Genomic DNA, 57,671 nt, shown 5'->3' on the forward strand with positions numbered 1-57,671 from the left:
GCGCCGCCGCGCCGGGCCAGCCGGGACTCGTAGCCGCAGAACAGCCCGAAGGCGACCGCGGAGGCGGCCAGGGAGAGCCAGGACCACAGCGGCCAGTCCTCCTCCTGTCCGAGCACCAGCGGCACGCTGAACAGCGACACGGCCGCTCCGAGGAGCACCAGACCCGGCAGGTCGAGGCCACGCCCGCGCTCACGCGGAGTGGCCCCGCGCCCTGGCAGCACCCGCCGGCCGACCGCCAGGAGGACCAGGCCGACCGGCACGTTGACGAGGAAGACGGGCCGCCAGCCGGTGCCGAACAGGTCGGCGTCCACCAGGACTCCGCCGAGCACCTGCCCCGCCGCGGAGCCGACGGCGATCACCGCGGAGTAGGCGCCGAATGCCTTCAGCCTGGCCTCGCCGGTGAAGGTGCGCTGGATCAGGCTGAGCACCTGCGGGATCATCACGGCCGATCCGGCTCCCTGCACCAGCCGGAACACGATGAGTTGACCCGCTCCCCCGGCCAGGCCGCAGGCGAACGAGGCGGCGGTGAACAGGGCGAGACCGGCGAGGTGGACCCGGCCGTGGCCGAGCCGGTCACCGAGGCGGGCCCCGGTGATCAGCAGCACGGAGTACGTGATGGCGTACCCGGCGACCACCAGTTGCAGGTCGGCGCCCGAGGCGTGGAGATCGGAACCGATCGTGGGGGCCGCGACGTTCACGATGAACACGTCGAGCAGTGCCATGAACTGGGCGGCGAGGACGGTCGCGAGCAGCGCCCGGGGCCGATTGTCAGTGGTGGGCGTTTTACTGGCTGCAGGACTTGGAACGGGTGCGAGACCCGGTCCCGGCCCAGGAGTTGTCGTCATGCCGTCGAGCCTGGCGATCCTCCGGTAAGGGTGCCGAGTGCCCGCTGATGCTGGTACTGACAGCACCTGGCAGCAGACAGGCCGGGCGTCGAGCATGGGGGTGTGACGATGGGGACGACACAGCGCCGCCGACCCGAGCTGGCCACCTTCCTGCGCAGCAGGCGCGCCCGGGTGACACCGGCGGACGTGGGCATGCCGCCGGGCCTCAGGCGCCGCACTCCGGGGCTGCGCCGCGAGGAGGTCGCGCAGCTCTCCGGCGTCGGCGTCACCTGGTACACATGGCTGGAGCAGGGCCGGCCGATCAACGCCTCCCCGCAGGTCCTGGACGCCGTGGCCCGCACCCTGCGGCTGGACACACCGGAGCGGGAGCATCTGTACCACCTGGCCGAAGTGCCGTACGCCGCCGTCCCGGAGTCCGTCGTGCGGAGCGTGGGTGCGGAGATCCAGGGCATCATCGACGCCCTGGTGCCGCGCCCGGCGGTGGTCTACAACGCTCGTTACGACGTGCTGGCCGCCAACCCGGTCTACCGGGACCTGTTCTCGGTGCGGCCGGGACCGGGCGAGCGCCCGCCCAACGTGCTGTGGAAGCTGTTCACGGTCCCGGAGGAGGACTGCCCGCTGCGGTTCCGGGACAGCGAACTGCCCATGATGGTGGCGACGCTGCGCGCCGCGTACGGACTGCATGCCGGGGAGCCCGCGTGGGAGGGCTTCATACGCGGGCTGTCCGCGGTGAGCCCGCACTTCGCCCGACTGTGGGAGAGCGGCGACGTGCTGGAGCCCGGACGGCGGGTCAAGGCCTTCCGGCACAGGGAGCTGGGCGAGCTGCGCATGACGTCGGTGTCACTGTCGGTCAACGGCATGCCGGAGTGCCGGATCGTGGTCTACACGCCCGCCGACGAGGACACGGCACGTCGCGCGGCCCTGCTGCGGGAGCGGGGGGAGAGCCTGTGGCCTTCGTCGCCGGCCCGCTCCGCGGCGGAGTGCGGCGAGGAAACGAGAAATCCCGCCCCCTGAAAGGGACGGGATCTTCGCGAACTGATCTTTGACAACTCAAGAGAGTGTCGTTGTGGAGCTAAGGAGAATTGAACTCCTGACCTCCTGCATGCCATGCAGGCGCTCTACCAACTGAGCTATAGCCCCGCGTGTTCTTCCCGCTCGGCGGGGGCGAACAAGAAGAACTTTAGCCTGCGACCTGCCGGAAAGTGAAATCCGGGTCGGGGCCCCGGAGCGGGGTCCGGTGCGTACCGCTCAGTCGTCGTCGCCGAGCACCGGTTCGGGCAGCGTGCCGGCGTTGTGCTCCAGCAGGCGCCAGCCGCGGGCGCCCTCGCCGAGCACCGACCAGCAGCAGTTGGAGAGGCCGCCGAGGCTCTCCCAGTGGCGCGCCTCCAGGCCGAGGAGGCGTCCGATGGTGGTGCGGATCGTGCCGCCGTGGCTGACCACGACGAGCGTGCCCTCCTCGGGCAGCTTCTCGGCGTGCCGGAGCACCACGGGCGCGGCGCGGTCGGCCACCTCCGTCTCCAGTTCGCCGCCGCCGCGGCGCACGGGCTCACCGCGCTTCCAGGCGGTGTACTCCTCGCCGTGCCGGGCGATGATCTCCTGGTGGGTCAGCCCCTGCCAGACGCCCGCGTAGGTCTCGCGCAGGCCCTCGTCGTGGGTGACGTCGAGGCCGGTGAGCTCGGCCAGCTCGGCGGCGGTGTTCGCGGCCCGCCGGAGGTCGGAGGCGACGATCGCGTCAGGCTTGAGGGAGGCGAGCAGCCGGGCGGCGCGCCGGGCCTGTCCGACGCCCGTCTCGGTGAGCTCGACGTCCGTGGTGCCCTGGAAGCGGCCCTCCAGGTTCCAGGAGGTCTGGCCGTGCCGCCACAGGATGACGCGGCGGCCCCGGCCCGTCCTGGAGCCGGAGCCGGCGCCCGAGGGGGCAGTCACCGCAGCTCCCCGAACTCCTCGGCGTCCTCGTCGGACCGCAGCTTGGCGTGCTCCTCGCCCTTGCCGCGGGTCGCCTTGGCGTCGGCGGGCAGTTCCAGCTCGGGGCAGTCCTTCCACAGCCGCTCCAGGGCGTAGAAGACACGCTCCTCGCTGTGCTGGACGTGGACGACGATGTCGACGTAGTCGAGCAGGATCCAGCGGGCGTCGCGGTCGCCCTCACGGCGTACCGGCTTGGCGCCGAGCTCCTTCTGGAGCCGTTCCTCGATCTCGTCGACGATCGACTTGACCTGGCGGTCGTTGGGGGCGGACGCCAGCAGGAAGGCGTCGGTGATCGACAGGACGTCACTGACGTCGTAGGCGATGACGTCGTGGGCGAGCTTGTCTGCGGCCGCCTGTGCGGCGGTGTTGATGAGTTCGAGAGAGCGGTCGGTCGCGGTCACTGCGTGGCTTTCCGTCGGCGGGCACTGGAGGTCAAGGGTCTCACGGACGGCCGACGGCACCCCACGTGATCAGTGGATCACCCGGGGCGCCGTCGCGGGTCAGGAGGCGGAGGGCTGGTAGTCCTGGCCGAGGACCACCGAGACGTTCGCGTTCGAGGAGACCTTGCCCTTGGCCACGGCAGCGGCCGGCAGGCCGAGCGTCTTGGCGACCTCGGTGGCGTTCTCCTTGTCGGCGGCGTCCGTGTAGACGACCGTGGAGGCGGCCTGCGTGCTCGCCGTACCGCCGCCCAGGAAGGTGAAGCCGCCGTTGAGGAGCGCGACGCGCGCCTTCTCGGTGTTGTCCTTGGTCCCGCTGGCGTTCTGCAGGGACACGCGGACCGAGGTGCCCTGGTCGGGGCTCTTCGCGGTGCCGCCGAGCACGTCCTTGACGACACTGGCGCTGGTCTGCGCGCTCAGCGTGCCGTCGCCCTGCACGGGCAGCAGGGCGGTCTTGTAGTCGCCGCCCTTGGCGAGGTCGGCGAGCTTGGCGAGGAAGGTGCCGAGGTCCTTGTCGGTCAGCGACGGGTCGAGGATCTGGGCGAGCGTCTGGACGGTGGTGGTCGCGCCCGCCGGGTCGGAGGACAGTTTCCGCATCACGCCCTGCAGGACCTGGCCGAACCGCTCCAGCTGGGCGTTCTGGGCCTCGCCGGAGGCTCGGTAGGTGGCGTAGGCGACGGCCGCCTTGCCGCTGAGGGTCTGGGCCTTGCCCCGGTGCACGAGGGGCGCGGTGCCCTTCTTCGTGGTGGACGGGTCGGGCACGTCCGCGTCGGTGTCGACCTCGATGTTGCCGACGAGGTCGACGAGGTTCTGCAGGTAGGGGGTGTCCAGCCGCCAGGTGCCCTGGATGTCGGTGCCGAGGACGGTGTCGAGCGCGTCGCGGGTGCCCGAGGAGCCGTCGTCGTCGACCGACTTGGCCAGCGTGGTCGCCGAGCCGTCGTCGTCGGTCAGGGAGAGGGAGTTGGGCAGCAGGACGGTGGTGGCCTGCTTGGTGGTGGTGTTGTCGACGAGCAGCGCCGTGGAGGTGCCGCCCTTCCTGGTGTTGTGCAGGTGGACGACGATCACGTCCCGCTTCTGGGCGCCCGCGGCCGTGGCGGTGCCGGTCTTCGGGTCGGAGGAGGACGAGCCGGGCAGCTTCCCGGCGTACCAGAGGTAGCCGACCCCTCCGGCCGCGACCAGGGCCAGGGTGACGACCAGGGCCACGAGGCGCCCGCGGGCGCGCCGCTTGGCCTCCTCCCGGCGCTCGGTGCGGTTCTCGGTGAAGTTCAGCCAGTCGATGACGTCCTCGGACTCGGCGTCCGGTTCCTCGATGAACGCGAACTGCTCGGTGTGGTAGTCCGGTTCGGCTTCGGCGGCCTGCCCCTGCCCCTGCCCGGGGACGGCGCCGTGCTCGCCCTGCTGCTCGCCGCGCAGGCCGGGTGCGGGGCGGGGCGGGGCGGCCGGTTCCGCGGCCGGGCCGGCCTGCTGCGGGATGTACGCGGTCTGTTCGGCGGCCCCGGGCTGCCGGCCGCCCGCGGCGGTCTGGCCGTAGGGGTCGTACGCCGTCGCGGGACCACCGGCCTGCGGTGCGCCGGTCGCGTACGGGTCGTACGGCGGGACGGGTGCTTGCCGGCCCGTGCCGTAGGGGTCGTAGGAGGGCGCGGGCTGCTGCCAGCCCGTCGCGTACGGGTCGTAGCCGTAGTTCTGCTGCGCGTACGGGTCGTACGGCTGCTGCGGAGCCTGTTGCCGTGGGACCTGCTGGTAGACGGGACGGCCGTACTCGTCGTAGCCGACGATCTCGTAGCGGTCGCCCTCGTAGGGGTCGTCCTCGTGCCCCGCGTCGTGTCGGTCGTTCACCGGTGCCCCTCTCGGCTCACTCGCCGCGGTACAGCTCACGCTTGTCGATGTAGCGCACGACGCCGTCCGGCACCAGGTACCAGACGGGATCGCCCTTGGCGACTCTCGCACGGCAGTCGGTGGAGGAGATGGCGAGGGCGGGGACCTCGACGAGCGAGACACCGCCTTCGGGGAGACCGTCGTCGGACAGGACGTGGCCCGGCCGGGTGACCCCGACGAAGTGCGCGAGGGAGAACAGTTCCTCCGTGTCCCGCCAGGTCAGGATCTGGCCGAGGGCGTCGGCGCCGGTGATGAAGAACAGGTCGGTGTCGGGGTTGAGCGCGCGCAGGTCGCGCAGGGTGTCCGCGGTGTAGGTCGGGCCGCCGCGGTCGATATCGATCCGGCTGACCGAGAACTGCGGGTTCTCGGCGGTCGCGATGACCGTCATCAGGTAGCGGTCCTCCGCCGGGGAGACCGCGCGGTGGGTCTTCTGCCACGGCTGCCCCGTCGGCACGAACACCACCTCGTCGAGGTGGAACCGCGCGGCGACCTCACTGGCCGCCACGAGGTGCCCGTGGTGGATCGGGTCGAACGTTCCGCCCATGACGCCCAGGCGGCGCTTGCCCGGGCTGGAGGGGCCGTTGCGGGGGCCTGTCACCGGAGGTCTCCCGGAGCCGCCGGCGGCCGGCCGTCTCCCTGCGCCGCCGCTCGGCGGGGGGTTTCCGGCAGCACCCGCCGGCTCGTCGTCCGCACCGTTCGCCGCGTCGTTCGCCGGACCGGTAGGCATGTCCTGCTCTCCCATGCGTGCAGACCCTACCGGCCCGGCCTGTCAGGCTCGGCCGGGAGTCCCCCGGGGCCGGCCCGGAAAGAGGCCTTTGCCGGACTCAGCGGTCGCGGTTGAAGCGCGTGGTGATCCACAGCAGGAGCAGCAGGACGAACAGCGCGCCGCCGCCGGTGAGGTAGGGGCTGAGGCTCTCGTGGTTGCCGCCGTGCTCCTCGCCCTCGGCGGCAAGCGTGACCAACTGGGCTGCGGTGCTGTGGAAGCTCATCTTCGGCAGGACCTATCCGGTGTGGGCGGGATAAAGATGTCGGCTCATGGTAAGCGGGCACCTCGGCCGCGATCACGCCGACTCCACCGTCGGGGAACCTTCCCCCCGGCTCAGTCGTCCTTCCGCTTGTACCCCCGCAGCAGGAACCACGCGGTCAGGACACAGCCCACGATCATCACGATCAGTACGACCCGGAGCAGATTGCCCGCCCCCTGCTGCTCGGCGGCGCTCGCTGCCTCGGTGAGCCAGGTGGCTGCGGGACTGTGCTCCATGACGACGACTCCTTCGCTGTACTGCCCGTCCACGGTATCTCCGCCTAGGCTGGGCTCTGCTTCGGGGGCGCGCAGGGGCCGCAGACGGCCACCACAGACGCACATGGGGGAAGACATGTCCGACGACGACGGCCACGAGCAGAGCGGGCACGAGCAGGTGCCGAGCAGGCAGCGCAGGCGCTTCCCGGGGATCTCCTCGCGAACCTACGAGCACCCCGCCGACCGCTCCGCGCTGGTGGCGCTGCGCAAGCTGAGCGGTTTCGACACCGTCTTCAAGGCGTTGAGCGGCCTGTTGCCCGAGCGCAGCCTGCGGCTGCTGTTCCTGTCCGACTCGGTGCGCGTCTGCGAGCGACAGTTCGCGCACCTCGACGACATGCTGCGGGACGCCTGTCACATCCTGGACCTGGAGAAGGTCCCGCCGATGTACGTCACCCAGGACCCGCGGCCCAACGCGATGTGCATCGGCCTGGACGAGCCGATCATCGTCGTCACCACCGGGCTCGTCGAGCTGCTCGACGAGGAGGAGATGCGGGCGGTCGTCGGGCACGAGGTGGGGCACGCCCTGTCCGGCCACTCGGTCTACCGGACCATCCTGCTCTTCCTGACGGGCCTGGCCCTCAAGGTCGCCTGGATACCCCTGGGCAACCTCGCGATCATGGCGATCGTCACCGCGCTGCGCGAGTGGTTCCGCAAGTCGGAGCTGTCCGCGGACCGGGCGGGTCTGCTGGTCGGGCAGGACCTGCGGGCCTCGATGCGCGGTCTGATGAAGATCGCGGGCGGCAACCACCTGCACGAGATGAACGTGGACGCGTTCCTGGAGCAGGCCGAGGAGTACGAGGCGGGGGGCGATCTGCGCGACTCCGTGCTCAAGATCCTCAACGTGCTGCCCCGCTCGCACCCCTTCACCACCGTGCGGGCGGCCGAGCTGAAGAAGTGGTCCGAGTCCCGCGACTTCCAGCGGATCATGGACGGCCACTACCCGCGGCGCAGCGAGGACAAGGACACCTCGGTCACCGACTCCTTCCGTGAGTCGGCGGCGAGCTACACCACGCAGGTGAAGAGCTCCAAGGACCCGCTGATGAAGCTGGTCAGCGATCTGGCCGGCGGGGCCGGGGACCTCGGCGGCCGGGTGCGGCGCGGCTTCGGCGGGTTCACGAACGGCGCGTCGCAGGACCAGCCGCCGACCGAAGAACCGCCCTCGGACACCCCGCCGCGCGAGGGCGGCTGACCGCCCGGTCCACACCGGCTGCATATCCCGGGCGGGAGCGACCCGGAAGCGCCGCGGAGGGGGCGGCGCCCGCGTGCGGCGGCGCTCAGACCCTGGGCTGGGCGCTCGTCGCGAGGGAGCCGCACAGGGCCGTGGCGCTGCCGGTGGCGTAGGGGTCCGTACCGGCCGGGCCGCCCGCCTTGGCGGTCTGGCCGGCGAGCAGCGGCCGCAGGTGGTTCGTCGAGTCCTCGGCGCAGGACAGGGGGCCCGCCTGGACATAGGAGACGGCCAGCTGCGCGGTGTGCAGGCGCAGGTCGTCGCGGTCGAAGCGGAAGTGCAGCTCGCGCCGGACGGTGAACAGCGAGGCCGCGGCCGCGTGGTCGGCACCGGCCGGGCGCAGGGCGTAGACGAAGGTGTGGTCGGCGGTGACCTCGAGCGTGGACGAGTCGGTCTCGGCGGCCTGGAGGGTGCCCTGGACCCGGATCCTGGAGTCGGCCAGTTCGGCGCCGGCCGGGTCGATGCGGACCAGCCAGCCGGTCGGGGCGTGCCGGCCGTCGGCCGCCGGGTGGGCGAAACTCTCGTCGAACTGGTCGAGTTGGTCGCTGTCGAGGAGCATCCGCACGGGCCGCACCTGCTGCCCGGTGAGGACCTCGGGGTACAGCGAGGAACGGACGATGTAGTCCTTGGCGGTGGTCAGGGCGCCGACGATCTGGCTGTCGGAGAAGTGCGCGGTGCGCCGGGAGGCGGGCAGCGGGATGCCCTCGGCGCCGATGCGGAACTGCGCGGCGGGGCTGTGCGCGTACAGGTACTCGGGGCTGGCGTGGCCGGGCACCCTGCCGCCGGGGGTGAGCGGGATGACGGTCATCCGCAGCGGCTCCACGGGCTGCCGGGAGGCGGGCGTCTGGTAGGGGTTCCGTACGCCCATGTAGATCGCGGTGCCGAAGGCGACGGCGATCAGCAGGACCAGGACCAGGACCTGCCGGGACAGGCCCCGGCGCAGGGGCGGGCGGCGGCGCACGGCGGGCGCGTGGTCGGCCATGCGCTCCTGCGCGGAGAACTCCTGGAGGCGGGCAGCGCGGACGAACGACTCGTCGAAGACGACGGATCGGTACTCGTCCTCCGCACCACCGGGGCCGCCCTCGGGTGCCCCCTCAGGTGGTTCTCCAGGCCCTCCCATATCTTCAGGGTAGGTCTCCGGGCCCTCGGGTAAACGCCCCGCTGCACGACAACTTCTGACAGGTTCTCACCAGAAATGCCGGGAAGCCCCCGCAGAGGGGTCAGGGCGTGCGCGGGAAGGCCGAGACGGTCGGCCGGGAGGGGGCGGCGGAGGCGGAGGGCGCCGTCGAGCCGCCCTGTTCCAGACCGGTCGAGGCGGGCGGCGGGACCTGGTCGCGGCTGCCGCCCGAGGAGGTCCCGCGGTAGACCGCCGCGAAGGCCAGCGCGACCATGCCGACGCCCATCACGAGGGCGAGCATCCAGGCGACGGGGCGGTGCCAGCGGACGTGCTTGCCGTACGTCCCGGGGGCGCCGTAGCGCCGTTCGAGGATGTCGGCGTCGTCGAGGTCGTCGAGGTCGGGATCATGGCCGAACCCGAACGGTCCGCCGGGGCCGAAGCCGTGCTCGTAGCGTTCGCCTCTGCCGAGCGCCCGGCGGGCCTCGGCCTCGGAGGCTTCCGCTCTCGCGCGGGCAGCGGCCAGGAGGCGTTCGACGGCGGTCGGCTCGTGCGCCACGGCCGCCTGTACGAAGGCCTCGTCGAAGACCACGGAGGCGAACTCTTCGTCCGACACCCCGCGGTCGTGGTCGTCGTCGGGCTCCCAGCCGTCTGGGAACGGCTTGCCCCCCACGTCCTCCGGCACGAGTCCAGAGTAGACCTGGGGGGTCAATTTCGGCAGACGAAGGGGCAATTCATCCGACTGCTGAGACAGCCCGCCGCGATGGGCGCGAGGCCGGGGCGCGCGCCGGGCACGCGTCGAAGGCACCCGCCGGGCGCATATGCCCACCCGGCGTTCCGGTCCGTGACCGGCCGCGCCCGGCGCCGCTCTCAGCGCCGGATGTGCCCGTCACCGGTGACGATGTACTTGGTGCTGGTCAGCTCCGGCAGCCCCATCGGGCCCCGCGCGTGCAGCTTCTGCGTCGAGATGCCGATCTCCGCGCCGAAGCCGAACTGCCCGCCGTCGGTGAACCGGGTGGAGGCGTTGACGGCGACCGTCGTGGAGTCGACCAGTCGGGTGAACCGCCGGGCGGCCTGCTGGGAGGTCGTCACGATGGCCTCGGTGTGCCCGGAGGTCCACAGCCGGATGTGCTCGACGGCCTTGTCGAGCGAGTCGACGACGGCGGCGGCGATGTCGTAGGAGAGGTACTCGGTCTCCCAGTCTTCCGGGGTCGCCTCCACCACGGTGGCCTTGGAGTCCTTGGCGTAGGCCAGGACCCGCTCGTCGGCGTGCACGGTGACCCCGGCCTCCGCGAGGGCGTCCAGGGCGCGCGGCAGGAACTCGGCGGCGATGTCCTGGTGCACGAGGAGGGTCTCGGCGGAGTTGCAGACGCTGACCCGGCTCGCCTTGGAGTTGATCAGGATGCCGACCGCCATGTCGAGGTCGGCCTGGGCGTCGACGTAGACGTGGCAGTTGCCGGTGCCGGTCTCGATGACCGGGACGGTGGACTCCGAGACGACGGTCTGGATCAGCGAGGCACCGCCGCGCGGGATCAGCACGTCGACCAGGCCGCGGGCGCGCATCAGCTCGCGCACGCTCTCGCGGCTCTCGCCGGGCACCAGCTGCACGGCGTCGGCGGGCAGCCCGGCGCCGCCCACGGCGTCGCGGATCACCCGGACCAGGGCGCTGTTCGACTCGAACGCCGAGGCCGAGCCGCGCAGCAGTACCGCGTTGCCGGACTTCAGGCACAGGGCGGCGGCGTCGACGGTGACGTTGGGGCGGGCCTCGTAGATGATGCCGACCACGCCGAGCGGGACGCGGACCTGGCGCAGGTCGATGCCGTTGGGCAGGGTCGAACCGCGCACCACCTCGCCGACCGGGTCGGGCAGGGCGACGACGTCCCGGACGTCGGAGGCGATCGCGCGCACCCGCTCGGGGGTGAGCGTCAGGCGGTCGACGACGGACTCGCTGGTGCCGGCCTCGCGGGCCCGGGCGACGTCCTTGGCGTTGGCCTCGACGATCTCGCTCGTACGGACTTCCAGGGCGTCCGCGACGGCGAGCAGCGCGTCGTCCTTGTCGGCCCGCGGCAGCGGCGCGAGGTCGGCGGCGGCCGCCTTGGCGCGGTAGGCGGCCCGGGTGACCGGGGACATGGAGTCGTACGGAGAGAGCGTGGTCATGAGCAAAGGGTAGTGCGCCGGGCGGGCGCGTACACCGGTCGTTCCACAGCGCGAGACGGGCTCAAAAGGGGTGAACTCCGACAGGGGTGGCCGGCGCCGGCCCGTACCCCTCGGCGACGCGCTGGTGGTAGGTCTGGCGGTCGATGACCTCCAGGCCGACGATCTCCCACGGCGGCAGTCCCGCGGTCTGGCGGTGCTCGCCCCACAGGCGCAGGGCGACGGCGGCCGCGTCGTGCAGGTCGCGGGCCTCCTCCCAGTACCGGATCTCCGCGTGGTCGTTGGCGTATCTGCTGGTCAGCAGGAAGGGGTGGTCGTGCGCGAGTTGTTCGAGCGCCCGCCGCACCTCTTTCAGCGGGGCCTCCTCGCCGGAGACGCTGAGGGTGATGTGCCACAGCCGCGGGAGGTCCTCGGGGCGCTCGCCCTCGAAGCGGTCGCCGGCCGCCACGCTCGTCAGGGTCCGCTCTTCGCCGGCCGCCCGGGAGGGGGTACCACCGCGGGACGCCGCCGCCCCAGGGCGCACTCGTCTCACGACGGCCTCCTTCACACGACGGTCGAGCAGTGCCCGGGCAGTGCTCGTACTCGATGGGTCCCTGAGACAAAGTTGAGCAGGCCGCAAGGGCTCGTGGGGCGGTTTTGCGGAACGTCCACCTCAGGGCTACGCCCGCGCCGGGACGTTCACCCCGTTTTCGGATGCCTCGGGCACCTGTCCGGACGGTGCCCGGCTCCGCTCAGGGCTGCAGAAGCACCAGGTCGTCCCGGTGGACGACCTCGCGCTCGTATCCGGGTCCCAGGTCGCGGGCCAGTTCCCGGGTCGAGCGGCCGATCAGCCGGGGGATCTCCCGGGCGTCGAAGTTGACGAGCCCGCGGGCCACCGCGCGCCCCTGTCCGTCGAGCAGCTCCACGGGGTCGCCCGCGCTGAACTCGCCCTCCAGGCCGGCGATCCCGGCCGGCAGCAGCGACTTGCGGCCCTCGACGACCGCGCGCACGGCCCCGTCGTCGAGGGTGAGCGAGCCCTGCGGGGTGGAGGCGTGCTGCAGCCACAGCAGCCGGTCCGCGGAGCGCTTGCCGGTGGAGTGGAAGTAGGTGCCGGTGTCGCCGCCGGAGAGCGCGTCGGCCGCGTGGACCGCGCTGGTCAGCACCACGGGGATGCCGGCCGCCGCCGCGATCCGCGCGGCCTCGACCTTGGTGACCATGCCGCCGGTGCCCACGCCCGCCTTGCCGGCGCTGCCGATGTCGACGTGCGCGAGGTCGGCGGGTCCCCGCACCTCCGCTATCCGGGAGGTGCCCGGCTTGCTCGGGTCGCCGTCGTAGACGCCGTCGATGTCGGACAGCAGCACCAGCAGGTCGGCGCGGACGAGGTGGGCGACGAGGGCGGCGAGCCGGTCGTTGTCGCCGAAGCGGATCTCGTCGGTGGCGACGGTGTCGTTCTCGTTGACGACCGGGAGGGCGCCCATCGCGAGGAGCTGGTCGAGGGTGCGGGAGGCGTTGCGGTGGTGGGAGCGCCGGCTCATGTCGTCGGAGGTGAGCAGCACCTGGCCGACGCGTACGCCGTAGCGGGCGAAGGAGGCGGTGTAACGGGCCACGAGCAGGCCCTGGCCGACGCTGGCCGCGGCCTGCTGGCGGGCGAGGTCGCGCGGACGGCGGCGCAGGCCGAGCGGGGCGAGGCCGGCCGCGATGGCTCCGGAGGAAACGAGAACAATCTCACGTTCCCCTCCACTTCGGCTCTTGGCGAGGACGTCGACGAGCGCGTCGACCCGGTCGGCGTCCAGTCCGCCGGTCGCGGTCGTCAGCGACGAGGAACCCACCTTGACGACGAGCCGGTGGGCCTCGTTCACGGCTTGTCTTGCCCCTGCCACCTTGGTCTTTGTCCCCTCGCGTAGGTCCGACAGCCCCGTCCGGCAATCTACGCGAAGCGGGGCGGGCACCGCGCGTCGGTCCACCTCGCGGACACATCGCAGCTGTAACTGCTCACTCACGCACCGCATATGGCAAAAAGGTTGTGCAGGTTGCTCATAGAAATCAAAGAGCATCCAAATTTAATCTGAAGTTTGTGTCACCTACAGTTCGCCACGTGAAGCGCATACTCCTCAGATCAGGGAAGAGCCCCTACGACGTCGTTCCTGTGGAGGAAGCCCTCCACCGCGACGTGATCGCCACCAACTCCGGCAACCTGATCTTCAGTGATGCCGCCCACAAGATCCTCGAGACGCCTGACGTCGAGGTCGTCTCGAACCGCATGCGGATCGACCCGACCGCGGCCGGGCGGATCAACGAGGAGTACGACGCGTTCGTCGTACCCCTCGCCAACGCCTTCCGGCTGTCGTTCGAGCCCGCGCTGCAGAAGCTGACGCGGCTGATCACCAAGCTGAAGATCCCGGTCGTCGTGGTCGGTGTCGGCGCGCAGTCCTCGCTGGACTACAACCCGGACCGGCTGAAGGCCATGGAGCCCTCGGTACGCGAGTTCGTCTCCGCGGTGCTCGACCGCAGCGCCACCATCGGTGTGCGCGGCGAGTTCACCGAGCAGTACCTGAAGGGCATGGGTTTCCGGGACGTCGAGGTCATCGGCTGCCCCTCCCTCTTCATGTACGGCAAGGAACTCGCGGTGCACAAGCCGGCGACGGCGCTGACCGCCGACTCCCGGATCGCGATCAACGGGTCGCACAGCGCGGTGCGCACCCAGGGCATGGACCAGGTCATCCGCCGCACCCACGCCCGCTACCCGAACCTGCGGTACATCGCGCAGAACCTCAGTGACGCCAAGCAGTTGCACTGGCGGGACCTGTCGCACCCCAACGGCAAGGTCACCGGGATGCCGTCGCACCCGGACCACCCGATGTACGCCGAGGACAAGGTCCGCATCTACATCGACCCGGTCACCTGGATCGACGACCTGCGCGACTTCGACTTCTCCTTCGGCTCCCGCATCCACGGCAACATCGCGGCCCTCCTCGCGGGCACGCCCGCCACCGTGCTGACCGCGGACTCGCGGACGCTGGAGCTGTGCCGTTACTTCGACATCCCGCACCAGCGCATCGACCAGATCCCCGAGGACCTGGACCCGGCGCGGCTGTACGAGGAGGCCGACTTCACCAAGCTGTCCGGCGGTCACCAGGAGCGGTTCGAGCGCTTCACGGGCTTCCTGGACAAGAACGGCCTGCAGAACACCTTCACGCACGGCGACGGCGGCGCGGCCTTCGAGGCCCGCATGCGGAAGCTGCGCTTCCCGGCGGGCATCCGCCCCTGGAACGACATGGACCTCGACTCGCTCACCGCGCGGTTCGGGTTCCTGCAGAGCCGTATCACCCAACTGTCGAAGGACAACGCGCAGTTGAAGCGTGACGTGGCGCGGGCCAAGACGCCGGTCAAGCCGGCCGCGGTGTCCGTCAAGCCGGCCCAGGACGCTTCGTCGACCTCGGTCTACCGCCGGGCCCGGCGTGCCGTCGGCCGTCCGCTGCGGCGCCTCCAGCCGGGCCGCGACTAGGAGACTCCCCGTCCGGAACGACTCCGGGCGGACCGACATGCGCGTGCCGACCACCGGTCGGTACGCGCATGTGTGCGTGGGGGCCGCCCCGCCGCAACTGCGCGACGGCGCGGCCGGGTTCGCCGCCGCGGTCGCCGCGCCGGCTGCTCGCTGACAGCCGTACGGCCGGCCGGTCATGCCGCCGCCGCCCGGTCCCCGGGACCGTCCTCGCGGGAGGGCAGGATGCGGCGGGCCCTGCGGGCCACCCGGCGCACCAGGGAGTCGATGCGGTCCTCCCGGTAGCCCGGGAACGCGCGGGCCTCGCGGGGCGGGGCGAGGTAGACGGCGTCGGGTATGCCGGCCGTCCGGTCGCGGAAGTGCGGGTAGGCCAGGTAGAGGCGGCTGCCCTTGCGTTCCAGGACGGCGGCGGGCGTCTTCTTGCTCCTGACGAACGCCACGACCTCTTCGAGGAGTTCGGGCCGGCTGGTGGCGACCAGGTGCAGCCGCAGTCGCTCGTGGACCTTGAGGCGGCGGGCGACCTCGTCGTTCCAGTACGCCTCCAGCAGGGGTTTCGCCAGCTCGAACTTCCTGCGCCGGACGGACTCGTCGTCCTTCAGGTACTTGGGGCCGAACTGCGGGAGCAGGGTGACGACGAAGGGGCGGACCATGAGGGTGTCGCGCCGAGGTCCGGCGGGCACCATCTCCGCTATCAGTCGCATCAGGGCGCGGGCGGAGTCGAAGCGCAGGGTGTAACTCCCCCTCTTCGTCACGTGCTTGCCGTCCTCGCGGCCCACCAGGTAGTAGCAGGTGTGGTCGGCTATCACGGAGACGCCGTCGGCCCGCAGGTAGGCCTCCATCGTGAACAACGCGTCCTCGCCGGTCCACAGGGACTCGTCGAACCGCATGCCGTGGCGTTGCAGCAGGGCGCGGCGGAAGAGCTTCTGCGCGCTGAGCGTGAACTTGATGTTGGAGGAGAAGACGTCCGTGCGGTCCAGGTTCTGACCCCACATCGACTTCGGCGCGGCGCGGTTGACGCCCTCGACCCGGCCCACGACCACGTCCGTGCCGTTGCGGTCGGCGGCGGCGACCATCCGCTCCAGGGCCTCGGGGCCGAGCCGGTCGTCGGCGTCGAGGAAGAAGACGTACCGCCCCGCGGCCTTGCCGAGGCCGACGTTGCGCGGGCCGCTGGGGCCACCCGAGTTCTCCTGCCGGATCACCGTGACCGGCATGGGGGCGTCCGCCGCGAACTCCTCCAGGTACTCCCCCGTGCCGTCCGTCGAGCCGTCGTCGACCGCGATCACCTCGAGGCGCGCCGCGTCGAGGGTCTGGGCCCGGACGGAGGCCAGGCACTCCACCAGGTACGGCATCGCGTCGTACGCCCCGATGATCACGCTCACATCAGGCTGCGGCAGGGTCACTCTTCCCCCTAGTCATGGAACATTTCCCCCGTATCCACCTATTGGCTACCTGGAAGACGGTCGGGTGGTGCGAGGGGTTGCCTGCGCCCCACCCCTCCGTGACCGAGGTCACCCGGCGGGCGAACAGCCTCACCTCACGGTAGGGCGGGCGGGTAAGAGCGACGGCGCGAACGGTAAAGCGAGGGCGAGAACACCGAAAGGGCCCGGCCCCGGGAAGTGGTTCCCGGGGCCGGGCCCTTGGTCGGCGAGCGAGCGCGGTCAGCCGGCGGCCACGCCGTCCGGGTCGCCGGGCGTCGAGGCGGCCCGCGGCACGGGCATCGCGTCGGCCATCTCCTCGGCCTCCTCCGCGCCGGCGGTGGCGACCCGCGCGTCCTGGCCCACGTTGCGGGTGTCGGCCTTGACCGCCAGGTTCGTCACCGCGGTGTTGAACTGGACGATGGAGGCCGGCTCGTCCGGGCCGAGCAGGTACTGCTTGAGCTCGCCGCGGTCCGCCGCCAGCGGGTCGGACGCGGGGTCACGGACGGCCGCGAGCAGCGCGTCCAGTTCGGCCGCGCCGTTGGAGAGGATCACCGCGGCGCGCACCGCGGTGTTCTGCCGCTTGAACTCCTCCACACCGAGCTCCGCGGAGTCGGTGACCGCGTACGGCTTGCCGCTCGCGATGAAGTCGGAGACGACGCTGGAGATGTCGGAGACCATGCCGTCACAGACGTTGAAGCAGTCGTACAGGCGCGGCTCGGCGCCCGTGATGACCCGGTGCTCCCAGCTGCCGAAGGAACGCCAGTAGGCGTCGTTCCACTCGATGCGCAGCCGGGCGATCTCCTCGTGCTTCTTGACGTCGACCAGCCCGTCACGGGTGGCCTCGGCCTCGTCGCCCTTCTCGTCGCCGGTGCCGGACAGTTCCGCGATCCGGGCCTGGACGCGGGCGAGTTCGGCCTTGGCCGCGGCCTGGGCGGTCGCGTCGGCGGCGAAGCGCGGGTCGGCTGCCCGCTCGGCGGCCGACTTCTCGATCAGGGCGGTGATCCTGCGGTGCGCGGCCCCTGCCTGGGCGCTGCGCGTGCCGGTGAACGGGTGCGGCTTGTACAGGACACGGACCGGCGGGTCGGCCTGGACCAGCCCGCGCACGATGTTCTCGCCCGCGAGCAGGAGGGAGGTGTTGCCGGGGTTGTCGTCCCAGCCCTCCCAGGTCGGCGCGTACAGCACGGTCGGGCAGCTCTCGCCGGCGGCCGCGTCACCGGGCGTGCCGGAGGCGTCCGTCGAGGTCCGGATCGGCGCGAGCTGCGGACGGCCGACCTCCACGATGTCCTCGTCGCGGACGCCGACGTCGGCGATGGCGTAGCGGTCGCGGCCGGCCCGGCCCGCGGTCCACACCTCGTCGTACACCTTGCTGAACGGGTTCACGCTGGCGAGCTTGTCGCTGTCGCCGTGCCCGATGAAGACGTGCTTCATGGTCGGCACGCGCAGCAGGTGGATGTTCTTGCCGACGTTCGCCGCGTACAGCGCGACCCGCACCGTGGACAGGTCCATGTTCATCAGGTGCACCCCTCCGGGCACGCAGATGACGGGGACCGTGGTGGGCGCCAGGTTCTGCAGTATGACGCGCTCACGCAGAATGATCAGCGGCCGCGACTCCAGCTGCTCCATGGTCTCCAGCCACATGTTGACCTGGTACGTGGAGTCCCTGGAGCCGGAGAAGTAGAGCACCGTCTGCGGCCGGTAGTCGCGCAGCCACTCGTCCACGGCGGTCAGTACCCGGTCGGCGTTCGGCGGTATTTTGCTGCCGCGCACGTAGGGCACCAGCGCGGCGACGTAGAGCGTGCCCACGACCAGCGTGACGCCGACGCCGACGAAGGCCGCCACGGCCGTGTCGGTGGCCCCGGCGACCAGCAGGCCGACGACCGCCGCGAGGTCGAGGTGGAGCATCTTCTCCGCGGAGCGGTTCAGCAGGCCCTGCGGCGGGGCGTCCGGGATGCGGATGCGGGCGGCCAGGTCGACGTTGCGGGTGGCGACCGGCATCCGGCGGCGGTTGCGGATCAGGGTGACCAGCGCGCCGTGCGGGGCCTGGAGGCCGTAGAAGGCGATGAAGCAGGCGATCGCCGCGTAGAAGACCAGGCCGTCCGAGAGGTCCAGGCGGGCCAGCAGCAGGATCAGGAGCAGCTGTCGGATCAGGAAGCGGATCGACAGGCCGGCCCGCACCTTGCTGAGGCGGCTGACCAGGTAACTGTTCCTGCGGTGCAGGAAGTGGTCCGCGAGGTACGTCACGGCGGTCGCCGCCGCGAAGGCGGGGACGCTCGGGACGAGCGCGGCCAGCATGAGGCAGGGGTAGCCCAAGATCATGAGGACCGCCGCGGCCAGTTCGGCCGCGCTGCCCACCCGGGCCACGCGAATAGCGGTGGATATCACGGAGAACCTGCTCTGGGAGGGGTGCCGGTTGTTAAGGCAGAAAAAGTCCGGAAAGCGAATGGTGAAGGCTCCGGGAGTTTACGGATTCAGGCCCCTGTGAATGCTCGGCGAACGGGCAGCCACAGAGGCCTGAATAACGGAACGCTATTTGCTGCTGATTATGCCACGCCGTCCTGACGGTCCAACACGCTGGCCAGGGCCTGCTCGAAGCCGGTGGCCTCGCCGGCCGGCGCGGTCGGGTCCTGCTGGCGGACGTCGATGACGTGCCCGGTCAGCTCGGACAGCAGCACGTCGAGCGAGGTGCGCGCGACGGCCTCGGAGGAGAGCAGGGAGCCGGCGGGCTCCTGGCCGAACGCCTTGGTGCGCATCGGCGTGGCGGTGCGCTCCGGGTTGACGCAGTTCACCCGGATGCCGTCACCGGCCCACTCGTCCGACAGGGCCTGGGTGAGGTTCACCATGGCGGCCTTGGTGGAGGAGTAGAGGCTGTACTCGGCGCGGCCGCGGGTGTAGCTGCTGGAGGTGTACAGCAGCAGCTGGCCCTTGGTCTCGGCGAGGTACTTGTAGGAGGAGCGGGCGATCTGCACCGGGGCCAGGTAGTTGACCTTCAGCGCTTCCTCGATGGTCGCGTTGTCGGTCTCGGCCAGCTTGCCGATGCGCAGCACGCCCGCGGTGTTGACGACGTAGTCGATGCGCCCGGTCTCGCCGTACGCCTTGGACAGCGCGTCGTCGACCTCCTCCGGGTTCTCGACGTGGGTGCCGGTGGTGGAGCGGCCCAGCGCGTACACCTTCGCGCCGTAGGACCCGGCGAGTTCGGCGATGTCCTTGCCGATGCCGTACGAGCCGCCGAAAACCACGACGGTCTTGCCGGTGAGGAGTTGACGGTAGTCCTCCTCGCCGTTGCGCTCGGGCGTGGCGGTGGAGGCCAGCTGGAAGAGCTTGTCGGCGATGAAGACGTCGACGGGCTGGGTGACCTTCATGTTGTACTCGTCGCCCGCGACCACGTGGATCGGGACGTCGGGCAGGTACTTGAGGACGACCGAGCAGTCGTCCGTCGCCTGGAAGTTGGGGTCGCCGGCGGCGACCTCGTAGGCCCGGCGGATGGTCGACAGCTTGAAGGCCTGCGGGGTCTGGCCGCGGCGCAGCCGGGCGCGGTCGGGGATCTCCGTGATGAACTCGCCGTCCTCGCCGTGCGTGCGCGTGACGATGATGGTGTCCGCGGAGGGGATGGCGACGTCGACGGCCTGGAAGCGCTCCAGGGCGGTGACGCAGTCGTCGATCACACGCTGTGACAGCAGGGGGCGTACGGCGTCGTGGAAGAGGACGTTGCGGTCCTCGCCCGGCGCCAGGCCCTCGCCGAGGGCGGCGATGGCCCGCTCGGTGGTCTCGTTCCGGGTCGAGCCACCCTCGATGACCTTGGTGACCTTCCGGAATCCGGCCTTGGCGACGATCTTCTCGACGTCGGGCACGTAACCCGGCGCCATCAGCACGATGATGTCGTCGATCGAGTCGGCCTTCTCGAAGGTGGTCAGGGTGTGCTCGATGACTGCCTTGCCGGCGATCTTCAGCAGCTGCTTGGGGATCGACAGACCCACCCGCTGGCCGGTGCCACCGGCCAGGATCACTGCGGTGGTACGGGGCTTGGCTATGTGCTGTGACACAGGTGACCTACCTTGGGGCGACAGGGAACGTGGAAATGGTCCCACTCCTGGTTACCGCAGTGCAAGGTGAGCGCCGTCCACTGCATATGTGCGCGCAACCTGTCATTCACCTCGCACTCCTGGTGATCGCGGAGACCGTCCGGTGATGGCGTGAATTTGCTGTGAGTAAATCCACAGGTGTCCGTTTCGCGGCGGATGACGAGGCGGGACGAAATGTCGCGCTCGGGCCGCCGCGGCGGTTCCCCGCAGCACCGGCGGAGCACTCTACGGGGTCCTCGGACCGCCTCCGGCCGACCGCCCGGGCTCCGGCTGGCCGCCGGCCCTCCCCCGGGCCCGTGGCGGGCGGTGATCGGCTGCGGCCGACATCCCCGGCAGGGACCCGCGGGACGGCCTGACCGGCGGGTCGCCGGTGCTCAGCGCCCACGGGTCACCGGCCGCGTCGAATTACCGCGGGTGGCCGCGGCCATTCCGGTGACGCGTTCGGCCGTCCTGGTGGGCGGTCCGCCGCCGGTCCCGTGACGGTGTGAGGGCTGTGTACGCGTTCTTCATATGCGTGACGGCACTCTTGTGGACCGGCTGTGAATACGGTCCACCCGGAAACTCCTTTCACCCGCAATGCCGGGCCGGGATTCCGGAGCGGGGAATCGGCGGCATTCCGGATCCTGGAACGCGTCCTTGAACGGGTCTGGAGTGGCCCGGCGCGACTCCGCGGGTGCGGCGAACGGCGCGGAGCGACTCCTCGGGTGCGGCGAACGGCGCGGAGCGACTCCTCGGGTGCGGCGAACGGCGTGGAGCGGCTCCGCGGGTGCGGCGCGGTCGGAACGCGAAGGGCCCGGAACACCTCCGTGTCCCGGGCCCCGTCATACGCGGTTCACGGCCTCACACCGAGTTCACACCCGGCCGGTCCGCCTCGACCCGGAGCCGGGCCAGGGTGCCGGCCACGGCCTGCGGCTTCAGCACGGTGTCCACGGTCCGGACCCGTGCGTCGATGCCGTCGCGGCGGATGTCGAAGAGGTGGTAGCCGCGGTGGGCGTCGATCACCTTCCAGTGCGGGTTGTCGGCCCGCAGCGGGTCGAACTGGGCGTGGAAGGCCGCCTGGTCCTGGTCGCCGTTGCTGGCGATCGAGGTGCCGACGAACTCCGCGCCAACCACGGCGGAGCCCGGGTCCGCGAAGTCCTGCTTCAGGTCGCTGATCATCGTCAGGTGGCGGTCGCCGCTGAGCACGACCGGGTTGCGGACGTTTTGGAACTCCTGGAGGAGGGCGTTGCGCTCGGCCTGGTAGCCGTCCCAGGCGTCGTAGTACCAGAGCTTGCCCTCGCCGACCTTCAGATCGGTCTCGGCCATCATGATCTGCGAGGCGATCAGGTTCCAGCGGGCGGGCGAGCGGCGCAGCCCGTCGAGCAGCCACCGCTTCTGCCCGGCACCGAGCATGGTCAGCGCCGGGTCCTGGGCGCCGGCCTGGCCGGTCGCCTGGTCGCCACGGAACTGCCGGGTGTCCAGCACGTTGAGCCGGACCAGGCTGCCGAACTCCAGGCGGCGGTACATCTGGATGTGCGGGCCGTCCGGGATCGCCGTCGCGCGCACCGGCATGTGCTCGTAGTACGCCTGGTAGGCCGCCGTCAGCCGGGTCACGAAGGCGTCGTGCGCCTGCTTGTCCGGGTCCTGCGGGACCTCTCCGGCGAAGTCGTTGTCGACCTCGTGGTCGTCGAAGGTGACCACCCAGGGGGTGGAGGCGTGCATCGCGGCGAGGTCCGGGTCCAGGCGGTACTGCGCGTACCGGTTGCGGTACTGGGTCAGCGTGTACGGCTCACCGCTCCCCTCGTGCCGGCGCACCGCCGTGGCCGAGGGCGCGGACTCGTAGATGTAGTCGCCGACGAACAGCACGAGATCGGGATCCTGTTCCAGCATGTCGGCGTACGGCGTGAAGTAGCCGTGCTGCCAGTTCTGGCAGGAGGCGAGGGCGACGCGCAGGGTGCCGGCGGAGCTGAACGGGTGCGGGGCGGTGCGGGTGCGGCCGACGGGCGAGAGCCGGCCGCCGGCGCGGAAGCGGTACCAGTACGCGCGGCCTGGGCGCAGTCCTCGTACATCCACGTGAACGCTGTGTCCGTACGCGGGGTCGGCCTGGGCGGTGCCCCGGCGCACGACCTTCTTGAAGCGCGGGTCCTCCGCCAGTTCCCACCGCACGGGCACCGCACGGTCGGGCATGCCGCCGCCGTTCAGCGGGTCGGGAGCGAGCCGCGTCCACAGCACGATGCCGTCGGGCAGCGGGTCGCCGGAGGCCACGCCCAGGCTGAACACGCCCTCGGGCAGCGGGGTGTCGGTCGCGTGGGCGGCGGCCGGCAGCCACAGCTGGGCGGAGGCGGTGACGCCGAGCACGGCGGCACCGGCGGTCAGAAAGCGGCGTCGGTCGGGGGCGGTTGCTCCGGTCATCGGCGGACTCCCTTGCGTCGCTTGCCACATGGACACATGGAAGCTCACGCTTCGGGACGGTCCGCCCGCTGAACGCAGCGGCTCGCGTGCATGACAAGTTGGGAGACAACGGAAAACGGGCGGCCGGTGAGTGCGGTCAGTGGGCGAACCCGGTGCCCAGCCGGCCTTCCTCCCGTCGGTGCCGAGCAGTGCGTTGCCGAGGACGCTCGTCGCGCCCGGGGTGACCGGGCCGGCCGCGCCGGTCAGGAGGGCCCACACCGATCCGGAGTCGGCGTTCTCCCCCGGCGCGCCCACCGCGAGGTCGGCCCGCCCGTCGCCGTTCACGTCCCCGAGGTGCACGGCCGTGCCGAACACGTCCTCGCTCTCGGCCGCGCCCGGCACACCGGGGGTGTCCTGGGTGACGACCCGGGCGCCGGTCCCGGTGCACCCGTCCGCGGTGCCGCGCAACATCACGACCGACCCCGCGTCGGCCACCGGTCCCAGGCTCTCGCCCGGCCCGCCCGTGACGACGTCCTGGTGGCCGTCGCCGTCGACGTCGGCCACCTGCACGCCGGTCCCGAAACCGTCCCGCGACTCGGCGGTGCCCGGCACCCCGGGCGCGTCCTGGTTGAAGAACGTAGCCCTGACCCCGTCGGGCGCTTGGGCGGTGCCCGGGATCCAGGTGATACGGCCGCCCTTGGCTCGGTAGGTGTCGAGGTCGCTGTCGTACCCGTCGACGGCCCGGCCCACCACGATGTCGTCGTAACCGTCGGCGTTCACGTCGCCGACGTCCAGGTTCTCGCCGCCCTGGAGGGCCGCGCCGTCGACGTCGTGGACGAGGGCGTAGGGCGTGAACCCCCGGCGGGTGCCGTACCAGTACACGATCCGGCGGGAGTCGAACTCCACGGCGTCCTTCTCGGCGGCCACGACGTCGGTGAGGCCGTCGCCGTCGATGTCACCGACGGCCAGGTCCATGACGTAACTGTCGTAGGCGTCCTCCACCACCTGCTCACGGCCGGCGGCCGAACCGCTGCGGGTGGAGGGGCCGCCGGTCAGGGACAGGTCGTGCTGGTTCACGACGGTGACGAGGTCGGTCGCGCCGTCGCCGTCGGCGTCCCCGGCGGCGAGACGTCCCTGGAAGCCGAGGTGGTCGCCCTCCTGGCCGGACCGCACCAGGGTCGCGGCCGACAACCCCCGGCCCGCGCCCCAGAACACCTCCACCAGGCCGGAGTTGAGTCCGTCGGCCGTGTCCTCGCCGGGGACCCCGACGACCAGGTCCGCGAAGCCGTCCCGGTCGAGGTCGGCGGTGGTGAGCGCGCTGCCGAACTGGTCGCCGGCCTCGGCCGTGCCCGGGACGCCGCCGCGATTCTGGGTGAACACCCGCTCCGCGCGGGTCCTCAGCCCGGTCGCCGAGCCGTAGACCACCGCCACGTATCCGGCCTTCGCCCGGCCGCCGACCCGCGCGGAGGGCACCCCCACGGCGAGATCGCCGTAGCCGTCCCCGTTGAAGTCGTCCTGGAACCCGGGCGCGACGGGCGTGACGGGCGGGGCGTCGTCGGCGGTGGCTCCGGCGGCGGGCAGCGCCACCGCGCCGGTGACCACCAGGACGCTGGCGAGGCCGGTACGCCCCGTGTTTCGCTGCGCGCCCATGTCGCGTCCTCCCGGTCGGTGCGGGGCGTGGCAGCGGGGACGACCGCCACCCGCGTGGTCGCCGAGACGACGCCACCCGCGGCGACCGGGAGGACACGGACGTCACCGCTCTCCCGATCCGCGCGGGAGTCGGCGGCGCATGCCGTCCGGCGTCTCCACTCGCACCGCCCGGTACGACTCACCGCCCCGCCGGTTGGTTGCCCCGCCGTCCGCCGGGAGTTCACCCGGCGGCGACACGAAAACGGCGGGCGCGCCCGAAGGCACGCCCGCCGCAGAGGTCCGGCTCTCGCCGCACCCGAAACCCCACCGGACCGCGGGGCCCGGCCCACTCCGGAACGGCTTGACGAACCGGCGAGGTCCGCCCCCTCCGGAACGGCTCGACGAACCGTGAAGCCTCGCCGCCCCGCCAAGGCTCGACGACCTGAAGGATCCGCCGGGTCAGAACGGCTTGAAGTCGTCGAACTCCTGCGCCGCCTCGTCCCGTTCGGCGTCACGGTCGCGGCGTCGCTGGGCGGCGGGGCGCGGGGCCTCCATGCGGTGGTCCTCACCGCGGCGGCCGAGCATCTCCGCGCCGGCCATGACGGTCGGCTCCCAGTCGAAGACGACCGCGTTCTCCTCGGGGCCGATGGCGACGCCGTCGCCGGAGCGGGCCCCCACCTTCATCAACTCCTGCTCCACACCGAGCCGGTTGAGGCGGTCCGCGAGGTAGCCCACGGCCTCGTCGTTGCTGAAGTCGGTCTGCCGCACCCAGCGCTCCGGCTTCTCGCCGCGCACCCGGAACAGCCCGTCCTCCTCCTGCACGACGGTGAAGCCCGCGTCGTCGACGGCCTTGGGCCGGATGACGACCCGGGTGGCCTCTTCCTGCGGCTTGGCCGCGCGCGCCTTGCCGACGACGTCGGCGAGCGCGAACGACAGCTCCTTCAGGCCCATGTGCGCTACGGCCGACACCGCGAAGACCTTGTAGCCGCGCGCCTCCAGGTCCGGCCGCACCATCTCGGCGAGGTCCTTGCCGTCCGGCACGTCGATCTTGTTGAGGACGACCATCCGCGGCCGGTCGCCCAGCCCGCCGTACTCGCGCAGCTCGGCCTCGATGATGTCCAGGTCGGACAGCGGGTCGCGGTCGGACTCCAGCGTCGCGGTGTCCAGCACGTGCACGAGGACACTGCAGCGCTCGACGTGCCGCAGGAACTCCAGGCCGAGGCCCTTGCCCTGGCTGGCGCCCGGGATGAGCCCCGGCACGTCGGCGATGGTGTACACGGTCTCGCCGGCGGTGACCACACCGAGGTTGGGGACCAGCGTCGTGAAGGGGTAGTCGGCGATCTTCGGCTTCGCCGCGCTCAGCACGGAGATCAGCGAGGACTTGCCCGCGCTCGGGTAGCCCACCAGCGCCACGTCGGCGACCGTCTTGAGCTCCAGGACGATGTCCTGCAGGTCACCGGGCACTCCGAGCAGCGCGAACCCCGGGGCCTTGCGCCGCGCCGAGGACAGCGCCGCGTTGCCGAGCCCGCCCCGGCCGCCCTGCGCGGCGACGTACGACGTGCCGTGGCCGACCAGGTCGGCGAGCACGTTGCCCGCGCGGTCCAGGACGACCGTGCCGTCCGGCACCGGCAGGACCAGGTCCTGGCCGTCCTTGCCGGAGCGGTTGCCGCCCTCGCCGGGCTTGCCGTTGGTGGCCTTGCGGTGCGGCGAGTGGTGGTAGTCGAGGAGCGTGGTGACGGACTGGTCGACCGTGAGGATGACGTCGCCGCCACGGCCGCCGTTGCCGCCGTCGGGTCCGCCGAGGGGCTTGAACTTCTCACGGTGGACGGAGGCACAGCCGTGACCCCCGTTACCCGCGGCGACATGCAGTTCGACGCGGTCCACGAAGGTGGTCATGTGGGTGCCTCCAGCACTTCAAAACGTACGGTTGTGTCTACTGCTCTAACACGCGAAAGGCGGACCCGCCTTCCCACCCGGGAAGTGAGGTCCGCCTCGCGCGACGAAGCGTTCGATCGAGCCTGTGTCAGGCGACCGGAACGACGTTCACGACCTTGCGGCCACGGTTGGTGCCGAACTCCACCGCACCGGCCTGCAGCGCGAACAGCGTGTCGTCGCCGCCACGGCCGACGCCCGCGCCGGGGTGGAAGTGGGTGCCACGCTGGCGGACCAGGATCTCACCGGCGTTGACGACCTGACCGCCGAAGCGCTTCACGCCGAGCCGCTGAGCGTTGGAGTCGCGACCGTTCCGGGTGGACGATGCGCCCTTCTTGTGTGCCATCTGTTCTCAGTCCCTTACTTCGCAGCCGCGGGGATCTCAGTGACCTTGATCGCCGTGTACTGCTGGCGGTGGCCCTGACGACGGCGGTAGCCGGTCTTGTTCTTGTAGCGCAGGATGTCGATCTTGACACCCTTGTGGTGGTCCACGACCTCGGCCTGGACCTTGATTCCGGCCAGCACCCACGGGTCGCTGGTCACGGCTTCGCCGTCGACCACGAGCAGGGTCGAGAGCTCGACCGTGTCGCCAACCTTGGCAGTGGAAATCTTGTCAACCTCAACGATGTCGCCGACAGCAACCTTGTGCTGGCGACCACCGCTGCGCACGATGGCGTACACGCGGATCTCACTCTCTCGCTCGGAACGGGATCCCCGCAGTCCAGCCGCCCGGCACGCGAGCGGCCTCTCCGGAGCACTCAGTGCCCTGGAGGATGAGGTTTACGGGGATGCGGCGCCTAGGGAACACGCCGACGGTCTAGGTTACGGTCCCGCTCCCACAAGGGTCAAACCGAGCTCTTGACGGGCCCCGCGGACCGCCCCGCGAGGCCCGCCGGGCGCTCGTCCCGAACCGGGCGCGCGGACGCGAACAGGCGCGGGACACCGGCAGGTTGCCGGTGTCCCGCGCCTGTTCAGCCCGCTCCGCCCCGAGGGGCGAAGGCGGGTCAGTCCTCCGTCGTGGCCGACACGGACGGCGCGGTCTGCTCCGCCGCCGCGGTCTTCTTCGACGCCGACTTGGCGGCCGTCTTGGCGGTGGTGGTCTTCGCCGCCTTCTTGGCCGTCGTCTTCTTCGCGACCGTCTTCTTGGCCGCGGTCTTCTTGGTGGCGGCCTTCTTCGCCGTCGCCTTCTTGGCCGTCTTGCGGGCGGCCGTCTTCTTGGCCGGAGCCGCGTCCTCGGCCGCCTCCTCGACGGCGGGGACCTCCTCCGCGGACGGCGCCTCCACGGCCGGCGCCTCCGCCACCGACGGGACGACCACGACGGCCGCCTCCTCGGACGCGGTGGGCGCGGTGGCCTTGCGGACGGCACGGCGGCGCGGGCGGGCCGGGGCGGCGCTGTCGGCGGGCGCACCGGACTGCTCGGGCTGCGGCACCGCGACCGGCTCGGGCTGCGGCTCGGCCACCGGCACGGTCTCGGCGACGGTCACCACGGCGGCCTCGCTCCCGGCCGGCGAACCGGCGGGCGCGGACACCTTGCGGGTGGCGCGGCGACGCGTACGTCCCTTCGGAGCCGCGTCCTCGACGGCCGGAGCCTCGACGTGCGCGACCTCGGCGGCCTGCGCCTCGACGACCGGGTCCTCCGCGGCGGCCGGCGCGGCCTGCGCCCCGGCAGCCGCCTCGGGCAGCACCGGACGCTCGGCCCCCTGCTCGGCCGTGACGTCCTGAGCCGTCGGGGCCGCCGGTGCCGTCGGATCCTGGTCTCGGCGTGGAGCCTCGTACCGGCTGTCCTCGCGCCTGGGCGCACCGGCCGGAGCCGACGCCCGGCGGCTGGTCCGGCGCCGCGAACGACCCCGGCCGGCCGCGGCCTCCGCCTCGGCGGCGCTGCTGTACAGCTCCTCGTCCGGGAAGAACTCGGGCGCGGGCAGCGCCCGGGGCTCGGCGGCCTCGGCGGCCACCTCGGCCTCGTCCTCGGTCTCCTCGGGGCCCTCCAGCGTGTCGACGCCGGCCACGGCCTCGTGCTCGTGCAGGTGCCCGTCACCGCCACGCCCGCGCTTCTTGCGCTTGCCGCCGCCTCCGACGGAGGACGGCTGCTCCATGTGCACGATGACACCGCGCCCGTTGCAGTGCACGCAGGTCTCGGAGAAGGACTCCAGCAGGCCCTGGCCGACCCGCTTGCGGGTCATCTGCACGAGCCCCAGCGACGTCACCTCGGCGACCTGGTGCTTCGTACGGTCGCGGCCCAGGCACTCCAGCAGGCGCCGCAGCACCAGGTCGCGGTTGGACTCCAGGACCATGTCGATGAAGTCGATCACGATGATGCCGCCGAGGTCGCGCAGCCGCAGCTGACGCACGATCTCCTCGGCCGCCTCCAGGTTGTTCCTGGTGACCGTCTCCTCCAGGTTGCCGCCCTGGCCGGTGAACTTGCCGGTGTTGACGTCGACGACGACCATCGCCTCGGTCCGGTCGATCACCAGCGAACCGCCGCTCGGCAGGTAGACCTTGCGGTCCAGCGCCTTGGCGAGCTGCTCGTCGATCCGGTACGTGGCGAAGACGTCGACCTCGGACGTCCACCGGGACAGCCGGTCGGCCAGGTCGGGCGCGACGTGCGAGACGTATCCGTGGATGGTCTGCCACGCCTCGTCGCCGCTGACGACGACCTTCGTGAAGTCCTCGTTGAAGATGTCGCGGACGACCCGGACGGTCATGTCCGGCTCGCCGTAGAGCAGCGTCGGCGCGTTGGAGCTGCCGCTGCTCTTCGCCTTCTTCTGGATCTCGTCCCACTGCGACTGCAGCCGCTCGACGTCACGGCGCAGCTCGTCCTCGCTCGCGCCCTCGGCGGCGGTACGCACGATCACGCCCGCGTCCTCGGGGACGATCTTCTTGAGGATGGTCTTCAGCCGGGCCCGCTCGGTGTCGGGCAGCTTGCGGCTGATGCCGGTCATGGAGCCCTCGGGCACGTACACGAGGTAGCGGCCCGGCAGGGAGACCTGGCTGGTCAGACGGGCACCCTTGTGGCCGATCGGGTCCTTCGTCACCTGGACGAGCACCGACTGGCCGGACTTCAGGGCGGCCTCGATGCGGCGCGGCCCGTTGGCCATGCCGAGCGCCTCGAAGTTGACCTCACCGGCGTACAGGACGGCGTTGCGGCCCTTGCCGATGTCGATGAAGGCGGCCTCCATGGACGGCAGCACGTTCTGGACCTTGCCCAGGTAGACGTTGCCGACGTACGAGGTGGCCTGCTCCTTGTTGACGTAGTGCTCCACGAGGATGTTGTCCTCGAGGACACCGATCTGCGTGCGCTCGCCGCTCTGGCGGACGACCATCACGCGCTCGACGGCCTCGCGCCGGGCCAGGAACTCGGCCTCGGTGATGATCGGGACGCGCCGGCGCCCCTGCTCGCGGCCCTCACGGCGGCGCTGCTTCTTGGCCTCCAGGCGCGTCGAGCCCTTGATGGACTGGACCTCGTCGGAGAACTCGGCGGGCTTGCGGGGCTCGCGGACCTTGACGACGGTGCGCTCGGGGTCGTCGGACGACGTCGGCTCGCTGTCGCCGTCGGAGCCCGAGTCACCGGAACGACGGCGACGGCGACGGCGACGACGGCTGCTGCTGGAGCCGCCCTGCTCGTCACGGCTCTCGTCCGTGTCCTCGTCGTCCTCGTCGGCCTGGCCGACCTGGCCGGTGACGGCGTCCTCGGAGTCGTCGGTGCCCTCGGCTTCCGTGTCGTCGACGTCGTCGGCGTCCTCGGCGTGCTCGTCACCGGCGGTCTCGGCCAGATCGCCACGGCGACGGCGACGGCCGCCCCGACGGCGACGGCGGCGCGAGCCGGTGTCCTCGGCCTCGTCGCCCTCGACGTCGGCGGAGTCCTCGTCCGGCTCCTCGGCGTCCTCGGGCTCCTGCTCGGCGACGACCTCGGCGGCCGGTGCCTCGGTCTCCTCGGGGGCGCCCGCACCGCGGCGGCGACGGCGACGACGGCCGCCGGTCTCCTCCTCGACGGCCTCGGGCACCCGGGCGGCCACGGGGGCCGCGGGGGTCTCGTCCGGCTCGACCTCGGCCGCCTCGGCGGCGGCGGCGGCCGCGGCGCGCTCCGCGGTCTGGAAGACGGGTGCCTGGAAGACGGCGACGGCGGGCCGCCCCGGACGGCGCGGAGCATCGGCGGCGGCCGACCCGTCGGCGGGCTTCGGCGCGGAGAAGCCACCGGCGGCCTGCCGGACGGCCCGGCGGCGCGCACGGCGCGGAGCGTTCTCCTCGACGGCCTCGGCCTCCGGCTCGGGCTCGGGCTCGGCGGGGATCTCGGCGGCCTGCGGGGCGGTGGCGGCCGCGGCGGGCGCGGTCTCCTCGCTCGCCGCGGTCTCCGTCTCGGCGGGCGTGGTCACCCGGCGGGTGGCGCGTCGACGCGTCCGGCGCGGCGCTGCGTCCTCGGTGTTCTCGGTGTTCTCGGTGTCCGCGACGGGCTCGGCGGCAACCGCCGCGGGCTCGCTTGCGGGCTCCGCCGGAGCGGCGGACTGCTCGGCGGCGGACTGCTCGGCAGGCGCGGTCGTACGGCGGGTGGCCCGCCGGCGGCTGCGGCCGGCCGGCGCGTCGGCCGGTGCCTCGGCACTCTCGACGGCGGTGGTGGTGTCGGCGGGCGTCGTGTCCGCGGCGCTCTCGGCGGCCCCGGGCGCGGTGCTCTCCGCAACCTCGGCGGCGGCGGGCGCCGCCACGCGCCGGGTGGCACGGCGACGCGGGCGGCCGGCGGGCGCGGCCTCCTCGGCGGCGGGCGTCTCGGCGACGACCTCGGCCGGAGCCGGGGTCGCGGCCACCACGGTCTCCGCTGCCTCGGCGGAAGCGGGCGAGGCGGTCGGCGCGGACGCCCGGCGGGTGGCACGACGGCGCGGCCGGGCGGCCGGTGCCGTCTCCTCGACGGGCGCCTCGGGGGCGACCTCGGCCTCTTCGGCCTCGGTGGGCTCCACGCTCGCAGCGCTCTCGTCGGTCACGAGATCGTCGGACTCCGCGGCCGGTATGGCCGGAGCGGTGGTCTCCGCCGGGGTTCCGGCGGTCCCGGCGGGCGGTCCCGCCGGCCGGGAAGCGGCCCTGCGCCGACGACGCGGCGGCAGGGTGTCGCTGGGAGTGTTCTGTTCGGAACCCTCGGTGGGTTCGGTCGGTTCGAGCATGCGGGCGTTTCTCCCGTCAGGCTCCCGGGCGCCGCGCCTGGTCCGGCGGTGAGGCCGGTGACGTCCGCGGCTCGCGCGATGCGCGGTGCCGCCGTCCGGGGCGCGGGCGCCGCACGGGAGCTCTCTAGTGTCCTGTCTCGCCGGTTCCGTACGCCGAATGCGAACGGCCTGGCGAAAGTCTTGTGGTCGGTGCGCTGCCCGACCCAGGTGGCTCCCGAGTCCCAGGGCGGCGCTACGACATCCGTCCCTACGCGGAACCTTCCTTACGCCGGCGCTTTCGCGGCGGCAGTCACAACGACCGTGGATTGCTCGGTCGGCGCTGCCTCGCGGTCGGGCGCGAGCGGGTCGGTCACCGCTCCGGTCTCTTCATCGAACAGCCCCTGCGCCAGCCTGGTCACCCCTGCGGGGACCGGCGGCGCGAGGTCGGCCACGGCGCGAAGACCGGACAGGACGTCGTCGGGTCGAACGGCAGGCGTCACGTGCCGAACAACCAGCCGCAGTATCGCACAGGGCTGGTCCGTCGGCCTATCAGCCTGTGCGTCACGCGTTTCCAGGTGCGCGACGGCGGGGCGGGCGTCGAAGGTGCGCATGCCGTTCTTGGCCATGCGCTGGACCTCGACGGTCCCGGCCGCGTTGAACGCGGCGACCGCGCGCTCCGCGTCGGCCGTGTCCACTCCGACCAGCCGCAACTCCCAGACGGAAGCCGTGAGCCGGTCGGCGAGACCCGGGGTGCGGGCCTCGACCGCCTCGATGACGTCGAGCCCGGCGGGCAGCGACTCGTCGAGGAGGACCCGGAGCTGTTCCGGGTCGCGCGCGGCGGTCAGCGCGATCTCCAGGTACTCCGCCTCACTGCCCGTGCCGGTGGGTGCGGCATTGGCGTACGACACCTTCGGATGCGGCGTGAACCCCGCCGAGTACGCCATCGGCACCTCGGCACGGCGCAGCGCACGCTCGAAGGCGCGCTGGAAGTCACGGTGGCTGGTGAACCGGAGGCGGCCGCGCTTGGTGTAGCGCAAGCGGATGCGCTGCACCGCGGGTGCGGGCGGCGGGCCTTCGGGCTGTCGCTTGCCCAGTGTCGTTCAGTCCTTCGTGAGAGCGGTCGTACTTCTTTCTAGAGTACGTGTCCGGGCCGCCGTAGGTTCCCGCCGGTCCACCGCCTCGGGCGTCCGCGGTGCGCCGAGGAGCAGCCGCCGGATGTCGGCCCGGGCCTGCCGGACGGACTCGCGGGCGGCGCCCAGCGCGTGCCCGGTGGCCCGGCCCGCCGCCCGCGCGGCCCGGGCGGCGGGCCGCAGCACCAGGTCACGGACGACATGCCCGACGGGTGTGAGGACCGTCCGGTACACCCACCGCACCGGCTCGACGAAGATCCACCGGAAGAGGGTCGCGAGGCAGCGCCCGACGACGAGCGAGAGGTGCCCGGCGACGCGCCACGCGTGCCCGAGCGCGGCGCCGACCTCGCGCCCGACGACGAGCAGGACGCGCCCGACCGGCGCGAGGACCCAGCGCCACAGGGCGATCACCGGCAGCACCAGCGCGATCCGGGCCAGCCAGTACAGGACGAACCCGGTCCCGGTGGCGAGCCCGCGCACCGTCCACGCGACCGCCCGTCCCACCGGCGCGAGCACCCACGCGTACAGCCATACGGCGGGCACGGCGAGGAGATACCGCGCGAGCCAGGCCAGTACGGCGTGCGCCCCGGCCCCGAGGCCGGTCAGCGCCCACAGCAGGGCCTGTCCGACGGGCGTCAGCACCCGCGCGTACAGCAAGGCGAGGCCGTGTCCGAGCGGGGTCAGCACGTTGCGGTACGCCCAGACCAGGGGCAGGGCGAGCAGCACGCGACCGAGCAGGACCAGCCCCTTGCCCAGGGGCACGACCACGTACCGCCACAGCCCGACCAGGGGCCACACGAACACCGCCCGCAAGACCCACACCAGGGCGCGTCCCAGTGGCCGCAGCACCACGTCGTTCAGCACCCGCCCCGCGACGACGAGCAGATCCCACACCATGCGCACCGGCACGACCAGCACGAACACGACGATCCGCACCGGTATACGGATCGCGACGGCGAGACACCCCTCAGGATGACGCCCCACCGGCGCCGGCTTCTCAGAGTCCATACAGAACCAGACGCCCGAACCACCCCGGCGGATGCGCGCCACGAGCCCCCGACCTGATCAGCCGGGGGCTCGTCACGTCAGTGGAGCGCCGGGGCGTTCTGTTCCCCGTGGTTCCCCGCACGATCTGGCACACGAGCACGCCGATCACCGGGCTACCTATCGACTGGTGAGCGACGGTCGATCCAGTGATGCCGGCGGCGGATCGCAAGACGCATGTCCTAAGGTTTTGACCATCAATTCGCGAATATTGGCGAACAAGGACAGATCACCGTGGGCGTTGCAGACAGCTCGACCCGTGGTGGACGGTCTTGAAGATCCGCGCTCAGGAACGGACATTCCCGCTCACGCTTACGCAGGCCGGCATCAGCGATCCGAGCCAGCGCCTCACTCACGTGAGTGTGCGTGCCCGCTGCCCGCCGGCTGCTTGACCGTCAGCGGCAGGAGGGTCTTGCCGGTGGGGCCGATCTGGATGCTGGTGTCCATCGCGGGGCACACCCCGCAGTCGAAGCACGGGGTCCAGCGGCAGTCCTCGACCTCGGTCTCGTCGAGGGAGTCCTGCCAGTCCTCCCAGAGCCAGTCCTTGTCGAGGCCGGAGTCGAGGTGGTCCCAGGGGAGGACCTCCTCGTAGGTGCGCTCCCGCGTGGTGTACCAGTCGACGTCGACGCCGAACGGGGCCAGCGCCTTGTCGGCCGAGCGCATCCAGCGGTCGTAGGAGAAGTGCTCGCGCCAGCCGTCGAAGCGGCCGCCGTCCTCGTAGACGGCGCGGATGACCGCGCCGATGCGGCGGTCGCCGCGGGAGAGGAGGCCCTCGACGATGCCGGGCTTGCCGTCGTGGTAGCGGAAGCCGATGGAGCGGCCGTACTTCTTGTCGCCGCGGATCTTGTCGCGGAGCTTGGTGAGACGGGCGTCCGTCTCCTCGGCGCTCAGCTGCGGCGCCCACTGGAACGGGGTGTGCGGCTTGGGGACGAAGCCGCCGATCGACACCGTGCAGCGGATGTCGTTCTGGCCGGAGACCTTGCGGCCCTCGGCGATCACGTTCATCGCCATGTCGGCGATCTGCAGGACGTCCTCGTCGGTCTCGGTCGGCAGGCCGCACATGAAGTACAGCTTGACCTGGCGCCAGCCGTTGCCGTAGGCGGTGGAGACGGTCCGGATCAGGTCCTCCTCCGAGACCATCTTGTTGATGACCTTGCGCATGCGCTCGCTGCCGCCCTCGGGGGCGAAGGTCAGGCCCGAGCGGCGGCCGTTGCGGGTGAGTTCGTTGGCCAGGTCGACGTTGAAGGCGTCCACGCGCGTGGAGGGGAGGGACAGGCCGATCTTGTCCTCCTCGTAGCGGTCCGCGAGTCCCTTGGCGACCTCGCCGATCTCGCTGTGGTCCGCGGACGACAGCGACAGCAGGCCGACCTCCTCGAAGCCGGTCGCCTTCAGGCCCTTCTCGACCATCTCGCCGATGCCCGTGATGGACCGCTCGCGCACCGGGCGGGTGATCATGCCGGCCTGGCAGAAGCGGCAGCCGCGGGTGCAGCCGCGGAAGATCTCGACCGACATGCGCTCGTGCACGGTCTCCGCGAGCGGGACGAGGGGCTGCTTGGGGTAGGGCCACTCGTCGAGGTCCATGACCGTGTGCTTCGACACACGCCACGGGACGCCCGACTTGTTGGGGACCACGCGGGCGATACGGCCGTCCGCGAGGTACTCGACGTCGTAGAACGCGGGGACGTACACCGAACCGGTCCTCGCGAGGCGGAAGAGGACCTCCTCGCGGCCGCCGGGGCGGCCCTCCGCCTTCCAGGCCCGGATGATCGCCGTCATGTCGAGGACGGCCTGCTCGCCGTCACCGATGATCGCCGCGTCGATGAAGTCCGCGATCGGCTCGGGGTTGAAGGCCGCGTGGCCGCCGGCCAGCACGATCGGGTCGTCGAGCGTGCGGTTCGCCGACTCCAGCGGGATGCCCGCCAGGTCCAGCGCGGTCAGCATGTTGGTGTAGCCCAGCTCGGTCGAGAAGGACAGGCCGAACACGTCGAACGCCTTCACCGGGCGGTGGCTGTCGACGGTGAACTGCGGGACGCCGTGCTCCCGCATCAGCGCCTCCAGGTCCGGCCACACGCTGTAGGTGCGCTCGGCGAGGACGCCCTGCTGTTCGTTCAGCACCTCGTAGAGGATCATGACGCCCTGGTTGGGCAGTCCGACCTCGTACGCGTCGGGGTACATGAGCGCCCAGCGGACGTCGGAGGACTCCCACGGCTTGACCGTGGAGTTGAGCTCCCCACCGACGTACTGAATCGGCTTCTGCACATGCGGGAGCAGAGCTTCGAGCTGCGGGAAAACCGACGCAGCGACTTCGGCAGGCATCTCGCGAACCTTCGTGAGCTGGACTGAACGGACAGGGGTGACCATCCAGCCTAACGCGAACGCGGCGCCACCCCGGACCGTCAGACGGCCGTCCCGCCCGTGATCGCCCGCCACGCCCCGGGCAGCGCGGCCTCCACGGCGGCCGCGCGCTGCTCCTCGCGGCCGTACAGCAGCCCGTAGGTGAAGGAGCTCTCGCCCGCCGCGTGCGCGACCGCGGAGATCTCGCGCAGGGTCCGGCGCACCATGACGCTGTCCTGGTGGTCGCCGAGCAGGCCCTGGAGCGACTTCATGTCCTTGGCCAGGGCGGACGCGGTGGCGCCGAGGGCGGGTGCGGCGGCCTCCGCCGCGTACCGGGTGCGCTTGGCCTGCTTGCGGGCCTCGTGCACGGCGACGTCACGGTCTGGCCCCGGCGGCAGCGCGACGGCCTCGGTGACGAGCCCGGAGAGCTTCCCGAAGTCCTTCCGTACGGCCTTGGCGATCACCTTGGCGGGTTTGCCGGCGGCGGCCGGCAGCAGCGGCGGGCCGGCGATCAGGCCGTCCAGCGCGTCGAGCAGGGCCAGGTACCGCGCGGAGTCCAGGACGCCGATCAGCCGTTGGCGCGAACCACCGCGCCGGGCGTTCGCCCAGGTCAGCAGGCGGGCGGTGACGGGGCCCGAGACCAGCGGGTCGGGCACCGCGGCGAGGGCCGCCGTCAGCCGCGCGGTCAGCACCTCCCGGTCCCGGTCCACGCCGAGTTCGCCGGCCAGCCACTTCAGCTCGACGCCGAGCGGAGCGGTGACCGCGCGGTCGAGGACCTTGCCGTAGGAGCGCAGCGCGCTGCGCGTGCGCCGGGTGGCGACCCGCATCCGGTGCACGGAGTCCTCCTCGTCGCGCCGGACGGCCGGGTCGAGTTCGACGACGGCGTCACGCTGCGCGCGGAGGTAGGCGAGGACGTGGTCGCCGGCCGTCACGGGCTCAGCCGCCGCCCGCTTCCGGCGGCGCTTCCCGCCGCCGCGCGGGGCGGTCTCGGTGAGTGCCCGCGCCAGCTTGGACGCGGACTTGGACGGCTGTACGCCCGCCCTGCGCAGCCGCTTCTCCACCTTGTCGAGGAAGGCCGGGTCGCCGTCGTCGGCGAGTTCCACCTCGATCTCGGTCCACTGGGCGCTGCCGCCGCCCCCGGTGAGCCGTTCGGCGTGCACGGCGTCGACGCTCACCTCGGCGAGCAGCCGGCCGGCCACGTCCACGAGGTCGCGTACGTCCCGCTCGGAGCGCAGCCGGACCACGGGTACCAGTTCGGCCCCGCGCACCCGGGAGCGGACGAGCGCGGCGAGTTCGGCGGGGACGGTGTCGGAGAGCGGCGCCCGGTACTCGTCGCGCACGCCCGGTGCGACGGGGAGTTTCAGGTGCCAGCCCGCGTCGGACCCGCCGGTGCGGCGGCGCAGCGTGATCGAGGCGGCGGCCAGGCGCTCGTCGGCGGTGTCGTGGTAGGTGGCGTCCAGACGCGCGACCCCCTTGTCGACGACGGACGCGACCCCGGCGACGCCGGTCAGGTCGGGCAGTCCGCTGTCGTCGGACTCGTACTTGCGCTCGATCTCACGCTTGGTGTCCACCATGACCTGAATCTAGTGGGCGGGGGGCGGATAGGGCAGAGGGCCGCCTTCGCACGGGTGAGCCGGGCTGCCCGTGACGGCCCCGGCTCACCCGCCCACTACGCCGACATCGGCCGCTGCACCTTGATCGACTGGAGCAGCCCCACCCCGACCCACACGGCGAACATCGACGATCCTCCGTAGGACACGAACGGCAGCGGCAGACCGGTCACCGGCATGATGCCGAGCGTCATGCCGACGTTCTCGAAGCTCTGGAAGGCGAGCCACGCGACGATCCCGGCCGCGACGATCGTGCCGTAGAGCTCGGTCGAGTCGCGGGCGATACGGCAGGCGCGCCACAGGACGACGCCCAGCAGCAGGATGATGAGGCCCGCGCCGGCGAAGCCCAGTTCCTCCCCCGCCACCGTGAAGACGAAGTCGGTCTGCTGCTCCGGCACGAACTGGCCGGTGGTCTGCGAGCCGTGGAAGAGGCCCGCGCCGGTCAGGCCGCCCGAACCGATCGCGATCCGGGCCTGGTTGGTGTTGTAGCCGACGCCGGCCGGGTCGAGGCTGGGGTTGGCGAAGGCGGCGAAGCGGGCGATCTGGTACTCGTCCAGGATGTGCAGCTGCCAGACCGCGATCGCGCCGGTCGCGCCCGCCGCGATGAGGCCGAACACCCAGCGGTTTGAGGCGCCGGAGGCCAGTAGCACCCCCAGCACGATGATGACCATCACCATGACCGATCCGAGGTCGGGCATGAGCATCACGACCATCATCGGTACGGCGGCCAGGCCGAGGGCCTGCAGCACCGTGCGGTGGTCGGGGTACGGCTTGTCGCCCGCGTCGACCCGGGCCGCCAGCAGCATCGCCATGCCCAGGATGATCGTGATCTTCACGAACTCCGAGGGCTGGAGGGAGAAGCCGCCGCCGAACACGATCCACGAGTGCGCGCCGTTGACCGTCGAGCCCAGGGGGGTGAGCACCATCAGGAGCAGGAACAGCGAGGCGCCGTACAGGAGGGGCACGGCCGTGCGCAGGGTGCGGTGGCCGAGCCAGACCGTGCCGAGCATCAGGGCGAACCCGATGCCGGTGTTCATGAGGTGCCGGATCAGGAAGTAGTACTGGTCGCCCTGGTTGATCTCGGTCCGGTTGCGGGTCGCCGAGAAGACGAGCACCGAGCCGATCAGCGACAGGGACAGACCCGCCAGCAGTATCGGCCAGTCGAGCCGGCGTGCGAGGGAGTCACGGGCGAACACCCGCGTCCAGCCCGCGCGCTGGGGCCCGTACCCGGAGACGGAGAAACCGTTCGCACCCGTCATGTGAGCATCCTCCGGCTTCCCCTCGCGCGCCGTCGCCGGCGCGTGTCACGGTTGGTGGCGGTGGCCGTCGGCGTGGTGGCCCCGGGCTGCTGCTCGTCCGGCTGGGCCTGGCCCTCCTGGCTGGCCCGCTGGTCCTTGGCCGGGTCCTTGGCGACCTTGGGGGACTTGATCGTGCCGTCCGTGCGGACCTTCGGCAGGCCCTTCTGCGGGGTGGGCAGCAGGGCGTTCTTCTTGTCGATGGTGCCGTCGGCGGCGACGCCGTACAGGGCGTTGTAGATGTGCCGCACGGCCTCACCGGAGGCACCGGAACCGGTACCGGCCTGGGCGATCGTCATGATGACCGTGTAGTCCTTGCTGTACGTGGCGAGCCAGGACGTCGTCTGCTTGCCGTAGACCTCGGCGGTACCGGTCTTGGCGTGCAGCGGGATCTTGTCCTGCGGCCAGCCGCCGAACTTCCAGGCGGCGGTACCGCGGGTGACCACGCCCTCCAGGGCGGCGTCCATGCCCTTGACGGTCGCCTGGTCCACCGGCAGCTTCCGCTGGACCTTGGGCTTGATCTCCCGCACCGACTTGCCGTCGGCGCTGATGACGGCCTTGCCGATGGTCGGGGTGTACATGGTGCCGCCGTTGGCGAGCGCCCCGTAGATCACGGCTTCCTGCATCGGCGTGACGAGGGTGTCGCCCTGGCCGATGGAGTAGTTGATCGAGTCGCCCTCGCGCATCTTGTTGCCTTCGAGGCAGTTCTCGTACGCGATCTTCTCGACGTAACTGCCGTCCTTCTTGCCGGTCTTGCACCAGCCGTCCTTGTTGGCCTTCCAGTAGCTCTCCTTCCACTGGCGGTCGGGGACGCGGCCGGTGACCTCGTTGGGCAGGTCGACGCCGGTCTCCCGGCCGAGGCCGAACTGGTGGGCGGCCTTGTAGAAGTAGTCCTTCGGCTCACCCTTCTTCGGGTTGATGCCGCCGTCCTTCTTCCACTCCCGGTCGGCCAGGCCGTAGAAGACGGTGTCGCAGGAGACCTCAAGGGCGCGGCCGAGGGAGATGGGACCGAAGCTCTCGCCCTCGAAGTTCTTGAAGACCTGGCCGCCCACCGAGTAGGAGCTGGTGCAGGGGTAGCCGCCGTCCCACTCGTAGCCGGCCTCGACCGCGGCGGCCGTGGAGACCACCTTGAAGGTCGAACCGGGCGCGGACTGACCCTGTATGGCCCGGTTGAGCAGCGGGTAGTCGGAGTTCTTCCCGGTCAGCTGCCGGTAGTCCTTGGCGGAGATGCCGCCGACCCAGACGTTCGGGTCGTACGTCGGGGCGGACGCCATGGCGACGACACGGCCGGTCTTGGCCTCCATCACGACGACGGCGCCGGAGTCGGCCTTGTAGTTCTCGCCGGTGATCTTGTCGAACTGCTGGCGGGCGATCTTCATCGCGTCGTTCAGCTCGTACTCGGCGACCCGCTGCACGCGGGAGTCGATGCTGGTGACGAGGGCGGAGCCGGGCTCGGCGGCGTCGGACTCGGCCTGGCCGATGACCCGGCCGAGGTTGTCGACCTCGTAGCGGGTGACGCCCGCCTTGCCGCGCAGCACCTTGTCGTACTGGCGCTCCAGGCCCGACCGGCCGACCTGGTCGGAGCGCAGGTAGGGCGAGTCGGTGTCCTGGGCCTTGGTGATCTCGTCGTCGGTGACGGGCGAGAGGTATCCGAGGACCTGGGAGGTGTTGGCGCCGCCGGGGCCCGGGTAGCGGCGCACGGCCTCCGGCTCGGCGGTGATGCCGGGGAAGTCCTCGGAGCGCTCGCGGATCTGCAGCGCCTGCTTGGGGGTGGCCTCGTCGGTGATCGGGATCGGCTGGTACGGCGATCCGTTCCAGCAGGGCTGCGGCGTCTTCGCGTCGCACAGCCGCACCTTCTGCATCACGTCCGCGGGGGCCAGCCCGAGCACGCCGGCCAGCTTGGTGAGGACCGCCTTGCCGTCGTCCGGCATCTTCAGCAGGTCGGTGCGGGAGGCGGAGACGACGAGACGGGTCTCGTTGTCGGCGATCGGCACGCCCCGGGCGTCGAGGATCGAGCCGCGCACGGCGGGCTCGACGACCTGCTGGACGTGGTTGCCCGACGCCTCCTTGGCGTATGCGGCGCCCTCCCGGATCTGGAGGTACCACAGGCGGCCGCCGAGGGTGCCCAGCAGGGAGAGGACGAGGATCTGGATGACGACGAGCCTGATCTGGACGCGCGGGGTCCGACCGGTCTCCGGGATGTTGGTCATGGGCGGAGCCCATCGCGCGACAGGGTGGTGGTGGGCGACGGGTGGGCGTTGGTCACTGCGGCCGCCTTCCCCTCTCAGAGCGTGTGCGGGCAGAGCGCGTGCGGGCGGTGCTGGTGCGAGCCGTGCGAATGCGGGGTGTGCGCATGCGCGGTGTGATGCGTGCACGAGTGGTACGAGTCATATACGACGGACCTGTGAGCCGAGAGGCCGGCCGACTGCGCGTGTGTCACAGCCGCTTGACCCCCTTGATGCGTCCGGCGCGGGCGGTGCGGGCGCGGGCCGCCTTGACCCTCAGTCCGTTGCGCTGGCCGCCGATCCGCAGGCCCGTTCCGGCGGACAGCCAGCCGGAGGAGATGTCGGTGGCGCCGGCCGAGGAACCGGCCTCGGCCAGCGGGTCGTTGTCGGCGCGCCGGGCCAGCGCCATGATGCCGGGGACCACGAACGGCGCCAGCAGCAGGTCGTACAGGGCGGCGGAGAACAGCAGGCCGGGCAGGCCCACATGGCGGGCGGCGGTGTCACCGACGAGGGCGCCCACGCCGGCGTACAGCAGGGTGGAGCCGACGGCCGCGGCGACCACGACGAGCATGGGCCCGGTGGCCGACTTGAGGCGGCCGTTCTCCGGTTTCACGAGCCCGGCGAGGTAGCCGATCACGCACAGCACCAGCGCGTAGCGGCCGGCGGCGTGGTCGGCGGGCGGGGCGAGGTCGGCGAGCAGGCCGGCGCCGAACCCGACGAGGGCGCCGCCGACATGGCCGTACACCATGGCGAGGCCGAGGACGGTGAGCAGCAGCAGGTCCGGGACGGCACCGGGCAGGTGGAGGCGGGCCAGGACGCTCACCTGGACCACCAGGGCGACGACGACGAGGGCGGCGGACAGCAGGATCCGGTTGACGCGCATGGGCTACAGCTCCTACTGATCTTGCTGGGTCTGGCCGTCGACCGGCTGTCCGGACGGGGTGACGGTCACCGTCACGGTCGGCGTGGGGGTCGGCCTGGGTTTCTTCGGGAGCACCGTGTCGCGCGGGTCCTTCTTCGGGGCCTCGACGACGACGCCGACGATGTCGAGCTTGGTGAAGCCGACGTACGGCGTGACGTAGAGGGTGCGGGTGAGGCCGCCGCCGGAGGGGTCCACGCGGGAGACGTAGCCGACCGGGACGCCGGGCACGAACGGCTTGTCGGCCTGCGAGCCGAAGGTGACCAGACGGTCGCCCTTCTTCACCTCGGCCTTGCCGTTGAGGAGTTCGACGCGCAGCGGGCGGTCGCCCTGTCCGGAGGCGAAGCCGAGTTCGTCGCTGGACTCCATGCGGGTGCCGACGGTGAAGTCGGGGTCGTTGGCGAGGAGCACGGTGGCCGTGTTCGGGCCGACCGTCGTCACCCGCCCGACCAGTCCGTCCCCGTTCAGGACGGTCATGTCGCGCTTGAGTCCGTCGTTGGCGCCGGCGTCGATGGTGATGGTCCAGGAGAAGCCCTGGGCCGCTCCTATCGCGATGACCTCGGCGCCCTTGATGCCGTACTGGCCCTGGCCGGCGATCTTCAGCATCCGGTCGAGCTGGGAGAGGCGGCTGCGGTTGCGGTCGTCGCTGCCGAGCTTCGCCTTGAGAGCCGCGTTGTCCTTCTCCAGCGCGGCGAGCCGGTCGTGCCGGTCGCCGGAGTCACGGATCGCGGAGACGGCGTTGCCGACCGGGGCGACCGCGCCCGACACGCCGTTCTCGATCGGGCCGAAGACGGTGGCCGCGGCCTGGCGGGCACCGTCGACCGGTGAGTCCTCCCCACCGCGGATGTCGACCGTGATCAGCGCGAATGCGACGGCGATCAGCAGCACCAGGAGCAGCCGGCTCTCTCGTGTGTCCCTCACGTGCGGCGGCCGTGCCCTTCCTCGTCGTGATACGGGAATTCGTGTGTGGCGCCACGGGAGACCCGGACGCTATAGGGGAGCTTATGCATCTATGTCAACGATCCGCCGTACGAGAGGAGATCATCCCGTACGGCGGAATCGAAGCGTTACGTCATCTGCGCGGCTGGGCGTCCAGCACCTGCTGGAGCGCCTCGAACTCCTCGACACACTTGCCGGATCCGAGCGCCACGCTGTCCAGCGGGTCCTCGGCGATGTGGATCGGCATGCCGGTCTCGCGGCGCAGCCGTTCGTCGAGCCCGCGCAGCAGCGCTCCGCCTCCGGTCAGCACGATGCCCCGGTCCATAATGTCGCCGGACAGCTCCGGCGGGCACTTGTCCAGTGTCGTCTTGACGGCGTCGACGATGGCGTTGACGGGCTCCTCGATCGCCTTGCGCACTTCGGCGGCCGAGATGACGACGGTCTTGGGCAGCCCGGAGACGAGGTCCCGGCCACGGATTTCGGTGTGCTCGTCGGCGTCGAGTTCGTACGCCGAACCGATCGTGATCTTGATCTGTTCGGCAGTCCGCTCACCCAGGAGGAGGGAGTACTCCTTCTTGATGTGCTGGATGATCGAGCTGTCCAGTTCGTCGCCCGCGACGCGGATGGACTGGGCGGTGACGATACCGCCGAGCGAGATGACCGCGACCTCCGTGGTGCCGCCGCCGATGTCCACCACCATGTTGCCGGTCGCCTCGTGGACGGGCAGACCGGAGCCGATGGCCGCGGCCATGGGCTCCTCGATGATGTGCACCTGCCGGGCGCCGGCCTGGGACGTCGCCTCGATGACGGCACGGCGCTCGACCCCCGTGATGCCCGAGGGCACACAGACGACGACCCGCGGACGAGCCAGGTACCTCCGCTTGTGGATCTTCAGGATGAAGTAGCGGAGCATCCGCTCGGTGATCTCGAAGTCGGCGATCACGCCGTCCTTCAGCGGGCGCACGGCAACGATGTTGCCGGGGGTCCGCCCGATCATCTTCTTCGCTTCGGCGCCGACCGCGAGGATGCCACCGGTGTTGGTGTTGATCGCGACGACGGACGGCTCGTTGAGTACGATCCCGCGACCCCTGACGTACACCAGCGTGTTGGCGGTCCCGAGGTCGACAGCCATGTCACGGCCGATGAACGACATTGAGTTCCCCATCAGGATTCGACTGGCCTTCCCATGAGCTTTTGAGGGCGTTTCAGGTCGGCGAGGTGGGTGCTGTGACGTGCAGGCTTCCATCGTAGACGCGCCTGCCCGAACACTGCGCGAGGGTCTTCGCCATTGTCAGCAGATCATGTGCCGCCCCGCTTGTGGAGACGGCCCATCGGGGGCATGCGTTCCCCCGATCGCCACGCATATGCCGCGGGACGGCCGGAAGCGCGCGGCCGTCCCAGGTCAGGCAGGTGAGGGACCTGACGGCCCCTCGAAAGAACGCGTCCGTCCGGCTCAGCCGCGGCCGGGGAAGAAGATCTTCACCTCGCGCTCGGCCGACTCCTCGGAGTCGGAGGCGTGGATCAGGTTCTCCCGGACGATCACACCGTAGTCGCCGCGGATGGAGCCGGGGGCGGCGGCGATCGGGTCGGTGGGACCGGCGAGCGCGCGCACGCCCTCGATGACCCGCTCGCCCTCGACGATCAGCGCCACGACCGGACCCGAGGCCATGAACTCCACCAGCGGCTCGTAGAACGGCTTGCCCCGGTGCTCGCCGTAGTGCTGCTCCAGCGTGTCCTGGTCCAGCGTGCGCAGCTCCAGCGCGGTGATCGCCCAGCCGGCCTTGCGCTCGATCCGGCTGATGATCTCGCCGGTCAGGCCACGACGGACGGCGTCGGGCTTGAGCAGGACGAGGGTGCGCTGGCTCACGGCGAGCTCCTTCGGGTCAGTGATGGTGCGGGGAAAACGAGGCTACAGGGCGTGTCCGGTCACCCGTTACGCAGCGTCAGGTGTAGAGGCGGCGGCCTGGGCCGCGAACCTCGCCTTCGCCTCGTCGATCTTCCGTCCGTAGTGGACGGACGCCCACCACAGGGCCGCGAAGGCCGCACCCAGGACGAACATGGTCGGGACGACGAGACCGGAGGCGATCAGGGCGATCTGCAGGGCCCAGCCCAGGGCGACGCCGCCGGGCCGGGTGACGAAGCCGCACAGCGCCAGGCACAGGAACATGGCGATGCCGCTGACCGTCCACACCGTCGTCATGGACAGGTCGGGGTCCTTCATCGCGACCAGGCCGGCGAAGCCGATGATGAAGACCTCACCGATCAGGGTCGAGGCACAGAGCGTGCGCACGGTGGCTCAGCCCCTTCCCAGAAGCAGTCGTGCCTCACCGACGGTGATGACGGAACCGGTGACGAGCACCCCGCCGCCGGCGAACTCGCCGTCCTCCTCGGCCAGCGTGATCGCGGCCTCCAGGGCGTCGGGCAGGCGCGGTTCGACCTGCACACGGTCCTCACCGAACACCTCGACGGCGATCGCCGCCAGCTCGTCGGCGTCCATCGCGCGGTGACTGGAGTTCTGTGTGACGACGACCTCCGCGAAGATCGGCTCGAACGCCTCCAGGACTCCCCTGACGTTCTTGTCGCCGCTGGCGCCGACCACACCGACCAGCCGGCTGAAGTCGAACGCCTCTCCGACGGCCTCGGCGGTGGCGCGGGCACCCGCCGGGTTGTGCGCCGCGTCCAGGACGACGCTCGGCGAGCGCCGTACGACCTCCAGCCGGCCCGGCGAGGTGACGGCCGCGAACGCCTTGCGGACCGTGTCGATGTCGAGCGGCTCGGGCCGCTGGACGCCGACGCCGAAGAACGCCTCGACGGCGGCCAGCGCGACGGCCGCGTTGTGCGCCTGGTAGGGGCCGTGCAGCGGCAGGTACACCTCGGGGTATTCGCCGCCGAGCCCGCGCAGGGTCAGCAGCTGCCCGCCCACGGCGACCTGACGCGCCACGACCCCGAACTCCAGGCCCTCCCGGGCCACGGTCGCGTCGACCTCCGCCGCCTTCTTCAGCAGCACCTGCGCCGCGTCCACCGGCTGCTGGGCCAGGACGACGGTCGCGTCCCGCTTGACGATCCCGGCCTTCTCCACCGCGATCTCGCCGGGCGTCCCACCGAGCCGGTCGGTGTGGTCGAGGTCGATGGGGGTGACGACGGCGACGTCCCCGTCGATGACGTTGGTGGCGTCCCAGCTGCCGCCCATGCCGACCTCGACGACGGCGACGTCCACGGGCGCGTCGGCGAAGGCCGCGTACGCCATTGCCGTCAGCACCTCGAAGAAGGACAGCCTGAACTCCTGCGAGGCGTCCACCATGTCGACGTACGGCTTGATGTCCTGGTAGGTCTCGATGAACCGCTCGGCGGAGATGGGCTCCCCGTCCAGGCTGATCCGCTCGGTCACGGACTGCACGTGCGGCGAGGTGTAGCGCCCGGTGCGCAGGTCGAAGGCGCCGAGCAGGGTCTCGATCATGCGGGCCGTGGACGTCTTGCCGTTCGTCCCCGTGATGTGGATGGAGGGGTACGACCGCTGCGGGTCGCCCAGCATGTCCACCAGGGCGGCGATCCGGGCGACGGACGGCTCCAGCTTGGTCTCGCCCCACCGGGTCGCCAGCTCCGCCTCGACCTCGCGCAGGGCCTTGTCGACCTCGGGGTCCGCCGGGCGCGTGGGCACGTCGGCGCGGGACAGGCCGCCCTGGGTGCGCAGGGTGCGGCTGCCGGCCTCGATGACCGCGAGATCGGGGTCACGGCCGGTCTCCTCGGCGATGATCTCGTCGAAGGAATCCAGCGGATCGGGCAGGTCGTGGTCACCGTTCGGGGGGAGCTCGCTCACGAGCCCAGTCTACGGAGCCTCGCCCCGCCCCGGGGACCAGCCCCCGGACCCCCGCTCCTCAAACGCCGGAGGGGCTGATCCTTCAGCCCGTCCGGCGTTTGAGGACGAGGCCCGTTCAGGGCCGAAGCGGGGGCCTGGGGGCGGCAGCCCCCAGCAGCGGGTGCGGGGCCGCGACCCCGCACCCCCGTTTACGACTGCGGCAGCCGCTCCAGCTGCGCGGCGATCCGCACCATGTCCGCCTCCGCCTTCGCCAGCCGCGTGCGGATCTTCTCGACCACGTTGTCCGGTGCCTTGGCGAGGAACGCCTCGTTGCCGAGCTTCCCGTCCGCCTGCGCCTTCTCCTTCTCCGCGGCGGCGAGGTCCTTCGCCAGCCGCTTGCGCTCGGCGGCCACGTCGATCGTCCCGGACAGGTCGAGCGCCACCGTCGCGCCGGCGACCGGCAGGGTCGCCGTGGCCGAGAACTCCTCGCCCTCCGGCTGGAGCCGCAACAGCTGGCGGATAGCCGCCTCGTGCGGGGCGAGCGCGGTGCCGCCCAGGTCCAGCCGGGCCGGAACCCGCTGGCCGGGCTGGAGGCCCTGGTCGGCGCGGAAGCGGCGGACCTCGGTGATCACCGACTGGAGGCTCTGGATCTCCTGCTCGGCCGCCGCGTCCCGGAAGCCCGAGTCGGCCGGCCACTCGGCGATGACGACCGACTCGCCGCCGGTCAGCGTCGTCCACAGCGTCTCGGTGACGAAGGGGACGACCGGGTGCAGCAGCCTCAGGGTCACGTCGAGGACCTCGCCGAGGACCCGCTTGCTGACCTCGGCGGGCTCGCCGCCCGCCTGGAACGTCGTCTTGGACAGCTCGACGTACCAGTCGAAGACCTCGTCCCAGGCGAAGTGGAACAGCGCGTCGGAGAGCTTCGCGAACTGGAAGTCCTCGTAGAACGCGTCGACTTCGGCGACGACGGAGTTGAGGCGGGACAGGATCCAGCGGTCCGTCGCCGACATCGCGGAGGCGTACGGCAGCGGGCCCTCGACCGTCGCGCCGTTCATCAGGGCGAAGCGGGTGGCGTTCCAGATCTTGTTGGCGAAGTTGCGGGAGCCCTGGACCCAGTCCTCGCCGATCGGCACGTCGACGCCCGGGTTGGCGCCGCGCGCCAGGGTGAAACGCAGCGCGTCGGAGCCGTACTTGTCCATCCAGTCCAGCGGGTTGACCGCGTTGCCGAAGGACTTGGACATCTTCTTGCCGAACTGGTCGCGGACCATGCCGTGCAGGGCGATGGTGTGGAACGGCGGGGTGCCGTCCATCGCGTAGAGACCGAACATCATCATCCGGGCGACCCAGAAGAAGAGGATGTCGTAGCCGGTGACCAGGACGGAGTTCGGGTAGAACTTCGCGAGGCTCTCGGTCTGTTCGGGCCAGCCGAGGGTGGAGAAGGGCCACAGGCCGGAGGAGAACCAGGTGTCGAGGACGTCGGTGTCCTGGTGCCAGCCGTCGCCGGTGGGCGCCTCGTCGTCGGGGCCGACACAGACGGTCTCGCCGTTCGGGCCGTACCAGACGGGGATGCGGTGGCCCCACCACAACTGTCGCGAGATGCACCAGTCGTGGAGGTTGTCGACCCAGTCGAAGTAGCGCTTCTCCATCTCCTGCGGGTGGATCCTGACCCGGCCGTCGCGGACGGCGTCGCCGGCCGCCTTCGCCAGCGGGCCGACCTTGACCCACCACTGCATGGACAGCCGCGGCTCGATGGTGGTCTTGCAGCGCGAGCAGTGGCCGACCGAGTGGACGTAGGGCCGCTTCTCGGCGACGATCCGGCCCTCGGCGCGCAGCGCGGCGACGATCGCGGACCGGGCTTCGAGGCGGTCCTGGCCCTGGAAGGGGCCGGGGACGGTGATGACGGCGTGCTCGTCCATGACCGTGATGGCGGGCAGGTCGTGGCGCCGGCCGATCTCGAAGTCGTTCGGGTCGTGGGCCGGGGTGACCTTGACGGCACCCGTGCCGAACTCGGGGTCGACGTGCTCGTCGGCGACGACCGGGATGGAACGGTTGGTCAGCGGCAGCCTGATGAGCTTGCCCACCAGGTGCTTGTACCGCTCGTCGCCGGGATGGACGGCGACCGCCGTGTCACCGAGCATGGTCTCGGCGCGCGTGGTGGCGACGACGATGGTCTCGTCCCCGTCGCCGTACTTCATGGAGACGAGCTCGCCGTCGTCGTCCTGGTACTCGACCTCGATGTCGGAGATCGCGGTGAGACAGCGCGGGCACCAGTTGATGATGCGCTCGGCGCGGTAGATCAACTCGTCGTCGTAGAGCCGCTTGAAGATGGTCTGGACGGCCTGGGACAGGCCCTCATCCATGGTGAAGCGCTCACGCGACCACGCGACACCGTCACCGAGGCGCCGCATCTGGCCGGAGATCTGCCCGCCCGACTCGTCCTTCCACTGCCAGACACGCTCGACGAACGCCTCACGGCCCAGGTCGTGCCGGGACTTGCCCTCCTTGCCGAGTTCCCGCTCGACGACGTTCTGCGTGGCGATGCCGGCGTGGTCCATGCCGGGCTGCCACAGCGTCTCGTGCCCCTGCATGCGCTTGCGGCGGGTGAGGGCGTCGATGAGGGTGTGCTCGAAGGCGTGCCCGAGGTGCAGGCTGCCGGTGACGTTCGGCGGCGGGATGACGACGGTGAAAGGCGGCTTGTCGCTCTTCGCGTCCGCCTCGAAGTAACCCCGCTCCACCCAGCGCTCGTACAGCGGCCCCTCTACGTCGGCCGGCGCGTACTGGGTCGGCAGTTCGGTCTCGGGCGCTGATGGCTGCTGCTGAGCGTTCTCGGTCACGGGGTCAGTTTAGGGGTGTCACGGGGCAGTCCCGAAACGTGATTCCTGTGTAACGGTGCGGCCCCCGCCGCGTGCCCCACCGCGCCCCTGCGCCAGGATGTCAGGAACACATAAGCATCTGGAGGGGAACCCAGGAATGAGTCACAACCAACCGGGCCCGTACGGCGGGCAGCCCCAGCAGCCCGGACCGTACGGTCAGCCGGGGCCTTACGGCCAGCAGCCGCCGCAGGCTCCCCAGCCCGGTTACGGCTACCCGCAGCAGGCTCCCCCGCCCGCCCAGCCCGGCTACGGCTACCCGCAGCAGCCGCAGCAGGGCGTCCCGCCGCAGACCCCGCCCTACGGCCAGCAGCCGTACGGCGTTCCGCAGCCGCCCGCGCCGGGCGGCGGCAAGAAGAAGACGGGCCTGATCATCGGCGCGGTCGCGGTGGTGGCCGCGATAGCCGTGGGCGCGGCGCTCCTCCTGGGCGGGAGCGGAAGCGGCTCGGGCAGCGTCGCCAACGACGGGGCGCACAAGCTGATCGCGCCGGCGACGATCCTGAACGGCACGTACAAGAAGTCCGACCAGGACTCGGCGGGCGGGCTCAGCGACAAGGACCTGAAGGACACCGAGTCCTGGGGGGTGAAGAACCCCAAGGACGTCAGCGCGGGTTACGCCTCGGGGTCGGGCCTTACCGGCAAGAGCCTCGGCTTCGCCGGCGTGTACGGCACGATCGACGACCCGGAGAAGGTCGTCGACGCGATGTTCGCGCAGATGCAGAAGGACGCCAAGAACGGTTCGTCCTCCGACGGCAAGCTCGTCGGCAGCCCGCAGGAGGTCACCCCCGCCGGGTTCTCCGACGGCATCATGAAGTGCCAGAGCATCGAGAGCAGCCAGTCGGGCAAGACCACGCGGATGCCGTTCTGCATCTGGGGGGACCACAGCACCCTGGCCTACGTGCTGTCGTTCGACATCGCCGGCCTCGCCGCCGGCAAGAGCACCTCGATCGCGGACGCGGCGGCGCTGACCGCCAAGGTCCGCAACGACGTGCGCGTCAAGGCCTGACGCACCGGACGCGGAAGGGGCCCCGGTCGAGCGACCGGGGCCCCTTCCGCGTGCGTGGTGCCGCTAGGCGGTCTTCTGCTCGCCCGGGCCCCGGCCGGGGCGGGCGTCCCGCGGGATCAGCGTGGGGTTCACGTTGGAGTGAACGACGTCCGCCGTGATGACGACGCGGGCCACGTCCTTGCGGGAGGGGACCTCGTACATCACCGACATGAGGACCTCCTCCATGATGGCGCGCAGGCCGCGGGCGCCGGTCTGCCGGAGGATGGCCTGGTCGGCGATGGCCTCCAGCGCCTCGCGCTCGAAGTCCAGCTCCACACCGTCGAGTTCGAACAGACGCTGGTACTGCTTCATCAGCGCGTTGCGCGGCTCGACGAGGATCTGGAGCAGCGCCTCGCGGTCCAGGTTGTGGACCGAGGTGATGACGGGGAGCCGGCCGATGAACTCGGGGATCATCCCGAACTTGACCAGGTCCTCCGGCATGATGTCCTCGAACTGGTCCTTGGCCTCGAGTTCCCGCTTGGAGCGGATCGTCGCGCCGAAGCCGATGCCCTTGGCGCCGGCCCGGGACTCGATGATCTTCTCCAGACCCGAGAAGGCACCGCCCACGATGAACAGCACGTTCGTCGTGTCGATCTGGATGAACTCCTGGTGCGGGTGCTTGCGTCCGCCCTGCGGCGGCACCGAGGCCGTGGTGCCCTCCAGGATCTTCAGCAGTGCCTGCTGCACGCCCTCGCCGCTCACGTCCCGGGTGATGGAGGGGTTTTCGCTCTTGCGGGCGACCTTGTCGATCTCATCGATGTAGATGATCCCGGTCTCGGCCTTCTTGACGTCGTAGTCCGCCGCCTGGATCAGCTTGAGCAGGATGTTCTCGACGTCCTCGCCGACGTATCCCGCCTCGGTGAGCGCGGTCGCGTCGGCGATGGCGAACGGGACGTTGAGCATGCGTGCCAGTGTCTGGGCGAGGAGTGTCTTGCCGGAGCCCGTGGGGCCCAGCAGGAGGATGTTGGACTTCGCCAGCTCGATGGCGTCGTCGCGGCCTTGGGCGCCGCCGTTCTCCCCGGCCTGGACCCGCTTGTAGTGGTTGTACACCGCGACCGAGAGCGCCTTCTTGGCGGCCTCCTGGCCCACGACGTACCCCTCGAGGAACTCGTAGATCTCACGGGGCTTGGGGAGTTCCTCCCAGCGGACCTCGCTCGTCTCCGCGAGTTCTTCCTCGATGATCTCGTTGCAGAGATCGATGCACTCGTCGCAGATGTAGACACCGGGCCCTGCGATGAGCTTCTTGACCTGCTTCTGGCTCTTGCCGCAGAACGAGCACTTGAGCAGATCGCCGCCGTCACCGATGCGTGCCACGGTGTGCTTCCCCTTCGCCTGGGAGACGCCTAGGTCCAGCGGCTCCTGGTGCTGCCTTATGTCCGACGGTACCTTGCCGGGCCCCCCGTTCGGGCCCCCCTTGGCGCGGTTCACTTCGACGTGCAGCGTGTCGAGCCCGGCCAAGGGGCGGCAGACAATACATGCTCCCGAGTTACTTCACCGCGGCGTTGTTCAACTTCCGGGTGGAGATGATCTGGTCGATCAGGCCGTACGACAGGGCTTCCTCGGCCGTGAGGATCTTGTCGCGCTCGATGTCCTCGCGGATCTTCTCGATCGGCGTGGTCGAGTGCTCGGCCAGCATGTCCTCGAGCTGCGCGCGCATCCGGAGGATCTCGTTGGCGGCGATCTCCAGGTCGGAGACCTGACCGCGGCCGGTCTCGCTGTAGGGCTGGTGGATCAGCACGCGGGCGTTCGGCAGCGCCATCCGCTTGCCGGGCGTACCGGCCGCGAGCAGGATCGCGGCGGCGGAGGCCGCCTGGCCCATGCAGACCGTCTGGATGTCCGGCTTGACGAACTGCATCGTGTCGTAGATCGCGGTCAGCGCCGTGAAGGAGCCGCCGGGGCTGTTGATGTAGACCGAGATGTCCCGGTCGGGGTCCATCGACTCCAGGCACAGCAGCTGCGCCATGACGTCGTTGGCGGAGGCGTCGTCGATCTGGACGCCGAGGAAGATCACGCGCTCCTCGAAGAGCTTCGCGTACGGGTCGTACTCGCGCACGCCCTGCGAGGTGCGCTCGACGAAGCGCGGGATGACGTAACGGGACTCCGCCGAGGGACCCGTGTACTCGGCGCGTGAGCGGTCGTACAGGCCGCTGCCGGGGAAGTCGTTCACTGTCTGTCTCCTAGGGGCTGAAACGGTCGGCTGGGGCTGCTCGGGGGCCGTCGGGTCCCCGGGCCGGGGGTCAGGCCCCGGTGCCGCCGCCGCCCGGCATGTTGACGGCCCTCGTGATGACGTGGTCGATGAGGCCGTATTCCTTGGCCTCTTCGGCGTCGAACCAGCGGTCGCGGTCGGAGTCGCGCGTGATCTGCTCGAACGACTGACCGGTGTGCTGGGAGGTGAGCTCCGCCATGCGCTTCTTGGTGTGCAGCAGCCGCTCGGCGTGGATCTTGATGTCCGACGCGGAACCGGCGAGGCCGGCGGAGGGCTGGTGGATCAGGATCTCGGCGTTCGGAAGCGCGAAGCGCTTGCCGGGCGTACCCGCGCTGAGCAGGAACTGGCCCATCGAGGCGGCGAGGCCCATGGCGATGGTCACCACGTCGTTCTTGATGAACTGCATGGTGTCGTAGATCGCCATGCCGGCCGTGATCGAGCCGCCCGGGCTGTTGATGTAGAGGTTGATGTCCTTGTCGGGGTCGGCCGCGGCAAGGAGCAGCAACTGCGCGGTGATCTTGTTGGCAATGTCGTCGTCGACCGCCTGGCCGAGGAAGATGATCCGCTCGTTGAGCAGCCGGTTGTAGACCTGGTCGCCGAGGCCACCACCGATTGAGGGGTCGCCGGCGGCGGAGGGCATCAGATTCGTCACGTATCCACCTGCTCGTCTTCTGACGGCGCCGGGCCGTCTCACGTGTACTGCCGGGGGCTCGGGGACTCCCCTGCCCTCGTATTCATGGACCCTAACGCGCAGGTCCCTCCGGTGAATCCCGCAGAGGTAACTGTTCGCTGTCAGCGCATGTCACTCCGGTGGGCACGGCCGTTCGTACCGGGCCGTGCCGCCGGGCGGCCGCGGGGCAGCGCGCGGGGTCCTGCGCCGCCCGCGGAGCGTCGGGCCGCCTCGCCCTACGACGGGAGGGCCCCGGGGGGCGTGACACGCTCCCGGGGCCCTCCTGACGGCTTGCTGGGCGCCGTGGGCTCAGCCCTCGGTCTTCTCCTCGGCGGCGTCGGCCGGGGCATCCTCGGTGACCGGGGCGTCCTCGGAGGCGGCCGCGGCCGACTCGTCGGTCTCGTCCTCGTCGTCGTCCAGGTCGATGACCTCGCCGTTGGTGTCCTTGACCGTGGCGGACTCGACCACGACGGCCAGGGCCTTGCCGCGGGCGACCTCGCCGACCAGGAGCGGAACCTGGCCGCCCTCGACGACCGCCTGGGCGAACTGGTCGGGGGACATGCCGGAGGAGGCCGCGCGCCGCATGAGGTGCTCGGTGAGCTCCTCCTGGTTGACGTTCAGCTTCTCCTTGTTGACGAGCTCGTCCAGGACGAACTGCGTCTTGATGCCCTTGACCGCCGCCTCGCGCGTCTCGGTCTCGAACTCCTCCTCCGTCTTGCCCTGGATCTCCAGGTACTTGGGGAGGTCGAGGCCCATCTGACCGAGCTGGTGGTGCTCGAGGTTGTGCTTGCGGGTGTTGATCTCTTCCTCGAGCAGCTTCTCGGGGACCGGGACCTCGACCAGTTCCAGCAGCTTGTCCAGGACGCGCTCCTGGGCCTGCGTGGCCTGGTCGTACTGCTTCATGTTCTCCAGGCGCTTGCGGCTGTCCGCGCGGAGCTCCTCGAGGGTGTCGAACTCGGAGGCGAGCTGCGCGAACTCGTCGTCCAGCTCGGGCAGTTCACGGGAGGCGACCTGGGTGACCTTGACGGTGACCTCGGCCTCCTTGCCGGCCGCCGAGCCGCCCTTGAGCTCGGAGGTGAAGGTGGTCTCGCCACCGGCCTCCAGGCCCTTCACGGCCTCGTCGATGCCCTCGAGGAGCTCGCCGGAGCCGATGGTGTACGAGACACCGCTGGCGATGCCGTCCTCCAGGACCTCGCCGTCGACCTTGGCCTCCAGGTCGATGGTGACGACGTCGCCGTCGGCGGCGGCGCGCTCGACCGGGGAGGTCGAGGCGAAGCGCTCACGGAGCTGCTCGACCGACTTCTCGATGTCCTCGTCGCTGACCTCGACCGCGTCGACCTCGACCTCGATGCCGGAGTAGTCCGGGATCTCGATGGCCGGACGGATGTCGACCTCGGCGGTGAAGTTCAGCGTCTCGCCGTCCTTCAGCTCCGTGATGTCGACCTCGGGCTGGCCCAGGACGTTGAGCTCGGCCCCGTTGACGGCCTCGGTGTAGAACTTCGGAAGCGCGTCGTTGACCGCCTCCTCCAGGACCGCACCGCGGCCGAACCGCTGGTCGATGACGCGCGCCGGGATCTTGCCCTTCCGGAAGCCCTTCACCGTGACCTGCTGGTTGATCTTCTTGTACGCCGCGTCGAGGCTGTCCTTGAGCTCCTCGAAGGGCACCTCGACAGTGAGCCGAACCCGAGTCGGGTTCAGGGTCTCCACGGCGCTCTTCACGGTTCGGTCTCCTTGTGGCTGACATCTGGGTTTCTGCCGGGACCAGACCGGCCCGGCGGACTTAGCAGCCCGGAGGACTTCAAGTGGATGACTCACACGGGCGTGCAGCTTGCATAGTAACGGCAGCGGGGACACGCCCCAAAGGCGATCACCCGAGGTGGCCGCGCGAGTGACCCGCGAGGAGCGCGGATGACCGGAGTTGGCCGGGACCTGCCGCTCCCTGGCCGGAGACGGCCGCTCCCTGTCCGGGAGTCGTCGTGTGGTCGGGGTGGCGGGATTTGAACCCACGGCCTTCCGCTCCCAAAGCGGACGCGCTACCAAGCTGCGCCACACCCCGTCTGGTGCGAGACGTAGGGTACATGCCCCCGGGCGACGGGACCGCCGCATTGCGCGAGCCCCACGCCGGGCACCGGTCCGGCGGAAACGGGGTGTGCGACCAGAGGGGGCGACCCGCTACGATGCGTTCAGTGCCGCCGCGATCACCCGACCGCGGTGCGTACCGTGCGGGCGTAGCTCAATGGTAGAGCCCTAGTCTTCCAAACTAGCTACGCGGGTTCGATTCCCGTCGCCCGCTCCATACGGCTCAGGGCCAGGTCAGAGGATGATTCCTCCGCCTGGCCCTGATCGTTTCCCGGGACTGTGTTCAGTCCGGCGTGTCCCTGAGGGCGCCCGGCCCGTGCCGCGCGCTCGCCGCGTCGGCTGTGAAAATCGCTGTCCGATTGCCGGAACGCGGTGATAGGGAGTCCACGTGACAACGACACTCGCGTTCCCCGTTCTGTTGCGACTGATCGACGAACGGTCGACCGCCTTCCGCGCCGCGGTAGCCTCCGCGCCCAGCCTCGACGTGCAGGTGCCGACCTGCCCCGAGTGGACGCTGTTCGATCTGGTGCAGCACATCGGCGAGGGGCGCCGCGCCTGGGCCGCCACCGTCGCGGCAGGGCCTGCTCCGGCCAAGTCCGTCCCGGAGGGCGCCCCGGCTGCGCCTCGGGAGCGCGAGGCCGTGACCGCTTGGTTGGCCGCGTCGACGCAGGAGTTGCTGGACGCGCTGCGGGAGGCCGGCCCGGATCGCGGTTGCTGGACGTGGTGGGGGGCGTCCCAGTCGCCGCGGACCTGCGGCGCCGTCGCCCGGCACCAGCTCCAGCAGATGGCGGTGCACACCTACGACGCCCAGGTCACCGTGGGTGCCCCGGAGCCGCTGCCGGACGAGGTGGCACTCGACGGTGTCGAGGAGTTCCTGTTCACCTGCGTCGCGACGACGAGTGCCTGGCCGCACAGGCCCACTGCCTTCGACTTCCACGCCGGTGAGGGCCGGTCCTGGCGCCTCACGGTCGACGGCGACGGCGCACGCTCCGCCCGTATCCCCGCGCCCGGCACGACGCCTGTCGCCGCTGCCGAGGAAGGCCCGAACCAGGCCGGCGTCTCCGTCCGCGGCACGGCCAGTGAGCTGGTCCTCTTCCTGTACGACCGTATCCCGGCGGACTCCCTGCGGATCGACGGAGACGCAGGCTTGTTCGACCTGCTCCGCGCGTGGGAACCGGAGGAGTAGGACGGGTGTCGCAGAGCGGTGAGGTAAGCCTCCGAAAGACCTCCGGCCCGGTCCTCCCAAGGATCGGGCCGGAGTTCTTCGTGCGACCTTGAGGGGACCTCGATGAGACCTGTGCGCGGCTTTCGTCCCTATTTCGGAGAGAAAGGGAGCCGCGGGGCTAGAACTGGATCGAGTTGAGGGTCTCGGCTATCGAGTCCAGGAAGCGCTGGATGTCGTCCGCCATGCCCGTCGAGGCGAGGAAGAAGCCGAACAGGACGGCGACCACGGCGGGGCCCGCCTTGATGGAACCTCCCCGGAGCAACACCACCAGGATGATCGCCAACAGCAGCACCACAGACAGTGAAATGGCCACAACTGATCACACCCTCGGTCGGTCCGCTCTCCCGGCCCGGGGACGCAACCCCGTGCACCCCCGCCAGAACCATCGTGCCACCAACAGGGCTCGCCTATGCGGCGCGTGACACATCGTTGACCGTCTCTGTTCGGATCCGCACCCTCGGACCCTCCCCACCGGACTCCGCGACCAGGTGTCGTACGCCATTTGGAGGGCGGGCCCGCACAGAGAATTCACCGGGATCGTTTCCGTGTCCACACACCCTGTACGCAGGTAATTCGAATTGCCCGTGCAGGCACGTCGAGGCGGTGTCGAACACTGTGGTGAATGGTTAGTTTATGCACCCTTTGGTCGTGATGAATCATGACAATACGTATGCCTGCGCTCAGCCGATCGGGTATCCCCGAATGTGGCACCCATCACCCCGCGACCGGCGCCGACTTCTGTAAATCCGGGGTATGCGCAGCGAATAAACAGGAATGACGTCGAGGGTTTTACGGAAACCCACAGCGAACGCTAGGGTGCCTCAGATGTTCCACGCCGCCCCGTCCCCCGAACGCGCAGCGAGGTCCCTGATCCTCTCCCCCGGTTTCCGTCGGGAGGGTCTGTGACGAACTCGCCGCGACCGCACGGTCACACCCGAAGCCCGCTCCCCCCGGCGCGTCCGCCGGCGGACGGAGTGCCGAGTCCGCGCTCGCCGCGCGGCGGGCAGGGCGCGGAGGACCGGCCGAACAGACCGGACACAGCGGGCACACCGGGCAGAGCGCGCGACGCGTTCTTCGACAACGCGAAGTACCTGGCGATCGTGCTCGTCGCCATGGGGCACTCCTGGGAGCCCCTGAAGGGGGACAGCCGGATCCTCGAAGGGCTGTACACGGTCGTCTACAGCTTCCACATGCCGGCGTTCATCATCATCTCCGGCTTCTTCTCGCGCAGCTTCGACATGCGTCCCGACCGGCTGAAGCGCCTGATCACCGGCGTCGCCGTGCCGTACGTCGTCTTCGAGACCGCCTACCCGCTCTTCAAACGCTTCGCCGACCAC

Annotated in this window: 44 protein-coding genes, 3 tRNA genes and 1 pseudogene (2 of these 48 cut by a window edge); 7 read left to right on the forward strand and 41 right to left on the reverse strand. The window is 70.9% G+C overall.

What is annotated here, in order from left to right; translation table 11 throughout:
* Positions 1-845, reverse strand: partial view of an MFS transporter gene (locus ABZT03_RS15580; RefSeq protein ID WP_356038986.1) — the 5' portion only. It extends 625 nt beyond the left edge of the window; 845 of the gene's 1,470 nt are visible here — the first part of the coding sequence; it begins with the start codon at positions 843-845; its stop codon lies off the left edge, out of view.
* A 108-nt stretch (positions 846-953) separates the two neighbouring features.
* On the opposite strand from ABZT03_RS15580, the gene ABZT03_RS15585 reads away from it, so the two are divergent.
* A complete protein-coding gene (locus tag ABZT03_RS15585) occupies positions 954-1,859 on the forward strand; it encodes a helix-turn-helix transcriptional regulator (protein WP_356038989.1) in 906 nt (301 codons plus the stop codon).
* Positions 1,860-1,912: 53 nt separating this feature from the next.
* Here the strand turns inward: ABZT03_RS15585 and ABZT03_RS15590 are convergent.
* From ABZT03_RS15590 to ABZT03_RS15620, 7 genes are all read right to left on the reverse strand, one after another.
* A tRNA-Ala gene (locus ABZT03_RS15590) sits at positions 1,913-1,985 on the reverse strand.
* A gap of 108 nt (positions 1,986-2,093) precedes the next feature.
* Positions 2,094-2,768, reverse strand: a complete 675-nt coding sequence (locus ABZT03_RS15595; RefSeq protein ID WP_356038992.1) for a histidine phosphatase family protein — start codon at positions 2,766-2,768, stop codon at positions 2,094-2,096.
* Positions 2,765-3,208 (reverse strand): ribosome silencing factor, encoded by a 444-nt coding sequence (gene rsfS / locus ABZT03_RS15600; RefSeq protein WP_356038995.1) that lies wholly within the window; start codon positions 3,206-3,208, stop codon positions 2,765-2,767. The genes ABZT03_RS15595 and rsfS overlap by 4 nt, the downstream gene beginning before the upstream one ends.
* Before the next feature lie 99 nt (positions 3,209-3,307).
* On the reverse strand, positions 3,308-5,080 hold the full coding sequence (locus ABZT03_RS15605; RefSeq protein ID WP_356038999.1) for a LytR C-terminal domain-containing protein: 1,773 nt from the start codon (positions 5,078-5,080) through the stop codon (positions 3,308-3,310).
* A 16-nt stretch (positions 5,081-5,096) separates the two neighbouring features.
* A complete protein-coding gene (gene nadD / locus ABZT03_RS15610; RefSeq protein ID WP_356039002.1) occupies positions 5,097-5,861 on the reverse strand; it encodes a nicotinate-nucleotide adenylyltransferase in 765 nt (254 codons plus the stop codon).
* An 82-nt stretch (positions 5,862-5,943) separates the two neighbouring features.
* On the reverse strand, positions 5,944-6,108 hold the full coding sequence (locus ABZT03_RS15615; protein WP_192583393.1) for a hypothetical protein: 165 nt from the start codon (positions 6,106-6,108) through the stop codon (positions 5,944-5,946).
* 110 nt (positions 6,109-6,218) lie between these two features.
* Positions 6,219-6,380, reverse strand: coding sequence for a hypothetical protein (locus tag ABZT03_RS15620; RefSeq protein WP_356039005.1), 162 nt, complete (start codon positions 6,378-6,380; stop codon positions 6,219-6,221).
* Between the two features lie 103 nt (positions 6,381-6,483).
* Between ABZT03_RS15620 and ABZT03_RS15625 the strand changes: the two genes are divergently transcribed.
* On the forward strand, positions 6,484-7,608 hold the full coding sequence (locus ABZT03_RS15625) for a M48 family metallopeptidase (protein WP_356039008.1): 1,125 nt from the start codon (positions 6,484-6,486) through the stop codon (positions 7,606-7,608).
* 85 nt (positions 7,609-7,693) lie between these two features.
* Here the strand turns inward: ABZT03_RS15625 and ABZT03_RS15630 are convergent, their stop codons facing one another.
* The 5 genes from ABZT03_RS15630 to proB all read right to left on the reverse strand — a co-directional run bounded on the left by ABZT03_RS15630 (position 7,694) and on the right by proB (position 12,750).
* Positions 7,694-8,764, reverse strand: a complete 1,071-nt coding sequence (locus tag ABZT03_RS15630; RefSeq protein ID WP_356039011.1) for a hypothetical protein — start codon at positions 8,762-8,764, stop codon at positions 7,694-7,696.
* A gap of 100 nt (positions 8,765-8,864) precedes the next feature.
* The gene (locus ABZT03_RS15635) at positions 8,865-9,470 is read right to left on the reverse strand and encodes a hypothetical protein (protein WP_356039014.1); all 606 of its coding nucleotides are present in this window, start codon (positions 9,468-9,470) and stop codon (positions 8,865-8,867) included.
* Between the two features lie 158 nt (positions 9,471-9,628).
* Complete coding sequence (locus tag ABZT03_RS15640) at positions 9,629-10,915, reverse strand: glutamate-5-semialdehyde dehydrogenase (protein ID WP_356039017.1); 1,287 nt, start codon at positions 10,913-10,915, stop codon at positions 9,629-9,631.
* Between the two features lie 61 nt (positions 10,916-10,976).
* Positions 10,977-11,435 (reverse strand): hypothetical protein, encoded by a 459-nt coding sequence (locus ABZT03_RS15645; RefSeq protein ID WP_356039131.1) that lies wholly within the window; start codon positions 11,433-11,435, stop codon positions 10,977-10,979.
* A gap of 208 nt (positions 11,436-11,643) precedes the next feature.
* Positions 11,644-12,750 carry a glutamate 5-kinase gene (proB, locus tag ABZT03_RS15650; protein ID WP_356039021.1) on the reverse strand — a complete coding sequence of 369 codons (1,107 nt, stop codon included), beginning with the start codon at positions 12,748-12,750 and terminating at the stop codon, positions 11,644-11,646.
* A 236-nt stretch (positions 12,751-12,986) separates the two neighbouring features.
* Between proB and ABZT03_RS15655 the strand changes: the two genes are divergently transcribed.
* Positions 12,987-14,396, forward strand: coding sequence for a polysaccharide pyruvyl transferase family protein (locus ABZT03_RS15655; protein ID WP_356039023.1), 1,410 nt, complete (start codon positions 12,987-12,989; stop codon positions 14,394-14,396).
* Between the two features lie 173 nt (positions 14,397-14,569).
* On the opposite strand, the gene ABZT03_RS15660 is transcribed toward ABZT03_RS15655, so the two are convergent.
* The 22 genes and pseudogenes from ABZT03_RS15660 to ABZT03_RS15765 all read right to left on the reverse strand — a co-directional run bounded on the left by ABZT03_RS15660 (position 14,570) and on the right by ABZT03_RS15765 (position 49,073).
* Positions 14,570-15,793 carry a glycosyltransferase family 2 protein gene (locus ABZT03_RS15660; protein WP_356039025.1) on the reverse strand — a complete coding sequence of 408 codons (1,224 nt, stop codon included), beginning with the start codon at positions 15,791-15,793 and terminating at the stop codon, positions 14,570-14,572.
* Positions 15,794-16,051: 258 nt separating this feature from the next.
* Positions 16,052-18,193, reverse strand: a complete 2,142-nt coding sequence (locus ABZT03_RS15665; RefSeq protein WP_356039028.1) for a hypothetical protein — start codon at positions 18,191-18,193, stop codon at positions 16,052-16,054.
* Positions 18,194-18,351: 158 nt separating this feature from the next.
* A complete protein-coding gene (locus tag ABZT03_RS15670) occupies positions 18,352-19,851 on the reverse strand; it encodes a bifunctional cytidylyltransferase/SDR family oxidoreductase (RefSeq protein ID WP_356039031.1) in 1,500 nt (499 codons plus the stop codon).
* Positions 19,852-20,730: 879 nt separating this feature from the next.
* Positions 20,731-22,281 carry an alkaline phosphatase D family protein gene (locus tag ABZT03_RS15675; RefSeq protein ID WP_356039133.1) on the reverse strand — a complete coding sequence of 517 codons (1,551 nt, stop codon included), beginning with the start codon at positions 22,279-22,281 and terminating at the stop codon, positions 20,731-20,733.
* A gap of 297 nt (positions 22,282-22,578) precedes the next feature.
* A pseudogene (locus tag ABZT03_RS15680) lies at positions 22,579-23,910 on the reverse strand (FG-GAP-like repeat-containing protein); the annotation flags it as partial.
* Between the two features lie 438 nt (positions 23,911-24,348).
* Complete coding sequence (gene obgE / locus ABZT03_RS15685) at positions 24,349-25,785, reverse strand: GTPase ObgE (protein WP_356039034.1); 1,437 nt, start codon at positions 25,783-25,785, stop codon at positions 24,349-24,351.
* 127 nt (positions 25,786-25,912) lie between these two features.
* Positions 25,913-26,167, reverse strand: a complete 255-nt coding sequence (gene rpmA / locus ABZT03_RS15690; RefSeq protein WP_356039038.1) for a 50S ribosomal protein L27 — start codon at positions 26,165-26,167, stop codon at positions 25,913-25,915.
* A 14-nt stretch (positions 26,168-26,181) separates the two neighbouring features.
* A complete protein-coding gene (rplU, locus tag ABZT03_RS15695; protein WP_030601628.1) occupies positions 26,182-26,502 on the reverse strand; it encodes a 50S ribosomal protein L21 in 321 nt (106 codons plus the stop codon).
* A 323-nt stretch (positions 26,503-26,825) separates the two neighbouring features.
* On the reverse strand, positions 26,826-30,968 hold the full coding sequence (locus ABZT03_RS15700) for an Rne/Rng family ribonuclease (RefSeq protein WP_356039041.1): 4,143 nt from the start codon (positions 30,966-30,968) through the stop codon (positions 26,826-26,828).
* 263 nt (positions 30,969-31,231) lie between these two features.
* Complete coding sequence (locus ABZT03_RS15705; protein WP_356039044.1) at positions 31,232-31,999, reverse strand: TIGR03936 family radical SAM-associated protein; 768 nt, start codon at positions 31,997-31,999, stop codon at positions 31,232-31,234.
* A 48-nt stretch (positions 32,000-32,047) separates the two neighbouring features.
* Positions 32,048-33,085, reverse strand: a complete 1,038-nt coding sequence (locus ABZT03_RS15710) for a hypothetical protein (RefSeq protein WP_356039047.1) — start codon at positions 33,083-33,085, stop codon at positions 32,048-32,050.
* A gap of 384 nt (positions 33,086-33,469) precedes the next feature.
* The gene (locus ABZT03_RS15715) at positions 33,470-35,437 is read right to left on the reverse strand and encodes a TIGR03960 family B12-binding radical SAM protein (protein ID WP_356039050.1); all 1,968 of its coding nucleotides are present in this window, start codon (positions 35,435-35,437) and stop codon (positions 33,470-33,472) included.
* Between the two features lie 80 nt (positions 35,438-35,517).
* Complete coding sequence (locus ABZT03_RS15720) at positions 35,518-37,029, reverse strand: CYTH and CHAD domain-containing protein (protein WP_356039053.1); 1,512 nt, start codon at positions 37,027-37,029, stop codon at positions 35,518-35,520.
* Between the two features lie 95 nt (positions 37,030-37,124).
* Complete coding sequence (gene rodA, locus ABZT03_RS15725) at positions 37,125-38,324, reverse strand: rod shape-determining protein RodA (protein WP_356039056.1); 1,200 nt, start codon at positions 38,322-38,324, stop codon at positions 37,125-37,127.
* Positions 38,321-40,570, reverse strand: coding sequence for a penicillin-binding protein 2 (gene mrdA / locus ABZT03_RS15730; protein WP_356039059.1), 2,250 nt, complete (start codon positions 40,568-40,570; stop codon positions 38,321-38,323). Before mrdA ends, rodA begins: the two co-directional genes overlap by 4 nt.
* A 226-nt stretch (positions 40,571-40,796) precedes the next feature.
* Complete coding sequence (gene mreD / locus ABZT03_RS15735) at positions 40,797-41,468, reverse strand: rod shape-determining protein MreD (protein WP_356039062.1); 672 nt, start codon at positions 41,466-41,468, stop codon at positions 40,797-40,799.
* A gap of 12 nt (positions 41,469-41,480) precedes the next feature.
* Positions 41,481-42,425: a rod shape-determining protein MreC gene (gene mreC / locus ABZT03_RS15740; RefSeq protein ID WP_356039066.1), complete on the reverse strand. Its 945-nt coding sequence runs from the start codon at positions 42,423-42,425 to the stop codon at positions 41,481-41,483.
* Between the two features lie 151 nt (positions 42,426-42,576).
* On the reverse strand, positions 42,577-43,596 hold the full coding sequence (locus tag ABZT03_RS15745) for a rod shape-determining protein (protein WP_356039069.1): 1,020 nt from the start codon (positions 43,594-43,596) through the stop codon (positions 42,577-42,579).
* 300 nt (positions 43,597-43,896) lie between these two features.
* On the reverse strand, positions 43,897-44,310 hold the full coding sequence (ndk, locus tag ABZT03_RS15750) for a nucleoside-diphosphate kinase (RefSeq protein ID WP_356039072.1): 414 nt from the start codon (positions 44,308-44,310) through the stop codon (positions 43,897-43,899).
* 66 nt (positions 44,311-44,376) lie between these two features.
* Entirely contained in the window at positions 44,377-44,733 is a 357-nt protein-coding gene (locus tag ABZT03_RS15755) for a DUF4233 domain-containing protein (RefSeq protein ID WP_356039075.1), read from the reverse strand.
* Positions 44,734-44,739: 6 nt separating this feature from the next.
* Complete coding sequence (locus tag ABZT03_RS15760) at positions 44,740-46,260, reverse strand: folylpolyglutamate synthase/dihydrofolate synthase family protein (protein WP_356039077.1); 1,521 nt, start codon at positions 46,258-46,260, stop codon at positions 44,740-44,742.
* A gap of 188 nt (positions 46,261-46,448) precedes the next feature.
* On the reverse strand, positions 46,449-49,073 hold the full coding sequence (locus ABZT03_RS15765; protein WP_356039080.1) for a valine--tRNA ligase: 2,625 nt from the start codon (positions 49,071-49,073) through the stop codon (positions 46,449-46,451).
* A gap of 136 nt (positions 49,074-49,209) precedes the next feature.
* On the opposite strand from ABZT03_RS15765, the gene ABZT03_RS15770 reads away from it, so the two are divergent.
* Positions 49,210-50,115 carry a hypothetical protein gene (locus ABZT03_RS15770; protein WP_356039083.1) on the forward strand — a complete coding sequence of 302 codons (906 nt, stop codon included), beginning with the start codon at positions 49,210-49,212 and terminating at the stop codon, positions 50,113-50,115.
* A gap of 63 nt (positions 50,116-50,178) precedes the next feature.
* On the opposite strand, the gene clpX is transcribed toward ABZT03_RS15770, so the two are convergent.
* From clpX to ABZT03_RS15795, 5 genes are all read right to left on the reverse strand, one after another.
* Positions 50,179-51,468: an ATP-dependent Clp protease ATP-binding subunit ClpX gene (gene clpX / locus ABZT03_RS15775; RefSeq protein ID WP_356039086.1), complete on the reverse strand. Its 1,290-nt coding sequence runs from the start codon at positions 51,466-51,468 to the stop codon at positions 50,179-50,181.
* 172 nt (positions 51,469-51,640) lie between these two features.
* On the reverse strand, positions 51,641-52,321 hold the full coding sequence (locus ABZT03_RS15780) for an ATP-dependent Clp protease proteolytic subunit (RefSeq protein ID WP_356039089.1): 681 nt from the start codon (positions 52,319-52,321) through the stop codon (positions 51,641-51,643).
* A 70-nt stretch (positions 52,322-52,391) separates the two neighbouring features.
* On the reverse strand, positions 52,392-53,012 hold the full coding sequence (locus ABZT03_RS15785) for an ATP-dependent Clp protease proteolytic subunit (RefSeq protein ID WP_356039092.1): 621 nt from the start codon (positions 53,010-53,012) through the stop codon (positions 52,392-52,394).
* A gap of 327 nt (positions 53,013-53,339) precedes the next feature.
* Complete coding sequence (gene tig / locus ABZT03_RS15790; RefSeq protein ID WP_356039095.1) at positions 53,340-54,749, reverse strand: trigger factor; 1,410 nt, start codon at positions 54,747-54,749, stop codon at positions 53,340-53,342.
* Between the two features lie 260 nt (positions 54,750-55,009).
* Positions 55,010-55,086: transfer RNA gene (locus tag ABZT03_RS15795), tRNA-Pro, on the reverse strand.
* 166 nt (positions 55,087-55,252) lie between these two features.
* Between ABZT03_RS15795 and ABZT03_RS15800 the strand changes: the two genes are divergently transcribed.
* Both ABZT03_RS15800 and ABZT03_RS15805 read left to right on the forward strand, forming a co-directional pair.
* Positions 55,253-55,326: transfer RNA gene (locus ABZT03_RS15800), tRNA-Gly, on the forward strand.
* A gap of 171 nt (positions 55,327-55,497) precedes the next feature.
* The gene (locus tag ABZT03_RS15805) at positions 55,498-56,295 is read left to right on the forward strand and encodes a maleylpyruvate isomerase family mycothiol-dependent enzyme (RefSeq protein ID WP_356039099.1); all 798 of its coding nucleotides are present in this window, start codon (positions 55,498-55,500) and stop codon (positions 56,293-56,295) included.
* 157 nt (positions 56,296-56,452) lie between these two features.
* Here the strand turns inward: ABZT03_RS15805 and ABZT03_RS15810 are convergent, their stop codons facing one another.
* Positions 56,453-56,647, reverse strand: a complete 195-nt coding sequence (locus tag ABZT03_RS15810; protein WP_217169938.1) for a hypothetical protein — start codon at positions 56,645-56,647, stop codon at positions 56,453-56,455.
* Between the two features lie 589 nt (positions 56,648-57,236).
* Here ABZT03_RS15810 and ABZT03_RS15815 point away from each other — a divergent pair.
* Positions 57,237-57,671: the 5' end (the start) of an acyltransferase family protein gene (locus tag ABZT03_RS15815; protein WP_356039102.1), read on the forward strand. It continues 810 nt past the right edge of the window; the window shows 435 of its 1,245 coding nt (coding positions 1-435); the start codon lies at positions 57,237-57,239; the stop codon falls past the right edge of the window.

This window comes from Streptomyces sp. NPDC005574 (assembly GCF_040605435.1).
Taxonomy (GTDB): Bacteria; Actinomycetota; Actinomycetes; order Streptomycetales; family Streptomycetaceae; genus Streptomyces.

Excerpts from the sequence above, each read along its gene's own strand:
- ABZT03_RS15585 (WP_356038989.1), top strand. The coding sequence starts at position 954 with ATGGGGACGACACAGCGCCGCCGACCCGAGCTGGCCACCTTCCTGCGC.
- nadD (WP_356039002.1), bottom strand. The coding sequence starts at position 5,861 with ATGGGAGAGCAGGACATGCCTACCGGTCCGGCGAACGACGCGGCGAAC.
- ABZT03_RS15615 (WP_192583393.1), bottom strand. The coding sequence starts at position 6,108 with ATGAGCTTCCACAGCACCGCAGCCCAGTTGGTCACGCTTGCCGCCGAG.
- ABZT03_RS15620 (WP_356039005.1), bottom strand. The coding sequence starts at position 6,380 with ATGGAGCACAGTCCCGCAGCCACCTGGCTCACCGAGGCAGCGAGCGCC.
- ABZT03_RS15625 (WP_356039008.1), top strand. The coding sequence starts at position 6,484 with ATGGGGGAAGACATGTCCGACGACGACGGCCACGAGCAGAGCGGGCAC.
- ABZT03_RS15630 (WP_356039011.1), bottom strand. The coding sequence starts at position 8,764 with ATGGGAGGGCCTGGAGAACCACCTGAGGGGGCACCCGAGGGCGGCCCC.
- ABZT03_RS15640 (WP_356039017.1), bottom strand. The coding sequence starts at position 10,915 with ATGACCACGCTCTCTCCGTACGACTCCATGTCCCCGGTCACCCGGGCC.
- ABZT03_RS15675 (WP_356039133.1), bottom strand. The coding sequence starts at position 22,281 with ATGACCGGAGCAACCGCCCCCGACCGACGCCGCTTTCTGACCGCCGGT.
- obgE (WP_356039034.1), bottom strand. The coding sequence starts at position 25,785 with ATGACCACCTTCGTGGACCGCGTCGAACTGCATGTCGCCGCGGGTAAC.
- rpmA (WP_356039038.1), bottom strand. The coding sequence starts at position 26,167 with ATGGCACACAAGAAGGGCGCATCGTCCACCCGGAACGGTCGCGACTCC.
- ABZT03_RS15700 (WP_356039041.1), bottom strand. The coding sequence starts at position 30,968 with ATGCTCGAACCGACCGAACCCACCGAGGGTTCCGAACAGAACACTCCC.
- ABZT03_RS15710 (WP_356039047.1), bottom strand. The coding sequence starts at position 33,085 with ATGGACTCTGAGAAGCCGGCGCCGGTGGGGCGTCATCCTGAGGGGTGT.
- ABZT03_RS15715 (WP_356039050.1), bottom strand. The coding sequence starts at position 35,437 with ATGCCTGCCGAAGTCGCTGCGTCGGTTTTCCCGCAGCTCGAAGCTCTG.
- ABZT03_RS15720 (WP_356039053.1), bottom strand. The coding sequence starts at position 37,029 with ATGGTGGACACCAAGCGTGAGATCGAGCGCAAGTACGAGTCCGACGAC.
- rodA (WP_356039056.1), bottom strand. The coding sequence starts at position 38,324 with ATGACGGGTGCGAACGGTTTCTCCGTCTCCGGGTACGGGCCCCAGCGC.
- mrdA (WP_356039059.1), bottom strand. The coding sequence starts at position 40,570 with ATGACCAACATCCCGGAGACCGGTCGGACCCCGCGCGTCCAGATCAGG.
- mreD (WP_356039062.1), bottom strand. The coding sequence starts at position 41,468 with ATGCGCGTCAACCGGATCCTGCTGTCCGCCGCCCTCGTCGTCGTCGCC.
- ABZT03_RS15745 (WP_356039069.1), bottom strand. The coding sequence starts at position 43,596 with ATGTCGTTCATCGGCCGTGACATGGCTGTCGACCTCGGGACCGCCAAC.
- ABZT03_RS15770 (WP_356039083.1), top strand. The coding sequence starts at position 49,210 with ATGAGTCACAACCAACCGGGCCCGTACGGCGGGCAGCCCCAGCAGCCC.